This is a genomic window from Actinospica acidithermotolerans, from assembly GCF_018139625.1.
GTDB classification, from domain to species: domain Bacteria; phylum Actinomycetota; class Actinomycetes; order Streptomycetales; family Catenulisporaceae; genus Actinospica; species Actinospica acidithermotolerans.
The window spans coordinates 1-55,378 of record NZ_JAGSOH010000005.1 but is presented as its reverse complement, the minus strand read 5'-3'; the positions used below and the strand labels follow the sequence as shown (position 1 = coordinate 55,378).

Here is a 55,378-nt window from a genome sequence, read left to right as displayed (position 1 = left end):
GTCAGCATCTCCGGTTCCGAGGTGACGGTGAAGGGCCCGAAGGGCACCCTGAGCCACACCGTCGTGACCCCGATCTCGGTCGAGAAGGCGGAGGACGGCACCCTGCAGGTGACCCGTCCCAACGACGAGCGCGCCGCCAAGGAGCGCCACGGCCTGACCCGCACCCTGATCAACAACATGATCGTCGGCGTGACGACCGGCTACTCGAAGGTCCTGGAGATCTCGGGTGTCGGTTACCGCGTGACGGCCAAGGGCTCCAGCCTGGAGTTCGCCCTCGGCTACTCGCACCCGATCGTGGTCGAGCCCGCCGACGGCATCAGCTTCGCGGTGGAGACCCCGACCCGCTTCACGGTCTCCGGCATCGACAAGCAGTTGGTCGGTGAGACCGCGGCGAACATCCGTAAGCTGCGCAAGCCCGACCCCTACAAGGCCAAGGGTGTGCGGTACCAGGGCGAGGTCATCCGCCGCAAGGTCGGAAAGGCTGGTAAGTAGCCATGGCTTACGGTTACAAGATCGCCAAGGGCAACGCCAAGAAGTCCGTCGCGCGCAAGCGCCGCCACATCCGCGTGCGCAAGCACGTGAGCGGCACCGCCGAGCGTCCGCGCCTCGTCGTGACGCGCTCGAACCGGCACATGGTCGCCCAGGTCGTCAACGACAAGCTCGGCCACACGGTCGCGTCCGCCTCCACCATGGAGTCGGGCCTGCGCACCGCCGACGGCAAGAAGGTGGACCTCTCGCGCGAGGTCGGCAAGCTCGTCGCCGAGCGCGCCAAGGCCGCGGGTGTCTCCACGGTCGTGTTCGACCGCGGCGGCAACAAGTTCCACGGCCGGGTGGCCGCGGTCGCCGAGGGCGCCCGCGACGCCGGACTGGACTTCTGATGACGGCCATGAACCCGAACACCGAAATGAGGGATTTCTGATGCCCCCCCAGCAGCGCCGCGGAGGCGGCCAGGGCGGCCAGGGTCGCGGTGGTGAAGGCGGAGAGCGTCGGGATCGTCGCGACCGTCGGAACCAGGACAACGCCCCCGCCGCCGAGAAGACCGCGTACGTCGAGCGCGTCGTGACGATCAACCGCGTCGCCAAGGTCGTGAAGGGCGGTCGTCGCTTCAGCTTCACCGCCCTCGTGGTCGTCGGCGACGGCGACGGCACGGTCGGCGTCGGCTACGGCAAGGCCAAGGAGGTGCCCGCGGCGATCGCCAAGGGCGTCGAGGAGGCCAAGAAGCACTTCTTCAAGGTGCCGCGCATCCAGGGCACCATCCCGCACCCGATCGTCGGCGAGGCCGCGGCCGGTGTGGTCATGCTGAAGCCGGCCTCGGCCGGTACCGGTGTGATCGCCGGCGGCGCCGTCCGCGCCGTGCTCGAGTGCGCGGGCATCCACGACGTGCTGTCCAAGTCCATGGGCTCGGACAACGCGATCAACGTGGTGCACGCCACCGTCGCCGCGCTGCAGGGCCTGGTGCGTCCCGAGGAGATCGCGGCCCGCCGCGGCCTGCCGCTCGAGGACGTCGCCCCGGCCGCCCTGCTGCGCGCCCGCGCCGGAGTGGGGGCCTGAGCATGGCTAAGTTGAAGATCACGCAGGTCCGTTCGAAGATCGGCTCGAAGCAGAACCACCGCGAGACGCTGCGGTCGCTCGGCCTCAAGCGGATCAACGACACGGTGATCAAGGACGACCGCCCGGAGTTCCGCGGCATGATCCTCACCGTCCGCCACCTCGTGAAGGTTGAGGAGGTCGACTGATGTCCGAGCAGGAGAAGCAGCACGTGCTGAAGGTGCACCACCTGCGGCCCGCCCCCGGTGCCAAGACCGCCAAGACCCGCGTGGGCCGTGGCGAGGGCTCCAAGGGCAAGACCGCCGGCCGCGGTACCAAGGGCACGAAGGCGCGCTACCAGGTTCCGGAGCGCTTCGAGGGCGGGCAGATGCCGCTGCACATGCGGCTGCCCAAGCTCCGGGGCTTCAAGAACCCGTTCCGCGTCGAGTACCAGATCGTGAACCTGGCCAAGCTGGCCGAGCTCTACCCGCAGGGCGGCGACGTCACCGTCGCCGACCTGGTGGCCAAGGGCGCGGTCCGCAAGGGCGAGCTCGTCAAGGTGCTCGGCAACGGCGAGGTCTCGGTGGCGCTCAACGTCAAGGTCGACGCGTACTCCGCGTCCGCCAAGACGAAGATCGCCGCCGCCGGCGGCACCGCCGAGGAGCTCGGCGCGAAGTAAGGCTCGTCTGAAGTCTGACGTGCGATAGGTAAGGCCCCTGGCCGTAAATGAATCGGTCCGGGGCCTTTACCTTTTCCCGATCCGCAGTTCAGATCGAGCCGCACTCTCGCTTTGGGCTATGGGTATTGCGTAAGATGTCGCGAGCCGAGGTGCGCGCAGGTGGGATCCTCCTGCCCGCGCGGCCGGAGCCGCACCCCAGATTCAATCGTCGTCAACCGCGCCGCCGGATCCGCACAGGACCCGCCGGGTAGCGCGCAGGAGGAACAGTGCTCTCTGCCTTCGGCCGGGCCTTCAGGACCCCGGACCTGCGCAAGAAGCTGCTATTCACACTGGGCATCATGGCCCTGTTCCGGGTGGGGTCGCACATCCCCGCGCCCGGCGTGGACACGGCCGCGATCAGTGCGTGCATCTCGACCTCCGGGAGTTCCGGAAGCGCCCTCGGCCTGATCAACCTGTTCTCCGGCAACGCGCTGCTGAGCCTGTCGATCTTCGCCCTCGGCATCATGCCGTACATCACGGCGTCGATCATCCTGCAGCTGCTCACCGTGGTCATCCCGCGGCTGGACGCCCTCAAGAAGGAGGGCCAGGCCGGCCAGACGAAGATCACCCAGTACACCCGGTACCTGACGATCGGCCTCGCGATCCTGCAGGCGACCGGCCTGATCGCCACCGCGCGCACGAACAGCGCCTACCTGTTCGGCCAGACCTGCTCGACGCCGGTCATCTACCCGGGCGTGAGCACCCTCGGCATCGTCGTGATGGTGGCCGTCATGGTCGCCGCGACCTCGGTCATCATGTGGCTGGGCGAGCTGATCACCGACCGCGGCATCGGCAACGGCATGTCCCTGCTGATGTTCACCTCGATCGCCTCCCAGCTGCCCTCGCAGCTGTGGGCCATCAAGCAGTCCTCCTCGCTCGGCGGCGGCTGGATCGTCTTCCTCGGCGTCTGCCTCATCGGCTGCGTCATGGTCGGCCTCGTCGTGTTCATCGAACAGGGCCAGCGCCGGGTGCCGGTGCAGTACGCGAAGCGGATGGTCGGACGGAGGATGTACGGCGGCTCGTCCACCTACATCCCGATCAAGGTCAACCAGTCCGGCGTCATCCCGATCATCTTCGCGTCCTCGCTGCTGCAGCTGCCGGTCCTGGTCGCCCAGTTCGCCGACCCGAACTACACGCACGGCTGGTCGCAGTGGATCCACAACGAGCTGGGCTACAACACCAGCGGCTACTCGGGCCTCTACATGGCCGGCTACTTCCTGCTGATCCTGTTCTTCGCGTTCTTCTACGTGGCGATCACCTTCAACCCGGAGGAGGTCGCGGACAACATGAAGAAGTACGGCGGCTTCATCCCGGGCATCCGCGCGGGCAAGCCGACCGCCGACTACCTGAACTTCATCCTGACCCGGATCACCTGGCCCGGCTCGCTGTATCTGGCGCTGATCGCGATCATCCCGATGATCGCGCTCGCGGAGTTCCACACCAGCAACAAGTTCCCGTTCGGCGGTACCTCGATCCTGATCCTCGTGGGCGTCGGCCTGGAGACGGTCAAGCAGATCGAGAGCCAGCTGCAGCAGCACAACTACGAAGGGTTCCTCCGGTAACCAGTATGCGCATCGTCCTCGTGGGCCCGCCGGGAGCGGGCAAGGGAACCCAGGCCAAGGTCGTCGCCGAGCGCCTGGGCATCCCGGCCATCTCCACCGGAGACATCTTCCGGGCGAACGTCGCGGCGGGCACCGAACTGGGGGTCGAGGCCAAGAAGTTCATGGACAAGGGCCTGCTGGTGCCCGACGAGGTCACCATCGGCCTGATCCGCGACCGGTTCACCGAGCCGGACGCGCGGGAGGGCTTCCTGCTGGACGGCTTCCCGCGCAACGTGGCCCAGGCCGAGGCGCTGGAGACCATGCTGACCGGCATCGAGGTCAAGCTGGACCGCGTGGTCGAGCTCAAGGTGGACAACGACGAGGTGGTGCGCCGGATCGCCGGGCGCCGGCTGTGCCGCAACGACAGCGGGCACATCTTCCACGTGGACTCGAAGCCGCCGAAGACCGAAGGGGTCTGCGACCTGTGCGGCGGCGAGCTCTACCAGCGCGACGACGACCGCGAGGAGACGGTGCGCGAGCGGCTGCGGGTCTACGAGACCGAGACGGCGCCGATCGTCGGCTTCTACGCCGAGCGCGGCCTGCTCGCCTCGGTCGACGCCATGGGGCCGCTGGAGGCGGTCACCGAGCGGATCCTGGCGGCGCTCGAGGCCGAGTAGGCCGGACCGTCGCCCCGGCTGGCACGGGGTGCTTCGCCCAGGTGAGAGAATGACGCCATGGTCGAGCTCAAGAACGAGGAACAGTTCGCGCTCATGCGCGAGGCCGGGCTGATCGTGCAGCGGACCTTGGACGCGCTGCGCGCGGAGGTCAAGGACGGGGTCACCACGGCCCGGCTCGACGCGATCGCCGAGGACTCCATCCGCTCCCAGGGGGCCGTCCCCTCGTTCAAGGGCTACGGCGGCGGCGACGGCGTCCCTGCCTTCCCCGGCGTGATCTGCGCGTCGGTGAACCACGAGATCGTGCACGGCATCCCCGGCCAGACCGTGCTGCACGACGGCGACATCATCTCGATCGACTGCGGGGCCATCTACCAGGGCTGGCACGGCGACTCGGCGATCACCGTCGCGTGCGGCGAGGCCGATCCGGCGCTGACCGAGCTGATGCGGGTCACCGAGCAGTCGATGTGGCACGGCATCGCCGCGATCCAGGACGGCAAGCGGCTCGGCGAGATCGGCCGGGCCATCCAGGGCTACGTGCGCACCCAGGGCCCCTACGGCATCGTGGAGGGCTACGGCGGGCACGGCATCGGCTCCGAGATGCACATGGACCCGTTCGTGCACAACCACCGGACGATGGACCGCGGCCCGCGGATGCGGGTCGGCATGGCGCTGGCCATCGAGCCGATGCTGGCCGCCGGCAGCAAGTTCACCCTGGAGGGCAACGACGGCTGGACCGTGCTGACCCGGGACGGGTCGCCGGCCGCGCACTTCGAGCACACCGTGTGCCTGACCGAGCAGGGCCTGTGGGTGACCACGGCGGAGGACGGCGGCAAGGCGGGCCTGGCGCCCTTCGGGGTGACCGTGCACCCGTGAGGGTGACCGTGTACCCGTGACGGTGACCGTGCACCCGTGACAGTGAACGCGTGACCGTGCGCCGGTGACGGTGACCGGGTGACCGGCGCTCATGATCCGCACCCCGTCCTGCTGACAATCATCACTACTTCGCCACCCCGGCCGACCCCTAGAATCTGCGCATGGGGATGAACCAGGGCGGTGAGCTGAACCCGTCGATCCGCGCCTCGGACGAGGATCGCGACCGGGTCGTGGAGATCCTGCGCCAGCACACCGCGGAGGGCCGGATCACCGCCGAGGAGTTCGACGAGCGGATGACCGCCGCGTACTCGGCCAAGACCCTCGGCGCGCTCGCCGAGCTGACCGCGGACCTGCCGGTCGACCTGGCCGAGCACGCCCGGAGGCAGCAGGACCTCGCCCGGCTGGCGCGGCAGCGCGGCCGGCTGCCGAAGCAGGTGCGCCAGGAACTCGCCGGGCTCGGCAGCCTCGCCGTCGTGCTGACCACGATCTGGGTGATCTCCGGCGCCGGCTACTTCTGGCCGGTCTGGCCGCTCGGGATCATCGCCGCGATCACCGTGGCCCGGCTGATCCAGGCCTGGGGCGAGCGCTGAGCCGGAGCGGGCCCGGGGCCGTTCGGGGCAAGATCATCCGATTGGTCTTTTCGCAGGCGCGCGGCGTAGACTGTCCAGCTGTGTGTGCAGTCGGCCGCGAGGCCGCCTCCGCACGCGGACCGGCCTAGCCGAAACCCCACGTCGTCAACCAAAGAAGTGCGAGGATATGGCCAAGAAAGAAGGGGCCATCGAGATCGAGGGCACCGTCGTCGAATCTCTGCCCAACGCGATGTTCCGGGTGGAGCTGCAGAACGGGCACCAAGTTCTTGCGCACATCAGCGGGAAGATGCGGATGCACTACATCCGCATCCTGCCGGACGACCGGGTCGTCGTCGAGCTCAGCCCGTACGACCTGACCCGCGGACGCATCGTCTACCGGTACAAGTAAACAATCGCGATCCCGCGCCGCCGCGAGGCGGCGCCGCTCGAAAGGGACCTGCAATGAAGGTCAAGCCGAGCGTCAAGCCGATCTGCGACAAGTGCAAGGTGATCCGCCGCAACGGCCGGGTCATGGTGATCTGCGAGAACCTCCGCCACAAGCAGCGCCAGGGCTAGTTCCCCTGGGGCTGCTCTGAACCGGACAGCCGGCGGCGATCGCCTCAGGGCGAGAACCTCCGCGCTGCGCTGATTCAGGCAGCAGCGCCAGGGCTAGTTCCCCGGCGCGCTGTGCGAGAAGTGCTCACTCTCTTGCCTGCGCTTGCTCGTCGTCTCGCAACTTGACGTCAGCACCCGTAAGAGCGCGGTATCCCGACCCCCGTCCGTTCGCGGACGGGACGCCACCCCCGGCACGGAGGCCGGGGACCTTCCGTGCAATCCGGCCCCTCGGGGCCGGGGATCTAGGAACGGTACCGCGCCAGACCTCCGCGAAAGACTATTAGGAGACTGCCAAATGGCACGCCTCGTCGGAGTCGACCTCCCCCGCGAAAAGCGGCTGGAGATCGCCCTGACCTACATCTACGGCATCGGCCGTACCCGGGCGCAGGCCACCTGCGCCGGGGCGGGGATCTCCCCGAACGTCCGCGTCAAGGACCTGTCCGAAGACGACCTGATCAAGCTGCGCGACTGGATCGACGCCAACTACAAGACCGAGGGTGACCTCCGTCGCGAGGTGGCCGCCGACATCCGTCGCAAGATGGAGATCGGGTGCTACCAGGGTCTGCGCCACCGCAAGGGCCTGCCGGTCCGCGGCCAGCGCACCCACACCAACGCGCGTACCCGCAAGGGCCCGCGCCGCGCCATCGCCGGCAAGAAGAAGCCGGGCAAGAAGTAGTCCCGTTTCGGTTTCCGGAATCAGGGACCGATCACCTCTTTTGGAGTACAGCTAGATGCCTCCCAAGAGCCGTCAGGCTGCGGCAGCCGCCAAGACCAAGGTGCGCCGCAAGGAGAAGAAGAACGTCGCCCACGGGCACGCTCACATCAAGAGCACGTTCAACAACACCATCGTCTCGATCACCGACCCGCAGGGCAACGTGATCTCCTGGGCCTCGTCCGGCCAGGTGGGCTTCAAGGGCTCGCGCAAGTCGACCCCCTACGCCGCGCAGATGACCGCAGAGGCCGCCGCCCGCCGCGCCATGGAGCACGGCATGCGCAAGGTCGACGTGTTCGTCAAGGGTCCGGGCTCCGGCCGCGAGACCGCGATCCGTTCGCTGCAGCAGACCGGCCTCGAGGTCGGGTCCATCAACGATGTGACCCCGTCCCCGCACAACGGCTGCCGTCCGCCGAAGCGCCGCCGCGTCTGAGCCGCCCGAGATCGTAGGAGATTAGAGAGACATGGCCCGTTACACCGGAGCCGACTGCAAGCGGTGCCGCCGCGAGAAGACCAAGCTCTTCCTCAAGGGCGCCAAGTGCGAGTCGGCGAAGTGCCCCATCGAGATCCGTCCGTACCCCCCGGGCGAGCACGGCCGCGGCCGCTCGAAGGACAGCGAGTACCTGCTGCAGATGCGCGAGAAGCAGAAGTGCGCGCGCATCTACGGCGTGCTCGAGAAGCAGTTCCGCGGCTACTACGAGGAGGCCAGCCGCAAGCAGGGCAAGACCGGCGAGAACCTGCTGCGCATCCTCGAGACCCGGCTGGACAACGTCGTGTACCGGGCTGGCTTCGCCAAGTCCCGTGACCACGCCCGCCAGCTGGTGCGCCACGGCCACATCCTGCTCAACGGCCACAAGGCCGACATCCCGTCGATGCGGGTGACCGAGAACGACATCGTCGAGGTGCGCGGCTCCTCGCTCGAGCTCACCCCGTTCGTGGTGGCCCGGGCCGAGGCCGGCGAGCGGACCGTCCCGGCGTGGCTCGAGGTCGTCCCGTCGAAGATGCGGATCCTGGTGCACGCCCTGCCGCAGCGCGGAGCGATCGACACCCTGGTCCAGGAGCAGCTGATCGTCGAGTTCTACTCGAAGTAAGCAGCCCCAGGCGCTTGACACGAGGGCGCCGGTTCAGTACTGCCCCGATGGGGTACACTGGACCGGCGCCCTGTGTGCTTTCCGTACCGGGGCCAGTCGGACGTCATATATCGGGCGTCCTTGATCATGGAGGTATCCCCAGATGCTCATCGCTCAGCGCCCCACGCTGACCGAGGAAGTGGTGGACGAGTTCCGTTCCCGCTTCACGATCGAGCCCCTCGAGCCCGGCTTCGGCTACACGCTCGGCAACTCGCTGCGCCGCACCCTGCTGTCCTCGATCCCGGGGGCGGCCGTGACCAGCCTGCGGATCGACGGCGTGCTGCACGAGTTCCAGACCATCCCGGGCGTCAAGGAGGACGTCACCGACCTGATCCTGAACATCAAGGGCCTGGTCGTCTCCTCCGAGCACGACGAGCCGGTCGTGATGTACCTGCGCAAGCAGGGCCCCGGCATCGTCACCGCCGCCGACATCGCGCCCCCGGCCGGCGTCGAGGTGCACAACCCCGAGCTGATCCTCGCCACGCTCAACGCCAAGGGCAAGCTGGAGATGGAGCTGACGGTCGAGCGCGGCCGCGGCTACGTCTCCGCCGTCCAGAACAAGCAGCCCGGCCAGGAGATCGGCCGGATCCCGGTCGACTCGATCTACTCGCCGGTGCTCAAGGTCAAGTACGAGGTCCAGGCGACCCGTGTCGAGCAGCGGACCGACTTCGACAAGCTCGTCGTCGACGTCGAGACCAAGCAGTGCATCCGCCCGCGCGACGCCGTCGCGTCGGCCGGTAAGACGCTGGTCGAGCTGTTCGGCCTGGCCCGCGAGCTGAACGTCGAGGCCGAGGGCATCGACATGGGCCCGTCCCCGACGGACGCCGCGCTGGCCGCCGACCTGGCGCTGCCGATCGAGGAGCTCGAGCTCACGGTCCGCTCGTACAACTGCCTCAAGCGCGAGGGCATCCACACGGTCGGCGAGCTCGTCGCCCGTTCGGAGGCCGACCTGCTCGACATCCGCAACTTCGGCGCCAAGTCGATCGACGAGGTCAAGGCCAAGCTGCACGGCATGGGCCTGGCCCTGAAGGACTCGCCCCCCGGGTTCGACCCGACGGCCGCGCTCTCCGCCGCCGACGAGTCGTACGAGGACGACGACCTGTCCTTCGCCGAGACCGAGCAGTACTGAGCCACGGCCCGACCGGTTGAGGCCGACGACACTGTGTCGATGGCCGAGACCGAGCAGTACTGATTCACCGGAATCACCGTTCAAGCGTCCGGGGCCCCAGAATCGAGGGGCCCCGGGACTGCGTAAGTACCTAGTCCGGCTTGCGCAGGATCAACCAGGGAGAAACACATGCCCGCCCCCAAGAAGGGTCCGCGTCTCGGCGGTAACGGGACGCACCAGAAGCACATCCTGGCGAACCTCGCCAAGTCGCTCATCGAGCACGAGCGGATCACCACCACCGAGGCCAAGGCCCGTCAGCTGCGCCCGTTCGTCGAGCCGCTGATCACCAAGGCCAAGAAGGGCGACCTGCACGCGCGTCGCCAGGTGGCCGCCACGCTCGAGCTGCGCAACACGCCGTTCTACAGCGGTCGCGACACCCTCTTCAAGCTGTTCGAGGAGATCGCCCCGCGGTACGCGGCCCGTCCGGGTGGCTACACCCGCATCGTCAAGCTCGGCCCGCGTCGCGGCGACAACGCCCCGATGGCGATCATCGAGCTCGTCGAGCCGCTGACGGTCGCTCAGGAGGCCACCCGCGAGGCCGAGGCCGCGACGAAGCGCGCGGTCAAGGAGAACGAGGCGAAGGCCGAGGCCGCCCCGGCCGAGGACGCCGCCCCGGTCGCGGACGAGGTCACTGAGACCGAGGTCGCCGACGAGGTCGAGGACAAGGTCGAGGACGCCGCGCCGAAGTCCGACGAGGCCTGATCGGCTGTAGTGTGAAGGGCGCCGCCCCGGGAGACCGGAGCGGCGCCTTTCGTCCTTTCGGAAGGGTAGGGATGTCGCTCATTCGGGTAAGGCTCGACCTGGCGTACGACGGCACGGAGTTCGCCGGCTGGGCCAGACAGCGCAGCGGCGTGCGCACCGTCCAGCAGGTGCTGGAGGAGGCGCTCACGGCGATCCTGCGCGTCGCCGAGCCGGTCGCGCTGACCGTGGCCGGACGCACCGACTCTGGCGTGCACGCGAGCGGCCAGGTGGCCCATTTCGACCTGCCCGAGGGCGTCTGGAGCGCGCACCGCGAGAAGCTGCTGCGGCGGCTGGCCGGGAAGCTGCCGATGGACGTACGCGTCTACCGGGCCGAGCGGGCTCCCGCGGGCTTCGACGCGCGCTTCGCCGCCGTCTCGCGGCGCTACGTCTACCGGGTCTGCGACTCCCGCGAGGGCACGCTGCCGATCCGGCGGGGATTCGTGCTCTGGCACAACCGCGCGCTCGACGTCGACCTGCTGAACGAGGCCTCCCGGCTGCTGCTCGGCGAGCACGACTTCGCCGCGTACTGCAAGAAGCGGGAGGGTGCCACGACCATCCGCCGGCTGCTCGACGTGCACTGGGAGCGCACCAGGCCGGACGAGGTCGAGGCCACGGTCGAGGCGGACGCGTTCTGCCACTCGATGGTCCGCGCCCTGGTCGCCGCGCTGCTGATGGCGGGCGACGGCCGGTGCGCGCCGGGGTTCCCGGCGGAGGTGCTCTTCACCAAGGAGCGGCACCCCTCGGTGAACGTGCTGCCTCCGCACGGGCTGACCCTGGAGGAGGTCCGCTACCCCACGGAGTCGGAGCTCGCGGCGCGGGTCACCGAGACCCGCCGGATGCGCACGCTCGGCTGCTGACCGCCCGCCGGGCCGACCGGCGCGCCATATCAGAGTACTTAGGGGGTTGCTCTCAGGGTCCTGTGCCGATAGTGTCCGCACCCTGCGGTTGCGGATTTTCGATTCGGGAGGGGTCCTGGTGGGCACTGTCGCCCGACGGGTGACGAGGATATCGACGGCGGTCGCCCTGGTGGGGGTCATCGCGTCGGGCACGGCGCAGAGCGCGTTCGGCTATGCGGACGGCGGCGTCAGCGTGCCGGACTCCACGTTCCGGCAGGACACGGGGACCCAGCAGGTCGCCGTCGCCATCGCCGCGCCGGTGGTGGGTACGGACGAGAAGTTCGTCGTCTGGCCCTTCTACTCGACCGCCAACCACTGGCTGGTCGGCGTCTCGGCGGCTCCGGCCACCGGCGGCACCTGCGCCTACGACGTGGGCCAGTGGGAGTGCGTGCCGGGCGCGACCGGCTGGCACGCGGGCGAGCTGCAGGTGAAGGTGAACACGGCCGAGGCGATGGACTGCGGCGTTCACGCGGGCGTCTGCCAGACGGACCAGATCGCGGTCCAGTCCATGCCGGACGCCGGGGACCACACCGGGCTGCCGGACGGCCAGCCGCTGTCCGTCCTCGGCAACGTCGTCATCATGCCGCTCGCGGCGCCCTGGCACGGCTCGACGGCCTCGGCCGCCGCCACGCCGTCCGCCCCGGCATCCGCCGCGGACCCGCGGGCGACGGCGGTCGGCGTGGCGGCGAGCGCGACCGGAGCGCCGGCCGCCACGGACGAGCCGAGCTCGGTGACCAGCATCGATGCGGAGAAGACCGCGGTGACGGCCGGGTCCGGGGACTTCTCGACCTACATGTACGGCGCGCTCGCGCTGCTGGTCCTGATCGGCGTGGCCTTCCCGATCGGATACCGCCGGCTGCACAGCAAGGACTGAGCCGGCCGGGGGGGCCGGGTCGTTTTGACCGATCCGGCCCGTGCCGGGTACCGTAATCCACGTTGTGTTTTCCGCGCGATTCTCATGCGTGCCCGGACTTCTCTCCGCCGCCCTCGGGCCGGGGACAAGAAACCGGGGGGCTCGGTGCCTGATGCCGTAGGTGTCTGACGCTGTCCGCCTGCGGAATCACCGTCCAGATCCACGTTCCCGCGTGGATTCCGACATCGAGTGAAGGCATACGACCCGTGCGTACGTACAGCCCCAAGCCCGGCGAGGTCGAGCGCAAGTGGTACGTCATCGACGCCACTGACATCGTTCTCGGCCGGCTCGCCAGCCAGACGGCAATCCTGCTGCGCGGCAAGCACAAGCCGCAGTTCGCTCCGCACGTGGACACCGGTGACTTCGTCATCATCGTCAACGCGGAGAAGGTCCACCTGTCCGGGAACAAGCGCGAGGACAAGCTCGCCTACCGGCACTCCGGTTACCCGGGCGGTCTGCGCTCCGTCAAGTACGGCGACCTGATCGACAAGGACCCGCGCAAGGCCGTGGAGAAGGCCGTGCGCGGCATGCTCCCGCACAACAGCCTCGGCCGCGACATGCTGAAGAAGCTGAAGGTCTACGGCGGACCGGTTCACCCGCACGCCGCACAGCAGCCCGTTCCGTTCGAGCTGTCTCAAGTCGCCCAGTAATCGATCAAGGAGTTTGCGGCAGTGTCTGAACTGACGGCCGACGTCGAGAACATCGACGACGAAGAGGTCCCCGAGACCTACACCACCGAGACCGCCCCGGCCGCCGACGCCCCCGTGCGCCGCGCCGCCAACCTGGTCCCGGCCGGCGGCACCGGTCGCCGCAAGGAGGCCGTGGCCCGGGTGCGCATCATCCCCGGCACCGGCAAGTGGAAGATCAACGGTCGTACCCTCGACGGCTACTTCCCGAACAAGGTCCACCAGCAGGAGGTCAACGAGCCCTTCCACGTGCTCGAGCTGGACGACCAGTACGACGTGATCGCCCGCATCAACGGCGGCGGCATCTCCGGCCAGGCCGGCGCCCTGCGCCTGGGCATCGCCCGCGCGCTGAACGAGGCCGACACCGAGGCGAACCGCCCGACCCTGAAGAAGGCCGGCTTCCTCACGCGTGACGCCCGCGCCACCGAGCGCAAGAAGGCCGGTCTGAAGAAGGCCCGCAAGGCCCCGCAGTACTCGAAGCGTTAATATCCGAACACGCTTTGATCCGGCTTTGCCGTTTATCGGCAAGTCAGACAGCCCCATCGTCCGTCTCACGGCGTACGGTGGGGTTGTCTCTTTCGCATGAAGGCCTTCCACACACGACAGCTAAGGGGTCCGCTTCCATGGCCCGACTTTTCGGAACCGACGGGGTACGCGGGCTGGCGAACCGCGAGGTGACCGCCGAGCTCGCGCTCGACCTGTCGGTCGCCGCGGCGCACGTCCTGGCCGAGCGCGGCGAGTTCGCCGGGCACCGGCCGAAGGCGGTCATCGGCCGCGACCCGCGGGCCTCCGGCGAGTTCCTCGAGGCGGCCGTGGCGGCGGGGCTCGCCTCCGCCGGGGTGGACGTCGTGCGCCTCGGCGTGCTGCCGACCCCGGCGGTGGCCTACCTGACCATCGCGCTGGAGGCGGACTTCGGCGTGATGCTCTCGGCGAGCCACAACCCGGCCGAGGACAACGGGATCAAGTTCTTCGCGCGCGGCGGGCTGAAGCTGGACGACGAGGTCGAGGACGCGATCGAGGCGCGGCTGAAGGAGCCCTGGGAGCGTCCGGTGGGCAACGGCGTCGGCCGGATCACCGACCTGGCCGACGGCGTCGAGCGCTACGTGGACTACCTCGTCGGCACGGTGCCGAACCGGCTGGACGGCCTGACCGTGGTCCTGGACGCGGCGCACGGCGCGGCCTCGGTCGCCGCCCCCGCGGCGCTGCGCCGCCTGGGCGCCGAGGTCATCACGATCGGCGACGCGCCGGACGGGCTGAACATCAACGACGGCTGCGGCTCCACCCACCTCGACCTGCTGCGCGCCAAGGTCGTCGAGCACGGCGCCGACGTCGGCGTCGCGCACGACGGGGACGCGGACCGGATGCTGGCCGTGGACGCGGCGGGCGAGGTCGTGGACGGCGACCAGGTGATGGCGATCCTCGCGCTCACGCTGCGCGAGCGCGGCGGGCTGGCCGCGGACACCGTCGTCGCCACCGTGATGGCGAACCTGGGCTTCAAGATCGCCATGGAGCGTGCGGGCCTCAACGTGGTTCAGACGGCGGTCGGCGACCGCTATGTGCTGGAGGCGATGCGCGAGGGCGGATACACCCTCGGCGGCGAGCAGTCCGGCCACATCATCATGCAGCAGTACGCGACGACCGGCGACGGCATCCTGGCCGGCCTGCACCTGCTCGCCCGGGTCGCGGAGAGCGGCAAGCCGCTGGCCGAGCTCGCGGCCGTGATGCGCAAGCTTCCGCAGGTCATGGTCAACGTGCGCGGCGTGGACAAGACGCGGGTGGGCACGAGCACCGAGCTCGCCGACGCGATCAGCGCGGCGGAGCTGGAGCTCGGCGAGCGCGGCCGCGTGCTGCTGCGGCCCTCCGGCACCGAGCCGCTGGTGCGCGTGATGGTCGAGGCGGACACCCAGGAGCAGGCCGACCTGGTCGCGCACCGGTTGGCCGACGTGGTCAGCAGCGCGCTGGGCTGACGCTCCGTCATCGCCGTAGGACGTGTCTTCGAACCAGCCTCGGATCAGGCCGCGGTTTCTGACGCGTGCGCTCGCAAGGCGCAGGGGCGGGCGCATACTCGGTCCTCTGTAACCGTCCCTGCAACGCCGCGAGCGTGCGTGGCAGGCGCCGCGGACCCGGCGATAGTTCGAAGACACCACCGCTAGGCCTGCGCGGGCACTGACACGGGCAGCGGGAGGTCGGCGGCCACCAGCCAGCGGCCGGCGACCGGACCGGCCTCCAGCGTGCCGCGCAGCAGTTCGAGGCGTTCGCGCATGCCGGTCAGGCCGTAGCCGCCGTCGATCGTCCGCAGCGGGGACGCGGCCGCGGCACCGACCGGGAGATCGTTCGCGATGACGAGCCGTACGCCGCCGTCCGTGTAGGCCAGCCGCACCTCGACCTCGGCCTCCGGCGCGTGCTTGGCCGCGTTGACGAGCGATTCCTGCGTGATCCTGATGAGCGCGACCGTCGCGTCCGGCGGTACCGGCCGCGGTTCGCCCACGATCTCGCAGGGCACGAGGCGGGCCAGCTCCTCGTGCAGCGGGAGGGTGTCGGAGCGCAGCGCGTGCACGGCCCGGCGGGCCTCGACGAGGCCCTCGGTGGCCATCCGCTGCGCCGCCTCCAGGGCCGTGAGCGCCGCCGCGGTGTCGCCGCGGTCGGTGATCAGGGCCCTGGCCATCTGGATCTGGATACCGAGCGCGCCGAGCGAGTGCGCGAGCACGTCGTGGATCTCGCGGGCCAGCCGGGCGCGCTCGTCGAGCACGTCGGCCCGGCGCTGCTCGGCCCGCAGCTGCTCGTGCTGCGCGAGCAGGGCGGCTGCCTGCTCGGCGCGGATCCGGTAGTCCGCGCGGCTGCGGCCGAGCATCATGCCGACGACGAGCAGCAGCGGGAAGCCCAGGCAGGTGCCGACGCCCTGGTTGAAGACGATGCCGCCGGCCTCGCTGGCCAGCATGCCGGACGCCGCGACGGTCAGCGCGAGAGTCAGGCCCAGGTCGGCGACCGCCGCCTGGATGGCGGTGATGGCGAAGATGATCATGTACGAGCCGTCGCCCGACGCCGTCGCGCCGAGGCAGCCGGTCGCGATGACCAACATCAGCGCCGCGGGCCGCATGATCCGGTCGGCCGGCTCCGGCAGCCGGTTCGCCTCCGCCAGTGCCAGCAGCACCTCGCCGAGGAAGAGCCCCGCGAAGGCGGCCTGCTGGGTGGCGGCTCCACCTGGCACGGCGACCGGGTGGAGGAAGATCAACACGCCGAGGACGCCGAGCCCGGCCAGGCGCGTCGTCCAGATGGAGGCTCGCAGCATGCGCCCAGTATTCCGGCGGCGTGCGGCGGGCGGAACGAACCACGGGTGGAGACGGGCCGGCCCGGATCTCAAACCGCGTGGTACCGGGTCCCGAACCGGGGACTGATTCGCCGCGCGGCCTGCGGCGGGAGAGTCGGTGACGTCGAACCCGGACATCGAGGCGAAGGAAATCACATGGCTCTCAGTGCACTGACCCAGGCCGAACTCATCAACGGCATCGTGCTCGTCGTGACGCTGCACAGCGACCTCGGCGGCCACAAGAAGATCAGCGCCTTCCGCCTGCTGCGCCCCGCGATCACCTGCGCGGCGATCGTGCCGCTGTTCATCTCCTCGCCGATCACCCACGGCACCGGCCTGGCGATCGAGCTCGCCGGGATCGCGGCCGGCCTGCTCGGCGGCCTGCTCGCGGTCATGTTCATGCGGGTCTACCGCAGCCCGCAGACCGGCAGGCCGGTCTCCGCCGCGGGCTGGCCGTACGCGCTGCTGTGGACGGTCGTCGTCGGCGCCCGCGCCTTCTTCTCCTACGGCGCGAGCAGGCTCTTCTCCCGGCAGCTCGCCGACTGGTGCATCGCGCACCAGGTCACCGCGGCGGCGATCACCGACGGCCTGATCTTCATGGCGGTGGTCATGGTCCTCACCCGCACGGCCGGCCTGGCGACCCGCGCCGCCGCGCTGCGCGGGTCGCGGCCGGCTCAGTCCGCGACGGCGAACTCGTAGCTCGGGAATTCGGTCAGCGGCCGATACCCCAGCGCACGGTTGACCGCGAGCATCCACTGGTTCTCATCGTTGTTGAACGTGCTGACCAGGCGGGTGCTCGGCCGGTCCTCCAGCAGCCACAGGGCGGCCGCGGCCTTGATGCGCAAGCCGAGGCCGTGGCCGCGGTGCTCGCGGACGACGCCGGTGTCCCAGATCTCGACGCGCTCCGGCTCGTCCGGGTACGTGCCGATCGAGTTGAAGCCGGCGACGGTCCCGTCCGGAGCGAGCGCCACCTGGGTGTAGCGGCGGATGCCCGCCTGCTCCAGCTGCTCCTCGACGAAACGGAGCTTGTCGAGCGTGTACTTGGGCCAGTCGTACTCGAACGTGCCGATCGGCTGGTCGGCCATCGCGTCCATCACGCCGAGGAACGACTCGGCGAGCTCCTCCGGACAGCGACCGGTCCAGCCGACGAGCGTGTAGTCGCCGTTCTTCGCGCTCGGCTCGGCCCACGCCGCGTACTGCTCCCGGTCGATCGCGCCCAGGTCGAGCATCGAGATGATCGCCGTGTCGGTGAGCTTGCCGCCGTACCGCTCCACGAACGGCGCCGGGGCCATCCTCGCCGGCATGCCGAGCGCGAGCCGCCTGCGCCCGAGCTCCGCGGCCCGCCGAACGACGGCCTCGAACAGTGCCGTCTCCGCTCCGGACGCCCGGCCGCGCGCCGTCACGTTGATGCTCGCCGTCATGAGATCCAGGTTGTGCACGAGGTCGTAGTCGACGACGGCCATGCCCTCGGCGAGCGTCGCGTCCTGGTCCGCGAAGACGCCGACCGCCTCCGTCCGCCGCTGGTATCCGTTCATGCACCAATGTCGAAGCCTGATCTTCCCGGGTGCGGGAACATCTGGCATGTAGTCCCTGCGCCACTGCTCCAGGGCCGGGACGACGGCCGCCGCGTCCCGTGGGTTCTCCGCCGGGTTCAGCTCTCTGATCTGCATTCAGTCAGGACAGCACCCGGCGTGCGGCGGCCGCCACCGGTTTTTCAGTTGGCCCGCACGGTGAACGCGCTCAGCCGCTCCGAGGCGTACCAGGCGGTGACCGCGACCGCGATGACCGACAGGACGATCGACGGCGTGAACGTCAGGTGCGAGTCCAGGTCGCCGCTGTTCGAGACGCTGTGCGCGATGCCCAGCGACCACTGCTCGATCGAGAGGTACTTCGCGCCGCCGACCAGGGTCGCGATCAGCTGCTCCCAGATCGCCACGTACGCCAGCGCGTAGATCACCGGGTGCCTCAGCGCCGCCGAGATCAGCACGAACAGGCACGAGTAGACGATCGAGCCGAGCACCGCGCCGAGGAAGCAGCCGAAGGCCAGCTTGTGCGGGCCCTGCGCGATGATCCCGGCGATCAGCACCGGGACCGCCGCGAACAGCGTCGTGGTCGCCGCCGAGACGGCGATCTTGGAGACGACCACGTCGCGCCGCGGCACCGGCGTGGCCAGCAGGTGGAGCACCGAGTTGTCGTCGATCTCCGAGCCGAGCACCGAGGTGCCCACGAGCAGCGCCGTCAGCGGGACGACCGCGCCGACGCCGACCCGGCCGAGCACCAGCGCCGGCCAGTCGCTCTGCGTGCCGTGCGCGTTCTTGAGCACGAGGGTGATCACGATCAGCACGAGCGCCGGCAGTACGAACAGCAGGGCCCGTCTGCGCCCGAACAGCGCCCGGAAGCTGATCCAGGCGACGGTGGAGTTGTACATATCCGGCTCCTTAGGATCCGACGAGGTAGGCGAACACGGATTCCAGCGACTCGTCCGAGGGGACGACCTCGCGCAGGCCGATCCCCGCGGCCCTGGTGACCTTCGCCAGCTCGCGGGTGAAGGTGCCGTGGTCGCTGGCGTGCACCTCCAGGCCGCCGGCGGTCAGCGAGACGCCCTGCACGGCGCCGCTCGCGATGAGCACCCCGGCCAGCGCGCGGTCGTCCGTGCTGCGCAGCACGAACACGTGCGGCCGGTTGGTCATCAGCCGGCGGATCGTGCGGTAGTCGCCGGAGGCGGCGAGCCGGCCCGCGACGACCACCTGCACGGTGTCGGCGAGCTTCTCGACCTCCTCCAGGATGTGCGAGGAGAACAGGATGGTGCGCCCCTGGCCGCCGAGCCCGCGCAGCAGGTCCATCATGTGCAGCCGCTGCCGCGGGTCCATGCCGTTGAACGGCTCGTCCAGCAGCAGCACCTTCGGGTCGTGCACCAGCGCGGCGGCGACCTTGGCGCGCTGCCGCATGCCCTTGGAGTACGTCTGGATCGGCCGGTCCGCCGCCTGCTCAATCTCGACCAGGTCCAGCGCCCGCTCGGCCGCGGCCTTCGGGTCCGGCAGCCGGTGCAGCTTCGCGGAGGCGGTGACGAACTCACGCGCCGTCAGGAAGGCGTAGACCGAGTCCCGCTCCGGCACCAGGCCGACGGTCCTGAACACGTCCGGATGCCGCCAGGGGCTCACCCCGTCGATCGTCACCGAGCCGCGGGACGGGGATAGGAAGCCGGAGAGCAGGTGCAGGATCGTCGACTTGCCCGCGCCGTTCGGACCGAGAAGCCCCGTGACTCCCGGGCCGAGCTCGAGCGAGATGTCGTTGACCGCGACCACGTTGCCGTACCAGTGCGTGACGTGCTCGAAGCGCACGATCAGCGGGCTGTCCCGCTCGGCCGGCGCGACGGGCGCCGCCGTCTGCTCGATGGCGCTCACGCCTTCACCTCGCCGCGCTCGGCGAGCGCGCTCGCGCGACGCCCTGTGCTCGATGGTTCACTCGCGAGCAGGTTCACGAGACGCTCACCTTCCGGTATCGCAGGAACAGGCCGCCGCCCGCGGCGACCAGCAGGACGATCGTCTCGGCGCCGTAGACCGGGCCGAGCGGGGACGGGTTCGGGATCTGCCCGTCGGTCGCGTCGAACAGCCAGATCCGGGTGCCCTCGACGATGTTGACCGGGTTGAGCATGCCGCCGACCTTGGCGACGGTCGAGTAGACCGGGCTCTGGTACTGGATGGTCAGGTCGGCGTAGCCGGGCCTGTTCGGGTCCCGCTGCCCGTTGATCTGCTCGATGTTGTCGTTGCGCAGGTCCACCCCGGCGCAGAGCCGGTCGACGACGCCGGTCGGCGGGCCGTCCTGGCCGCCGCCGAAGCCGAACAGGTTCTGCGCGCCCGAGTTCTTCCCCACGGTCGGCTCGGTGCAGCTGACCGTGTGCTCGGCCCAGGTGCGGCCGAGCGCGTCCGAGAAGACGTGCCCGATCGCCGTCGTGACCAGGAAGAAGATCGCGATCGCGCCGGTGGCGATCACCCGGCGGCCGGTGGCCGAGGCCATCAGCAGGCTGATCGAGCTGAACAGCGCGGACTGGAAGAACGCGACGAACACCGCCGGGAACGCGTCCCGGGTGTCGAGCCAGATCTGATGGCCGGATTTCGCCGAGGCCACCTGGCCCAGGAAGGTGACCAGCACCGGCAGCAGCTCGACCACCAGCAGCGAGGTGAACAGCGCGAGCAGCTTGGCCAGCGGATAGTCGCCGCGGCGCAGCGGCCGGGAGAAGTACAGCGGCAAGGTGTGGTGCCGCAGGTCCCGGGAGACCAGCTCGGGCGCCGCGATGGCGACGAACAGCACGGCGAAGAGCATCAGGTTGTAGCCCATGGCCGCGTAGCTCAAGACCGGCTCGCGGTTGGTGGAGGCGGCGTAGACGTTCAACGCGGCCGGCACCATCGTGATCGCGATCACGAACCAGGGCACGATCTTCGCCTTGGGCCCGCGGCCGAGGCCGAAGACGCTGCGCACGCTGTGCACGTAGAGGGCGCGGACGATCTGCGCGCGCCCCAGCCGTGGACCGGCGTACGGCTTATAGCCGATGTCGTGGATGACACTGGCGGGTGCGGTGCTGCTCACAGCAGAGCCTCCTGCGCACTGGATTCGGAAAGGGCGCCGGCGAAAAGCTCCTCGACGTGGTGCCGCCGATGCTCGAGCCTCGTCAGCGGCAGCTCCAGGTCGGCGATGGTGTCGCGCACCGTGTCGAAGACCGGGTCCCCGTCCAGCCGGACCAGCAGCTGACGCCGCGTCGGCTGCTGGCTCACCGTCAGGCCGCACTCGGTCAGCCGCGCCTCGAGCAGGTCCAGCCCCTCGTCCACCTCGACCGCGAGCCACGGCAGCGCCTGCGTCATCGAGTCCAGCGAGGCGGCGCGCAGCAGCCGGCCGCCCTCGATCGCGACGAGGTGGTCGCAGATCCGCTCGATCTCGCTGAGCAGGTGCGAGGCCACCATGACGGCGATGCCGAACTCGGTGCCGATCCGGTGGATCAGCGAGAGCATCGAGTCCCGGCCGGCCGGATCGAGCCCGTTCGTCGGCTCGTCGAGCAGCAGCAGCCCGGGATCGCCGACCAGCGCCTGGGCCAGCTTCACCCGCTGCTTCATGCCGGTCGAGAAGGTGCCGATCTGCCGGTAGCGCTCCTCGTGCAGGCCGACGTGCCGCAGCGCCTCGGCGGCCTGCTCCTTCGCGGCCGTCGAAGGCAGCCCCGACATCCGGCCCAGGTGCGTGACGAACTCGGTCGCGGTCACGTCGGCCGGCAGGCAGTCGTGCTCGGGCATGTACCCGACCCGGGCGCGGATCAGCTCGCCCTGCCCGCGCGCGTCGAGGCCGAGCACCCGGACCGTACCCGAGGTCGGGGTGAGCAGGCCGAGCAGAATCTTGATGAGAGTGGACTTCCCGGCGCCGTTCGCGCCGACCAGGCCGGTGATCCCCGGCCGCACCGCTAGCGTGAGGTCGTCCAGGGCCGTGACGCCCCCGGGATAGCGCATCGTGAGCGCCGTCGCCTCGATGATCGATTGCTCGTAATCTGACACACCTGGAAGGTAGGCCCGCGTGGCGCGCGTCACATCCGGCGGAAGTCCTAGAGATGGGTAATCCCTGAGGATGGGATTCCCTGAGCCGGCTTCGGGGTTTTCCCCGGGTGTCACCCCTCCGGCCGACCCGGATCCGCCGCCCGGATGACCCACTGGTCTATACCTTAACCGGCCTTTTTCCGCATTACGGCTACAGTGTGGGTCGACATCGCTGAGAGGAAACGGTTTAACGGTGTGCGGAATCGTCGGATACGTGGGTGACAAGTCGGCGCTCGACGTGGTCCTCGAGGGGCTGCGCCGGCTCGAGTACCGGGGCTACGACTCGGCGGGCGTGGCGGTGGTCGCCGAGGGCGCGCTGACCGGCCGCAAGAAGGCCGGCAAGCTGGCCAACCTGGAGAAGGAGCTGGCCGAGAACCCGCTGCCGGAGTCCGGCCTCGGCCTGGGGCACACCCGGTGGGCCACCCACGGAGGCCCGACCGACGCGAACGCGCACCCGCACTTCGACGCGGACGGCAAGGTCGCGGTGGTGCACAACGGCATCATCGAGAACTTCGCCGCGCTGCGGCACGAGCTGCGCGAGGCCGGCGTCGAGCTGCTCAGCGAGACCGACACCGAGGTCGTCGCGCATCTGATCGGCAGGGAGTTCCCGGACTGCGCGGGCGATCTGGCCGAGGCGATGCGCCGCGTCTGCCGCCGGCTGGACGGCGCCTTCACCCTCGTCGCCGTGCACGCGGACGTCCCCGGCGTGGTCGTCGGCGCGCGGCTGAACTCCCCGCTCGTGGTCGGCGTCGGCGCGGGCGAGGCCTTCCTGTGCAGCGACGTGGCCGGCTTCATCGGCCACACCAGGGACGCCATCGAGCTCGGCCAGGGCCAGGTCGTCGAGGTGCGCAGGACCGGCGTGTCGATCACCTCCTTCGACGGCGCGCCCGCCGAGGGCAAGCCCTTCCACGTGGACTGGGACGTGGCCGCCGCGGAGAAGGGCGGCTACGACTACTTCATGCTCAAGGAGATCGAGGAGCAGCCGCGGGCCGTCGCGGACACGCTGCTCGGCCGGATCGGCGACGGCGGCCGGCTGCAGCTTGACGAGATGCGGATGAGCGAGTCCGAGCTGCGCAGCGTCGACAAGGTCATCGTGATCGCCGCGGGCACCGCGTACCACGCGGGCATGATCGCCAAGTACGCGATCGAGCACTGGACCCGCATCCCGGTCGAGGTCGAACTCGCCTCCGAGTTCCGCTACCGCGACCCGATCCTGACCCGCGACACGCTCGTCATCGCGATCTCGCAGAGCGGCGAGACCGCCGACACGCTGATGGCGCTGCGGCACGCCAAGGAGCAGCACGCCCGGGTCCTGGCGATCTGCAACACCAACGGCGCGACCATCCCGCGCGAGGCGGACGCGGTGGTCTACACGCACGGCGGCCCGGAGATCGCCGTCGCCTCGACCAAGGCCTTCCTCACCCAGCTGATCGCCTGCTACCTCGTCGGCCTCTACCTGGCCCAGGTGCGCGGCGCGAAGTTCCCGGACGAGATCCAGGACATCCTGATCCAGCTGGCGCAGGCCCCGGAGAAGGTGCGCGAGACGCTGGACCGGATGGAGCCGGTGAAGGAGCTCGGCCGGCTGCTCAAGGACGCCGAGCGGGTGCTCTTCCTCGGCCGGCACGTCGGCTACCCGGTGGCGCTCGAGGGCGCGCTCAAGCTCAAGGAGCTGGCGTACGTGCACGCCGAGGGCTTCGCGGCGGGCGAGCTCAAGCACGGCCCGATCGCGCTGGTCGACCAGGACCTGCCGGTCGTCGTCGTGGTGCCGCCGGCCGACCGGCCGCTGCTGCACGACAAGATCGTCTCCAACATCCAGGAGATCCGGGCCCGCGGCGCGCGCACCATCGTGATCGCCGAGGACGGCGACGAGGCGGTCGTGCCCTTCGCCGACACGCTGATCCGGGTCCCGGAGCTGCCGACCCTGCTGCAGCCGCTGGTCGCGACGGTGCCGCTGCAGGTCTTCGCGTGCGCGCTGGCGGACGCGAAGGGCCTGGACGTGGACCAGCCGCGTAACCTGGCGAAGTCCGTGACTGTGGAGTGATCGGTGGCCCCTGACCAGCTGAGCCCGTCGCCGTGAAGTGGTTGTCCGCGGCGTAACCTGGCACAGCACCTGGCACAGCGTTCAATGGACGGTGGAGTAGGTCCGTCAGAGCAGTTCCGACCGAGTAAAGGGCCGTCAGATGATCGTGGGCGTGGGCATCGACGTGGTCGACATCGCGCGGTTCCAGGCATCGCTGGAGCGCACGCCCGGGCTGCTGGAGCGGGTCTTCACCGAGCGCGAGCGGTCCCTGCCGGCCGCCTCGCTGGCCGCGCGGTTCGCCGCGAAGGAGGCGGTCGGCAAGGCGCTCGGCAATCCGGGCGACCTCAGCTGGCAGGACGCCGAGGTCTGCAGCGAGCCGAACGGAAGGCCGTACCTGCTGGTGGGCGGCGGCGTGGCGGCGCGGGCCGAGGAGCTCGGCGTCACCCGTTGGCACCTGTCGCTGAGCCACGACGCGGGCATCGCGTCGGCGATGGTGGTCGCGGAGGAGTAGCACTCCTTACAGAATGGGCGTATGAGATACGCGCACGCAGTCGCCGATGTCCGCGCCGCCGAGCGGGAGTTGATGGCACGTCTGCCGGAGGGCGCGCTCATGCAGCGCGCGGCCTTCGGTCTCGCGACCGTCGCGGCGGACATGCTGCGCGACGCGGGGTCGGTCTACGGCTCGCGCGTCGCGCTGCTCGTCGGCGTCGGCGACAACGGGGGAGACGCCCTGTACGCGGGCGCACTGCTGGCGGGCCGGGGTGTCGCGGTGCACGCACTGCTGGCCGATCCCGACCGTGCGCACGAGGGCGGCCTGTCAGCCCTGCGCGACGCCGGAGGCCGGATCGTCGCGGACGCCGCGGTCCTGGACCAGGCCGACCTCGTCGTCGACGGGCTGCTGGGCATCGGCGGACGCGGCGGGCTGCGCGGCGAGTTCGCCCGTTTGGCCGAGGCCGCGCACGAGTCGGGAGCGCCGATCCTGGCCGTGGACCTGCCGAGCGGGATCGAGGCGGACACCGGCGAGGTGAGCGGGCCCGCGGTGCGCGCGGACGTCACCGTCACCTTCGGCACGCACAAGCCGGGCCTGTTCGTCGACCCCGGAGCGTCCCACGCGGGCATCGTCGAGTTCGTCGACATCGGCCTCGAATTCCCGCCGTCGGTCGAGCCGGTGCTGGAGAACCTGCAGGTGCAGGATGTGCGGGCGCTGCTGCCCGCGCCGGGCCGTTCTTCGCACAAATACTCCCGCGGAGTGGTCGGGCTGGCGGTCGGCTCGGAGCGCTACCCCGGCGCCGCCCTGCTGGCCGTCGGCGCCGCCCTGCGCTCGGGAGTCGGCGCGGTGCGCTACAGCGGCCCGGTCGACGTGGTCAGCAGCTACCCCGAGGTCATCGCGGGCGGCGGAAAGGTGCAGGCCTGGGTCGTCGGATCAGGGCTCGGACGGGACGACGAGGCCGTCCGCAGACTGCTGAACGTGCTCGCCACCGACGTGCCGGTCGTCGTCGACGCGGACGGGCTCCGGCTGCTGCCGCGCAAGGCGTTCGAGCGTTCCGCGCCCACGATCATCACCCCGCACGCCGGCGAGGCCGCCGCCCTGCTGGACGTCACCGCTGAGCAGATCGAGGGACAGCGGCTCGAATACGTCCGCCGTCTGGCGCAGTCGTATGACGCGACGGTCGTGTTGAAGGGCCCCTTGACCCTGATCGCGGGCCCCCAGACATCCAGGGTACGGGTGAACACCCACGCCGGTCCCGTCCTGGCCACCGCGGGCAGCGGCGACGTGCTCGCCGGGATCATCGGCGGCCTGCTGGCCGGCGGCCTCTCGCCGTATGACGCGGCGTCGGCCGGGGCCTATCTGCACGGCGCGACCGGGCTGCTCGCCGCGCGCAGCGGACCCGTCGCCGCCGGTGACCTGGTCGCCTCCTTGCCCTTGGCCTGGCACAATATCCAGGAATGAGTGACCACACCGCCCTGACCCCCGCCCGGCTGGAAGCCCGGATCGACCTCGACGCGCTTCGGTCGAACGTCCGGCGGCTGCGCGAGATCGCCGCCCCGGCGCAGGTCATGGCCGTGGTGAAGGCCGACGCCTACGGACACGGCATGCTTCCCTGCGCCCGCGCCGCCCTGGAGGCCGGCGCCGCCTGGATCGGCACCGCGGTGCCGCAGGAGGCGCTCGCGCTGCGCGCGGCCGGGATCGAGGGGCCGATCCTGACCTGGCTGCACAGCCCCGGCGACGACTTCGCCGCGCTCGTGCGGGCCGACGTGGACGTCTCCGTCTCCGGCCAGTGGGCGCTGCACGCGATCCTGGAGGCCGTCGAGCGCACCGGCCGGCCCGCGCGGATCCAGCTCAAGGCGGACACCGGCCTCGGCCGCAACGGCGTGCAGCCGCACGACTGGCCGCTCGTGGTCGACGAGGCGGTCAAGGCCGAGCGGGACGGCCTGGTCAAGGTCACCGGCGTCTGGTCGCACTTCGCCTGCGCCGACGAGCCGGGACACCCCTCGATCCAGCTTCAGCTGACGGCCTTTCACGAGGCTTTGGCGTACGCCGAGGCCGCCGGGGTGCGCCCCGAGGTGCGGCACATGGCCAACTCCCCGGCGACGCTCAGCCTGCCGGAGAGCCACTTCGACCTGGTGCGCACCGGCGTCGCCATGTACGGCCTGAGCCCGGCGCCCGAGCTCGGGCTGCCCGCGGATCACGGCCTGCGCCCGGTGATGTCGCTGGTCGCCCGGCTCGCCTCGGTCAAGCGGGTCCCGGCCGGGCACGGCGTGTCCTACGGCCACACCTACCGCACCAGCGAGGAGACCCGGCTCGCCCTGGTTCCGGCCGGGTACGCGGACGGCGTCCCGCGGGCCGCCTCGGGCGTCGGCCCGGTCTCCATCGGCGGCCGCCGGTACACGATCGCCGGCCGGGTCGCGATGGACCAGTTCGTCGTGGACCTCGGCCCCGGCGGCGGCGCCGACCCGGATCCGCGGCCCGGCGACGAGGCGGTGCTTTTCGGCCCCGGCGACGGCGGCACGCCCACCGCGCAGGACTGGGCCGACGCGACCGACACGATCGGCTACGAGATCGTCACCAGGATCGGGCCGCGCGTCCCACGCGTGTATCACCCGGTCGACAGCTCGGCACCGAACGCTTGAAGCGGGCCTGACGGGCAAGAATAAGCAGTAGAGTCGAGATCCGACGCGGGGATAAAACGGGGCAAATCGAACGTTGACGTAGGTAGAGTGCGCAGTGTGGAAGGCGGGCCGGACCGTGGCACAGGCATCGGGGAAGGGCAGGCGCGCCGGGATTCTCGGCGCGGCCGTCGGCGTCGTGGCCGCAGGAGCGGCGCTCGGCTTCACCGTCGAGCGACTGACGATCGGACGAGCGGTGCGCAGGATGGCTGAGATCCACGACCCGGGCGAGCCCTTCGGCACCCTGCGCGGCGACCCGCAGTCGGTCACCGCGTCGGACGGCGTGGAGCTGTATGTCGAGGTCGACGAGCCGCGCGGCTGGGCCGCGGGACCGGCGCGCACCAGCGGTCCCGGCGCGCTCAACGGCACCCCCGTCGCGCCGCCGGCGGTGAGCGCCGACCGGCCGACGCTGCTGTTCACCCACGGTTTCTGCCTGCCGCAGGACTGCTGGCACTACCAGCGCGCCGAGTTCTCCGCGACGCACCGGATGGTCTTCTGGGACCAGCGCGGCCACGGCCGCTCCGAGCGCCCGCCGAAGGACAGGAAGGGCCGCGCCAAGCCCGTGACCATAGATCAGCTCGGCGAGGACCTGCACGCCGTGCTCCAGGCGACCTGCCCGCAGGGCCCGGTCATCCTCGTCGGCCACTCCATGGGCGGCATGACGATGATGGCGCTGGCCCAGCGGCACCCGGAGCTGTTCGGCGAGCGGATCGTCGGAACCGCGCTGATCAGCACCTCGGCCGGCCGCTTCCAGGACATCGCCTTCGGCCTGCCGCGGCCGAGCGCCAAGCTGCTGCACCGCACCACCCCGGCGGTGCTCGAACTGCTGGCCAAGCAGACCGGCCTGGTCGAGCGCGGCCGCGCGATCGGCGGCGACTTCGGCCTGGTCATCATCCGCCGCTACGCCTTCGGCTCCGAGGTCCCGGAGTCGCTGGTGCGCTACACCGAGGACCTGATCCAGTCCACCCCGATCGACGTGATCGCCGACTTCTACCCGGTCTTCGGCAAGCTCGACATGAGCGAGGCGCTGCCGGTCTTCGACCGGGTGCCGAGCCTGGTGCTCGGCGGCGCCAACGACCTCATCCTGCCGGTCGCGCACAGCGAGGCGCTGGCCGACGCCATGCCCTCGGCCGACTACGTCGTGCTGCCCAACGCCGGCCACGCGCTGATCCTGGAGCACCCGGACGCGGTCGGCAACGCGTTGCGTAACCTGGTCGACCGGGCCGAGGACCAGCTCGGCTCGCCGTCAAGCAGGAGAGCAGCGCAGTGACCGAGGTTGACGGGCCGTCACAGGCCCCGGGCGGCAAGGAAGAACGGCTCACCGCGACCGACGCGGAGGAGACCCGCGCCGTCGGCCAGGCGTTCGCCAAGCGCTTGGAGCCCGGCGACCTCGTCATCCTTTCGGGCGAACTCGGCGCCGGGAAGACGACGTTCACCCAGGGCCTAGCCGAGGGCCTGGGCGTGCGCGGCCCGATCACCTCGCCCACCTTCGTGCTGGCCCGCGTGCACCCCTCGCTGGTCGGCGGCCCGGCCCTGGTGCACGTGGACGCCTACCGCCTCGGCAGCCTCGCCGAACTCGACGACCTGGACCTCGACGCCTCCATGGACGACTCGGTCACCGTCGTCGAGTGGGGCGAGGGCAAGGCCGAGGTGCTGGCCGAGGGCCGCGCCGGCCACTACGTGGTCCGCCTGGACCGAGCCCGCGAGGACGACGTCCGCGAGATCACCGTCTCCCGCGTCTGAAGCCGCCGCCGCCCTTTCGCCGCACTGAGCCGGGGGTTCCGGTGGCGAACCGCCCGGGCTGAGACCAGGGTGTGCCATCCGGCGCCAACCGCCCGACTGAGACCGGGGCGCGACTCCCGTTTCCCGCCGCGTTGGCCGGGCCGCCGAAGCCTGGCGCTACCGCTTAGCCGCACTGAGGCCGGACGTGGCTCCCGTGGCCAACCGCACTTCGGTCAGGCGCGGCTTCCGTGGCCAACCGCTGACTGAGACCGGGGCGTGACTCCCGTGGTCAACCGCGTTGAGCGCCCTGCCGAAGCCTGGCGCCGCCCGCTTCGCCGCGCTGAGACCGGGGCCGTGGCTCCCGTGGCCAACCGTCCGCCCTGAGGCTGGCCGGGCGTGACTCCCGTGGTCAACCGCGTTGAGCGCCCTGCCGAAGCCTGGCGCCGCCGCTTCGCCGCGCTGAGACCGGGGCGTGCCTCGGCGCCAACCGCGTTGGCCGCCCCACGGAGCCCGGTTTTACCGCCCTCGCGCCCTGCCGGAGCCTGGCGCCGCCGCTTCGCCGCGCTGAGACCGGGCGTGCCTCTCGGCGCCAACCGCGTCGTTGGCTGCCCCGGCGAAGTCCGGTGCTACAGCCCTCGCCCGCTACCCGAGCCTGACTCCGTGTCAGGGCACCACGACGATTGTGGTGCCCACCGAGGCGAAGTCGTAGAGGGCCTGCGCGTCGAGCTGTGCCATCCGGATACCGCCGGTCTTGCCGGTCGGGGCGGGGGGCAGGCCGGTGATGTTCGCCTCGGCGTCGAAGCCGTAGCTGCCGCCGAAGCGCACCACGTAGAGCACCTGCACGTCGTCGCCGCCGGTCGCGCCGGGGGCCTTCGAGGTCACCGTGTACGAGCCGTCGGCGGGGGTCTCGGTGCCCGGGACTACGGGCATCGTGCGCTCGACGGTGCTGCTCTGGGCGAGCCATATGCGCTTCTGGGTGGCGGAGTACACGATCCGGGTACCGCTGCCCGAGTTCGCCGGCAGCGCGACGGAGCTCGAGCCGGACGAGCCCGACTTCGTGGTCTTCGTCGTGGAGGCGTTCGAGGCCTGCGCGCGCACCTTCGGCGCCGTCGCCTCGGCCTGCGCCGCGAGGACACCCACGGCCGCCAGCGCGACGATCGTCATCATCAGCACCGAGAACGTGGCGCCGCGCCCTGAGCTGGGCTTTCCCGAGTTCTGCCGGGCGGCGGAGCGGGTCTGCGGAGGCGGTGCCGCGGAACCCCGGCGGCCGGCCCCCGCGGCCTGGTTGGGCGTCGTGCCGTACGACGGCGGCGCCGACGCGGCTCGACGCGGTGACCCTGCGGCCCTGGTTCCTTTGCCCATGGGGGCCATCATGCCCTACCGGCACCGTACGGGTTAAGAGGGCTTCGCTTCGGGCGTACTTGCGGTCCAGCCCGCGCCGATAGTCAATAATGGCCGGGTGCTGCTCTTGGCTTTCGACACGGCGACCCCCGCGGTGACCGTCGCGCTGCGTGGAGATGAGGGTGTGCTCGCCGAGCACACCGAGGTCGACGCCCGCAGGCACGGCGAGCTGCTCGCCCCCGGCATCGAGAAGGTGCTCGCGGCGGCCGGCTGCTCGCGCACCGATCTGACCGGCGTCGCGGTGGGGGTGGGCCCCGGCCCGTTCACCGGGCTGCGGGTGGGCCTGATGACGGCCCGCGCCCTCGGTGACGCGCTGGACATCCCGGTCCACGGAGTGTGCACGCTCGACATCGTCGCCGCCGCGGTCGCCGCGGACGGAGCCTTCGCGGTGGCCACGGACGCGCGGCGGCGCGAGGTCTACTGGGCCGCGTACGACGTGACGGGCCGTCGGGAGGGCGAGCCAGCGGTGGACCGGCCCGCCGAGGTCGCCGACCGGCTCACCGGGCTCGGCGTGGCCGGGCAGGGCTCGCGGCTCTACCCGGAGCAGTTCCCGCGGGCGCTGGACCCGGAGCTGCCGAGCGCGGCCGTGCTCGCGGAACTGACGGCGCGTCTGCTGCGCGAGGACCCGGAGCGGCTGCTCCCGCCGGAGCCGCTGTATCTGCGCCGGCCCGACGCCGTGGAGCCGGGTGCGCGCAAGGCGGTGACCCAGGCATGACCAGCGCCCACCTGCTGCCCGCGGCGGCCCGACCCGGGCGCGTCGAGCTGCGGCGCATGCGGTGGTGGGACATCCCCGGCGTCATCCTGCTCGAGCACGCGGCCTTCCCCGAGGACGCCTGGTCGGTCGGCATGTTCTGGTCCGAGCTGGCCGAGGCCGCGACCCGGTACTACCTGGTCGCCGAGGAGTACGCCCCGGACGACGAGAACGAGCCGCGGTTGATCGGCTACGCGGGACTGCTCGCCGGGATCGGCGAGGCCGAGGTGCTGACCATCGCGGTCGATCCGGGCCGCGAGGGCCGCGGGCTCGGCGCGGTGCTGCTGACCGAGCTGATGCGCGAGGCCGCGCGGCGCGACTGCGACGACGTCGTGCTCGAGGTGCGGGTGGACAACGACCGCGCCCAGCAGCTCTACCGGCGGTTCGGCTTCCAGGACGTCGGCATCCGGAAGGGCTATTACCAGCCGATGGGGATCGACGCGCTGGTGATGCGCAGCGGCGAGATCATCGCGCGCTTCGGCGACACGGGGGCGGCCGGGCAGCGCATCGAGGTGGACAGTGTGAAGACCGTGAATTGGGTGAAGGAATGAGCTCCGCCGACCAGCCGATCGTCCTCGGCTTCGAAACCTCCTGCGACGAGACCGGTGTCGGCATCGTGCGCGGCACGGAGCTGCTGGCCGACGCGGTGGCCACCAGCGTCAACGAGCACGCGAGGTTCGGCGGGGTGGTGCCCGAGGTCGCCTCGCGGGCGCACCTGGAGGCCATGGTGCCGACCGTGCACCGGGCGCTGGAGACAGCGGGCCTGAAGCTCGGCGACATCGACGCCGTCGCCGTCACCGCGGGTCCGGGCCTGGCCGGGGCGCTGCTGGTCGGCGTCGCCGCGGCGAAGGCGTACGCGCTGGCCCTGGGCAAGCCGATCTTCGGCGTGAACCACCTGGCCGCGCACGTCTGCGTGGACCAGCTGGAGCACGGCAAGCTGCCGCAGCCCGCGATGGCGCTGCTCGTCTCCGGCGGCCACTCCTCTCTGCTGCTCGTTCCGGACGTGGCGACGGACGTGCGCCCCCTGGGCGGCACGATCGACGACGCGGCCGGCGAGGCCTTCGACAAGGTCGCCCGGGTGCTCGGCCTCGGCTTCCCCGGGGGCCCGCACATCGACCGCGCCGCGCGCGAGGGCGGCGATCCGGACGCGATCGCCTTCCCGCGCGGCCTGACCGGCCCGCGCGACGCGCCCTTCGACTTCTCCTTCTCCGGCCTGAAGACCGCGGTCGCGCGCTGGGTCGAGGCGAAGCAGCGGGCCGGCGAGCCGGTGCCCGTCGCGGACGTGGCCGCCTCCTTCCAGGAAGCCGTCGTGGACGTGCTCACCCGCAAGGCCCTGCGCGCCTGCAAGGAGAACGGCGTCGACCACCTGCTGATCGGCGGCGGCGTCGCGGCCAACTCGCGGCTGCGCACGATGGCGGTCGAACGCGCCGAGGCCGTGGGGGTCCGCGTCCGCGTGCCGCGCCCGGGCCTGTGCACCGACAACGGCGCCATGGTCGCCGCCCTCGGCGCCGAACTCGTCGCGGCCGGCGTCGAACCGAGCAGGCTCGATCTGCCCGCGGACTCCTCCATGCTGATCACGGACGTCACCGCCTAAGGACGTCACTGGGTAAGGCCGTCACTGGGTAAGGACGTCACCGCCTAAGGACGTCACCGCCTGACTTCGAGCCCGTACCGCCACCCCGCTTAGGCCGTGTCTCCCAGCTATCGCCGGATCCGCGGCACATGCCAGGCACGCTCGCGGCGTTGCGGGGACGGTTGCAGGCGACCGAGTACGGGCCCGTCTCTGCGCCTTGCGAGCGCACGCGTGAGACGCCGCGGCCTCCTGCTTGGACGCTGGTTCGAAGACACGGCCTAACCGCCGCCTAGCGCGTAACCTCCGACGGTTCCCCCGCCCCGCGGCAGCAGGGCGGGGGAAGCCTTGTTCAGCCGCTCGACGAGGGCGCGGTGCAGGTCGATCAGCTCGTGCACGCCCTGATCCACCCGCCAGAGCGCGTACGACGCGTCGAGCACCAGGCGCGCCTCCTCCGGGCTGACGGACTCCGCCTCGGCCAGCTGCCTGAGGATCCGCTGCGAGGCCTCCTCGATCTCGTGCCAGGCCGACTTCAGCCGCGCGTCCTGCTCGCGGAGCAGTGTCCTGTCGATGCGCATCACTCACTCATCACCTCTCGTGTTGACCGGACTACCTGAAGTGACAACGCGTCACTTCCGGCGCCGGTTCCCGGGATCGCGGGAAATCCCGGCAACCTTTTCCGGGCCGGGGCGGACCTAGGGGCGGGCGGACCGCGACGGTCCGCGGACAGAGGAGCCCTGATACCCATGCCCCGACTGGGCCTCAAACAGCGATTCCGCAGGCACCCGCGCCGTTACACGGTGCTCGGCGGTGCGGCGAGCGCGCTCGGACTCGTGGCGGCGGCGGCCAGAATGGCGTCGGCCGCGCCGAGTGCGGCGTCGGCCGCCGCGTACAACTTCGGATCCGGCTACTCCGCGATCGACGGCACCTTCACGTCGGTCACGGCGAACTGGATCGAGCCGACCGCGGTCTGCGCGGGCGGCGACCAGCAGACCGGCTTCTGGGTCGGGCTGAGCGGTTCCGGCACGATCGCGCAGCTCGGCACGGCCGCCAACTGCAACGGGACCACGCCGGACTACTACTCCTGGTGGGAGATGTACCCGGCGGTCGGCGTGCCGGTGAGCAATGCGACCGAGCCCGGCGACCACATGCACGCGTCGGTCGTCTACGACGGCGATAACAACTTCACGATGGTTCTCAAGAACGTCACCCGCGGCTGGACGATGACGCAGGACAAGACCCAGGTCTCCACCGGCGGCACGCCCACCTCGGCGAACGTCATCGTGGAGGCCAACTCGGACACCGGCGCCGCGGGCTCGTCCGGGAACGTCACGGACTTCGGCTCGGTGACCTTCTCCGGAGCGACGGCGAACGGAAAGCCGCTGGGGGACTGGACGCTCTGGACTGGAAACCTCGTGGATATGCGAGGGGTTCAGGAGGACGCCATCTCGTCGCTGACCGGCGGACGGGTGTTCACGGCGACCTGGCTCAGCACCGGCTGAGCAGCGACCGGGAGCCGGGCCAGGGAAGCCCCCGGCCGCGTGCCGCGCCGGTTCGGACGGCGCGGCACGCGGCCGGGATCGGGACCTGTCGGTATCGGGACGTCGGGATCGGGACCTGTCGGTATCGGGACGTCGGGTTCGGGACCTGTCGGGATCGGGACGTCGGAGTTGGTACGTCGGGATCGGGACGTCGGAGTCAGGACATCGGCGTCGGGCTCATCTTGGGTGCGTTCGGCGCCGCCACCTCGAGCGCGGCGTTGAGCGACTCGAGGTAGGCCCTGCTGGTGTAGGTCGCGCCGCTGACCACGTCCAGGTCGGTGGTCTGCTTGCTGAGGATCTCGCTGCGCAGCACGGCCGCGGCGTGCAGCGAGTCGTCCCAGGAGTGGTTGTTGTCGTGCGGCAGTTGCACCGCGACGAGGTTGACGATCTTCGTGCCGAGGCAGGTGACCTGCACCTGGACGATGCCGTGCGCGAGGGGGATCTCGGGTCCGAGCGCGGTTCGGGTGCCCGCGGTCGTGGAGACGCCGGTGAGGGCGGCGTGCTCCGTGGGGGTCATCAGCGCCTTCGCCGTGATCGCCGTGGTGAGGACGGCGGCCGAGGCGACGGTGCAGACGGTGAAGATTCGCATGGCAACTCCCAACTCAGGGGTGCGCCACGTGGGTCACGTGGGTCAGAAGTCGAAAAGCTCGGAATGGATGTACGTCCTGCGCACGCCCGCGCGCCTGAGGTTCTTGATCGTGGCGGCCACCATGCCGGGGGAGCCGCAGATGAACACTTCGCGTTCGCGCAGGTCGGGAATGGCCTCGCGCAGTCTGGCCGGATGCATGGGGTCGTCGCGCGGGTTCTTGCCGCGCTTGCCGAGCACCGGCAGGAAGGTGAGCTTGCCCTGCCGCTGCATCCGGCGCAGCTCGTCGACCATCAGCAGGTCGTGCTCGGTCGAGGCGCGCTGCGCGAAGATGACGTCGCGCTCGTTTCCGTCGAGGGTCTCGGCGATCGCGCGCAGCGGCGTGACGCCGACGCCTCCGCCGATCAGCAGCACCCGTCTTCGCCGTCTGAGGTAGGCGGTGAAGGCGCCGTACGGGCCGTCCGCGAGCACTCGCTGGCCGGGCCGCAGCCGGCGCTTGAGCCGCCTGGTGTAGGCGCCGACTCCCTTCACGGTCAGCCGCAGGGTGTTCTCGGTCGGGTGCGCCGAGAGCGAGAACGGGTGGGTCTGGAACCAGACCCCGCGGGCCAGGAAGCGCCAGCGGAAGTACTGGCCGCCCTGGGCGTTCAGCTCGTCGATGTCGACGCCGGTGATGTAGATGCTGATCGTGTCCGGAGCCTCGGCCACGATGTGCGAGATCTTCAGCCGGTGCCGCACGTGCCGCTTCAGGGGGAGGTAGAAGCGGTGCGTGAGCACGGCAGCCGCGACCGCCAGGTTGACCAGCGTCCAGCCGTCCCTGGCGAATGCGTTGCGGGTGAACTGGGCGCCCATCGCGATCTCGTGGCCGAACGCCAGCACGCCGGCGGGGTAGGCGACGAGGTGGACGGCGTGCCAGCGCTCGTAGCCGAGCTTGCGCCGGAACTTCTTGATCGAGCTGAGGCCGAGGCCGAGCAGCAGCAGGTACGCGATCGTCGCGATCAGCACGTCGGGATAGGTCTGCAGGACGCCCATCAGCACGGTGCTCACGGGTGCTCCCAGGCTGAGCGAGTAGCCGGTGAGCACGAGGGCGACGTGCATGGTGAGCAGCATCATCAGATACCCGCCGAGGTAGCGGTGCAGCGATGCGAGCCAGGAGCCGATGCGGCGCTCCAGCCAGGGCAGCCGCGCCATCAGCGCGACCTCGATCAGCAGCAGGTAGCCGCCGACGAGCCCGGTCAGCTGGGCGGCCATGATGAGTTCTTCGGAGAGGTTCGCCACGCGCGCGGCGGGAGTCTGCAGCCACCACAGGGCCAGCATCTCCAGCCCGCCGCCGAGCACGAGCACGATCAGCACGACGCTGAGCGCGTACCGGGAGAGCATCGGCCGGCTGGCCTCGCGCTCCATGTCTGACTTCGCGTGCGGATTCGGGTACGTACGCACGAACGGGTATATCGGTCCGGTGGTCTCGGGGCCCGAGGGGCTGGGTCCGGGCACCGCCGCCACCGGTTGTGGGCTGGTGTCCATAGACCCGCAGTAAACCCGCCGGGCTTCGATGATCGCCGGATTTTAGCCAAAAACTCGTGCGAATTTGGCGAATCCTTGCCGGGACCGGTGCGGAACCGGTCCCGGCGAGTACACTACGTCGTCGCTCCGACGCGTCAGGCGACGAATCAGGCGACGAACTCGGTCTCGAGGGTGATCGGCACCGCCTTGAGGGCCTGGGAGACCGGGCAGCCCTCCTTCGCCTTGTTCGCGAAGTCGACGAACTCCTCCTCCGTCAGCCCGGGCACGGCGGCGCGGACCGAGAGGCGGATCGCCGTGATGCCGGTGCCGGGCTGGAAGTCCACCTCGGCCTTGGTGTCCACGGTGGTCGGCGCGGTGCCGTTCTGCGCGAGCGCGTGCGAGAGCGCCATCGAGTAGCACGTGCTGTGCGCCGCCGCGATCAGCTCCTCCGGCGAGGTCACGCCGTTGGGCTCGGCCGAACGGGCCGCCCAGGTGACGTCGTAGGTGCCGAGGTTGGACGAGTCGAACGAGACCTGGCCCTTGCCCTCGAGCAGGCTGCCTTCCCAGTGCGCTGCGGCCTTGCGCGTGGTCGCCATAGGATCCACTCCCTGATGCGAGATGGTGATTCTCCGTCAGAGTCGATCCTACGACCGCTTGAGCACATAGATCCCGTAGGCGTCGCTCCAGACGACGGTGTACGTCGCGCCCGGATGGCGCTGCTCGACGAACGCGACCGGATCGTTGATCGTCCCGGAGAACCCGGAGACGACCGTGTCGAGCACGATGTACTGCACGGCGGGGTTTCCGGTGTTGCCGATCCAGTACGCGTCGTCCTTGGCCGCGAGGGGCGCGAGGACGTTGATCGTGGCCTCGACCGTCACGTCGCCCGGCACCATCGAGACCGCGTGCCGCAGTTCGGCGGTGCGCTGGTCGAAGGTGAAGGTGTCCGGGTTGAAGAACTGGTTGAACGCGAACTGCGGGACCATCGCCGCGCTCGCCGCCAGCATCGCGACCGCGCCGTGCCGGCCGACCGCGCCGCTCGCGGAGTGGGCCCAGCGGCGCCACCAGGGGACCGGGACGGGGACGGGCTTAGCCTCTTCATCCGCGTCCCCTTCGTCGTCCTCAAGGGGCGCGTCGGCCAGCGGCTCGGCGTGGCGCGCCCGCTCGATCGCGTCGATCGCCACGACGGCCAGCACCGGCATCAGCACGGCGTTGTAGTGGTACGCCGTGCCCCAGAAGCTCGTGTCCGTCGAGATGAAGCGCAGGCCGAGGTTGGCCACGACGAGCAGCACGAGCGGCGAGCGGAGCACCGTGAACGCCGTGACCGCGAGCAGCAGGAAGATCAGTTCGAGCTTGTTGCCCGCCTGGTTCATCCCCGAGTCCCACAGGCAGCTGACCGCGTTCCCGTGCGCGGCGCCGGACGTGGTGCCGACGCAGCTGTTCTTGCTCCAGTACTGGTAGACGTGCTGCGCGTTGAAGTGCGGGATGATCCAGTAGATCGCCAGCAGCGAACCGGCCACGCCCATCGCCGCGATCGCGCCGCCGAGCCTGATCCGGCCGCGCAGGATGACCGCTATGCCGATCGGCAGCACGAAGGTGAGCCCGATGTCCTCCTTGCACAGCAGCAGGAGGAAGCAGCAGGCCACCAGCGTGCGGGTGCGCTCCTCGAGCATCGCCCAGAGCGCGAAGGCGAGCAGCGGCACGGCGAAGGCTATCTCGTGGAAGTCGAAATCCACCGCCTGCGCGACGCCGAAGGACAGCCCGTAGCCCGCGCCGACCGCGTACGCGCCGCCCGGGCCGATCCGGTCCCGGCCCAGCCAAACGATCGGCACCGCGGCCACCGCGAACAGCGCGGCCTGCGCCACGAGCAGCGTCACCGGGCTCGGGAAGAGCAGGAAGACCGGGCCGAGCGCGGCGAGTATCGGGTGGAAGTGGTCGCCGAGCAGGTTGTAGCCCGGCGCCAGGATGTCCACGATCGGCGCGTGCAGGTGCGCGTAGTCCTTGACGACCTCGGTGAAGATGCCCAGGTCGTAGGAGCCGGCCGCGGACCGGTAGTACCGGGCGATCGAGTCTGCGCCGTACACCACGAACAGTCCGAAGGCGAGCAGCCAGGGGCCCCAGGTCGCGGCGCGGAATCTGGCCGGCCGCCGGATGATCATCCTTGGTGAACGCACAGGGTGCAGGGTACCGGCTGGATCTGTGAGCAAGAATATGATCCGTGGATCTCACCGAATTCGACCTCTTGCTCACCGACGGTGGCCGGGAGCTGCTCGGCGAACTCGGCGCGCTGCCGGACCCGGTCGACCCGCTCACCGCCTCGGCCCGGCTGCGCGCCCGCTTCCCCGCCGGCCTCGTCACGACGGCGCTGACCCAGGACCGGCTGCGCCGCCGGGCGGCGGCGAAGTTCGGCGAGCGGGCCGGGTCCATGTACTTCACCGAGGCGGGCTACGAGCAGTCCACCCGGCGCTCCGTCGCCCGGCTTCGCGCTGAACGTTTCACGGCGGCGGGCGTGCGCCGGGTCGCGGACCTGTGCTGCGGGATCGGCGGGGACGCCCTCGTGCTCGCGGAGGCGGGCATCGAGGTGCTGGCCGTGGACCGCGATCCCGTCACGTGCGCCGTGCTGCGCGCGAACGCGGCCGTGCTCGGGCTCGAGGGGCTGATCCGGGTCGAGTGCGCGGATGTGGAGGCGGTTTCGCTGGACGGCTGCGACGCGGTCTTCCTGGACCCCGCGCGACGCGGTGAGCGCGGCCGCGTCTTCGATCCCGGCGCGTACTCGCCGCCGTGGTCCTTCGCGGTCGGGCTGGCCGGCCGGCTGCCGGCCGCCGGCTTCAAGGTCGCGCCCGGAATCCCGCACGAGGCGATCCCCGGCGGCGCGGAGGCGGAGTGGGTCTCGGACGGCGGCGACGTGAAGGAGGCCGGCATCTACTTCGGCGCGCTGCGCACCGCCGAGCGCCGGGCCACGCTGCTGCCGGGGCCGCACACGCTCGTCTCTGCGGGCGAGCCGGACCCGGAATCGGGAGAAGTCGGCCAATACCTATACGAACCGGACGGCGCCGTCATCCGAGCGCGCCTGATAGGCGAGCTGGCAGAAACCCTTGACGGTCGCACCCTCGACCCGACGATCGCCTACCTGACGGCCGATCGGTACGCGCCGACGCCCTATGCCGCAGCGTACGAGGTCACCGACGTGCTCCCGTTCACCGTGAAGAAGTTGCGCGCGCTCGTCGCAGAACGCGGCTACGGCACCCTCAACATCAAGAAGCGCGGCGCGGACATCGACCCCGCGGCCCTGCGGAAGCAGTTGCGTCCCGCAGGGCCGCGGGCGAACGCCGCCACGATCATCGTGACGCGGCACCTCGGTCGGCACGTCGCGCTCGTGGCACGCGAGATGCCCACGGAGAAGCCGTCCGCTGCTGGGTGCTAGCCGACCTGGGCTCCAGCGTCGGCAGCGTCACGTGCACCTGGAGCCCGCCGAGCGGCGAGCGGTCGGTGTTCAGCGACCCGCCGACCCGCTCGGCGAGCTTGCGCACGATGTCCAGGCCGAGGCCGGTGGAACCCGTGCCGCCGGTGCCCGCGCCGCGCTTGACCGCGTTCCGCGGCTCGCTCAGGCCGGGGCCCGCGTCGTCGATCAGCACGGCCACGGCGCCGTCGCCGTGGTGCACGGTCACCTGGAAGCCGGTGCCCTCCGGCGTGTGCCGGAAGATGTTGCCGAGCAGCGTGTCCAGCGCCGCGCCGAGCTCCTGAGCCGAGATCGCGACCATCGCCGGGCCCGGCGATGCGTCACCGGCGCCGAGCACCGGCCCGAAGAAGCGCCACGGCCGCTCCTGGTCCTCGGCCAGCGCCGACCAGAAGGCGATCCGCTCCCTGGCCACGGCCGAGACCTCGCAGACCGCCGAGGTGATCGGCGTGGTGGCCCGGCTCTGCGTGCCGGCCCGCGCGGTCCTGATGATCTTGTCCACCTCGAGTTCGAGGCGCATCACCGACTCCTGGGTCTGCCGCGCCGCCTGGCCCTCGCCGAGCCCGGCCGCGTTCAGCCGCAGCGCCGTGAGCGGGGTCCGCAGCCGGTGCGAGAGGTCGGCGACCATCTCGCGCTCGGCCGTGATCAGCTGCTCGACCCGGTCGGCCATGGCGTTGAAGGCGTCGCCCGCCTCGGCCAGCTCGCGCGGGCCGTGCGGCTCGACGCGGACCGAGGTGTCGCCCTCGCCGAGCTGCTGCGAGGCGTCGGCCAGATGCCGGGCCGAGCCGACGACGCGGGTGGCCAGCCGGTCCGCGACGAGGGTCGAGCCGAGCACGAGGACGACGGCGACGCCGCTGAGCGTGAGCCAGGCCTCGGCGAGGTCGTGCGTGCTCGCCGAGTCGGGGAGATAGACCTCGATGAGGTTCGTACCCGAGCCGACGAGCTCCGGCTGGACCAGCTCCTGCCCGCCGGGCACGGCGAGCGTCGTCGCCCGCCCGCTCTGCGCCACCGCGGCGAGCTGAGCCGGGTTCGCGTGGTTCGTGCCGAGCAGGGTCTGGTCGGACAGCCGGATGCCGACGTCGTCGCCGCCGCTGAGCGTGGCCAGGGCGTCGCGCAGGTCTGATTTGTCCGTGGTCACCGCGAGCAGCGGCTCGAGCGCGGTGATCTTCGACTCGGCCTGGTTGCGGGCGTTCTGCGCGGCCAGGTGCTCCATCGCGACGCCGAGCGGCACCAGGAACGCCAGGGCGACCATGCTGGTCACGGCGAACGCGACCCGCGCCAGCGCCCAGCGCATGCCCGGCGCGCGGCGCGTGCCCTCCGTGTCTCGGCTCACCGCGGTGGCTCGTTCCCCGACGGATCGACCAGGCGCACGCCGACCCCGCGCACCGTGTGCAGATAGCGCGGCTGGGAGGCGCGCTCGCCCAGCTTGCGGCGCAGCCAGGACAGGTGCACGTCGATCGTCTGGTCGTCGCCGTAGGGCAGCTGCCAGACCTCGGAGAGCAGTTCGCGGCGGGTGACGACTTCGCCGGGACGCGCGGCCAGATAGGCCAGCAGGTCGAACTCGCGGCGGCTGAGGTCCAGCCGCCTGCCGTCGAGCTGCGCCTGCCGGCGGCGCGGATCGATCTCCAGGCCGCCGACCTTGAGCGTGGCCGGCTGGGTGCCGGTGCCCGAGCGCCGCAGCACGGCCGCGATCCGGGCCGCGAGGTGCGCCGCCGAGTACGGCTTGACCAGATAGTCGTCGGCGCCGGCGTGCAGCAGCCGGATGATCTCGGCCTCGTCGTCGCGCGCGGTCGCGATGATGACCGGTACCCGGGTGACGGCGCGTAGCATCTTGAGCGCCTCGGACCCGTCGAGGTCCGGCAGCCCGAGATCGAGCACGATCACGTCGCCCGGATCCCTGGTCGCCTCGCGCAGCGCGGCCAAGGCGGTCCCGGCGCTGCGCACGCTGTGCCCGAACTCGGACAACTGCCGTATCACGGTGCTGCGGATATCGGGATCGTCTTCGACGAGCAGTACGCGGGTCATAGTGTGGCAACCTAACGGATTGACCGGGTGCAGCCAATGCACCGAGTGCCGGGTGACCGGCGCCGGGGCGCGAAGAAGGGCGGCGGCAGTGTCGAGGAAGCGCGCGGGATTCGCGGTGCTCGCCTGGGGTGCGGCGACGGCCACGGCGATGGCCGTGGTGTGGGCCGGGCTCGACTCCGTGCTGCCCGCGACCGTCGAGGGCCCGCACGTCGCCACCGTCGCCGCGTGGCCGGTGCAGATCGGCGGATCGGCGGCCGCCGGGGCGACCGGCGCGAGCGCGCCCTCGTCCTCCGCAGCAGCCGCGCCGTCCGCCGCCGCGACGCACGCGGCGGGCAAAGCCTCCGCGTCCGGCTCGGCGGCGGCCGGGAGCACGTCGGCGGGCGCGAGCCCGAGCGCGTCCGCCGCCTCCTCCGCGGCCGGCAGCGAGAAGCGGTACACGACCGCGGGCGGAACGGCCGTCCTGACCCTGTACCCCGACCACGCCGTCCTCGACGCGGCCATCCCGGACAGCGGTTTCTCGGCCCGTTCCTGGACCAATACGGACATGCTGGAAGTCGAGTTCTCCCCGTCCGGATCCGGAACCGTGTACGAAGTCATCGCCACCTGGAACGGCACCTCCCCTCAAGTGAACACGTATGCCGTCGGCGGCTAATCCTCGCGCGCCCGGGGCCGCCGGCGCAGGGCGGGCAGGCCGCTCCCGGTGAGCCTGAGGGAGCCTTAGGGCGGGGTTAATGAAAGAGGGCTGTGAGCGCCGCCGCAGGTGAGTACGGTGGGGCATCGGTCCAGACCGAGCCCACCGGTCTGGACCACAGACCTCGGCCGTTCGGCCGCACGCACCACCCCCCCCACCGGAGGACCTTCATGGGCTCTCACAGCTCTGCCACGCCCGGAAACGGCGGCGAACGCACTCCTCGCGCCCCGCGCGCTCCCCGCGTCTCGCGCCGCAGCAAGCTGATCGCGCTCGGCACCGGAGCGACGCTCGCGGTGGCCGGCGCCGGCGTCGCGCTGGCCGGCGGCGCCAACGCCTCCGTGCCCGCCGCGTCCTTCAGCGCCAGCGCCTGGGACGGCGGCTACACCGGCACGTACACGATCACCAACACCACCGGCAGCGCGATCAGCAGCTGGAAGGTGGTGTTCTCGCTGCCGTCCGGCACCACGATCACCACCCTGTGGAACGGCACCGAGACCGCCAGCGGGCAGACGTACACCGTCGTCAACGACAGCTGGAACGGCGCGCTGGCCGCGGGCGCGAGCACCACGTTCGGCTTCACCGCGAGCGGCACCGGCGACCCGGTGAACTGCACGATCAACGGAAGCGCGTGCGGCGGCACGACCACGACCTCGGCGTCCGCATCCGCCTCGCCGACGGTCTCCGCCTCAGCGTCGGCCTCGGCGTCGAAGACAGCCACCGCCTCGAGCAGCCCGAGCGCGTCCGCGACGACTGCCACCGCGACGGCCACCGCCACGGCGACGAGCACCGGCACCTCCACCTCCTCGGGCACGTACGGCAGGTTCTCGCCGTACGCCGACCTCTCGCTCTACCCGCTCTACAACCTGAGCTCCGAGGCCTCGACCGAGGGCACGAAGTACTTCAACCTCGCCTTCATCACCGCCGGCAGCACCTGCACGCCGGAGTGGGGCGGCGTCACCTCGATCACCGACTCGTCGATCGCCGGCGACATCGCGAGCCTGCGCTCCGCGGGCGGCGACGTGCGCGTCTCCTTCGGCGGCGAGGCCGGCACCGAGCTCGCAGAGAGCTGCACCACCGCCGACGCCCTGGCGGCCGCGTACCAGTCGGTCATCAAGCAGTACTCGCTGACCGAGATCGACTTCGACGTCGAGGGCGCCGCGATCGCCGACACCGCCTCGATCAACCTGCGCAACGAGGCCATCGCGATCCTGGAGAAGGAGGACTCGAACCTCCAGGTCTCCTACACCCTGCCGGTGCTGCCCTCGGGCCTGACCAGCCAGGGCGTCGCCGTCCTGAGCAACGCCAAGGCCGACGGCGCGAACATCGCCGCCGTCAACGTGATGGCGATGGACTACGGCAGCTCCTTCAGCGGCGACATGGCCACCCTCGCCGAGGAGGCCGCGACCGCCACAGCGAGCCAGGTCCAGTCCGTGTGGACCAGCCTGAGCAGCGCCCAGGCCTACGCCAAGGTCGCCGTCACCCCGATGATCGGCGTGAACGACACCAGCAGCGAGACCTTCACCGTCGCCGACGCGAGCACGCTCGCCGCGTGGGCCAAGACCAAGGGCCTCGCCTGGCTCTCGATGTGGTCCGCCACCCGCGACAGCGAATGCTCCGGCGGCGCCCAGACCTACGCCTCCGCCACCTGCTCGTCCGTGGTCCAGTCGGCCGGCGCCTTCGGCCAGGGGCTCGGCGCCTACTAGACCCCGGGCTTTATCACCGCTGAGCCGTCGCGGCGAACCAGCCGCCGTCCTGCGTCAGGATCCGATCCAGGCGCAGGCCGGCGGCTTCCAGCATTCCCGGCAAGGCCTCGTCGTCGACCTCGCACGCGGTGAACTCCTGCTCCCACGCATCGTCCCCGACCTCGTAGCGGACACGCGCATGCACCTGATCCGGCGCAGGTCGCCCGAGAACGGTGAACGTGGTGTGCACGCCGCCGGCGCCGTCTTCGTGCTCGAAGTCGGTGACCGTCCCGATCCACCCGGGCGGAAACCGCTGCACGACCACGACTCCGCCGGCGGCGAGATGCCGGCGGCACGCATCCAGGAAGACCGACGGCGGCTCGTCGCCGGCGTTGATGAGGTGCGAAGGCAGTAAGACCACGTCGAAGCGCTCGCCGAGATCAAGGTCCTGAATCGAGGACTGCACGGTCTCGATCTGCCTGCAGCACGCCAGCATCTCGGCCGACTCGTCCACTCCCACGACGCGATGCCCGAGCCGCGCCAGCGGCGTGGCGATCCGGCCGGTCCCGCACCCCAGCTCCAGCACGCTCGACCCGGCGGGCACCGCGGCGTGCACGATCTCCGGCTCGCCCGCCGCCGGAAGCCGCCGGTAGAAGTCCACGGCGCACCCGTCCGGAGTGATCGTCCCCGGCCCCGTCCCGCTATTGCCCATGCGGCCACGGTACCTCGCGCGCTGTGCATGTGCAGGAGTGATCAAGTCACGCGGGGGTACGCATCATTACTCGAAGAAACCCGCAGGGCGGTGGGGGTGGGTAGGTCACGATGGAGAGGCCGTCAAGCATGGATGAGTTCGATAAGTCAGATCGCACCGTTTGGGCATCGGACGGCCGCAGGCTGACGGTGCGGGTTCTCGGCGACCGTTCCGGTGCACCGGTGTTCTTCATGCACGGGACGCCCGGCAGCAGGATCGGCCCGTTCCCGCGCAGCGCCCTGCTGCACCAACTCGGAGTACGTCTGATCGCGTACGACCGGCCCGGCTACGGCGAGTCCGACCGGCTGCCGCTGCGCAGTGTGGCGCACGCCGCCGCCGACGTGCGGACGATCGCGGACGACCTGGGGATCAACAACTTCTCGGTCGTCGGACGATCCGGCGGCGGCCCGCACGCACTCGCCTGCGCCGCGCTGATGCCGGACCGGGTCAGCCGTTGCGCGGTCCTCGTCGGCCTCGCGCCGCGGCACGCCAAGGGGCTCGACTGGTACGAGGGCATGACCGAGTCCAACCGCCGCGAGTACTCGGTCGCGGAGTCCGGGGTCGGCGCGCTGGCCCAGAAGATCGAGGCCTCCGCCGAGCAGATCAGGAACGACCCGAAGGCGCTGCTGCGCAACCTCGGCCCGGAGCTGCCGCTGCCCGACTGGCAGGTGATCGCCGACAACACGATCCGCATCGGCATCCGCCGCAACTTCGCCGAGGCGCTCGCCAGATCCGGCGCCGGCTGGGTCGACGACGCACGCTCGTTCACCCAGGAATGGGGCTTCGATCCGGCCGACATCCTGGTGCCCACGCTGCTGTGGCACGGGGCGCAGGACGTCTTCTCGCCGGTCCAGCACACGCACTGGCTGGCCCGCACGATCCCCGGCTCCATCGAGATGATCGCCGCGGACGCCGCGCACTTCAGCGCGATCGACGTGCTGCCCTCGCTGCTGCCCTGGATCGCCTTCGGCAGGCGCGACCCGATCGCGGACGCGGCCTGATCCACCGGATCCGCCGCGCCCGCCGAGCGCCCGCCGAGCGAGTCCGCGATCAGATGGGCTGGGGCTCCAGGTCCCAGTCCAGCCGCTCGGCGTCCCGCGCGGAGCGCGTGTTGTGGTGCATGGGGCCGAGGGCCACCTCCATCTCCGCGATGATGCGGCTGCGCAGTTGCCGCGCATCCGCCGTCGAACCCAGCGAATTCAGGCTGATCGAACGGTTCGATTCGATCGCCAGCACGTCCGGGTGGTTCGGCCGCAGCACGTCCGCGAGCTTCCGTGACGCGTTGAGCTCCAGCTCCTGCGCCCTCGCGTGATCGCCCTCGTCGGCCAGGCTGTTCGCGACGTTCGCCGCAGCGGTCAGCGTGTACGGGTGCTCACCGCCGAGCAGCGTGCTGAATCCGGAGTGCGCACGCTGGGCAGCGTGCAAGGCCTCGTCGCGCCGCTCCAGCTTCCGCAGGTACGTCGAGATGTTGTTGACGCAGCAGAGCGTGTACGGGTGCTGCTCGCCGAGCTGCTGCTCGTACGCCGCGAGTACCTCGGTGCCGAGTTGCAGCGCCTGCTCATGGTCGTTCAGCGCCGACAGGGCGGCCGCGTAGACCAGCGCGCAGGACTGGCGGTCCGGGTTGGAGGCCACGAACTCCGTGCGGTACCGCTCGAAAGTGTCCCGGGCCAGCGCCAGCGATTCGCTGAGCTCGCCGCCCTTGCGTAGCGACACGGCCAGGCTCTTCGCGGCGCGCAGCGTCTCCGGGTTGTTCTCGCCGACCGCGTCGCGGTAGCTGGCCAGCGCCCCGCGCAGCAGGTCGGTGGACTGCTTGTACTGTCCGGCGTCCCGCAGGTCACGGGCCAGGTTCTGGCTGGAATACAGCGTGTACGGATGGGTCGCGCCGAGCACGGAGCGCCGCTGCACATAGGTGCTCTGGTCCAGTTCCGCGGCCTTGTAGCAGTCGCCGAGCAGCCGGTAGCTCACCGCCAGGTTGTTGGCGGAGCTCAGCAGCCGGGGATCGCCCTCGGTGTAGACCCGGCGGTTGAGCGCGTGGCTCTCGCTGTCGCTCGCCAGCGCCTCGGAGAAGCGGCCGAGGCCGCGCAGGTCGCCGCCGATGCCCAGGAGCGTGGCGAGCGTGTGCGGATGGTCCTTGCCGAAGAGCCGCTCCTGCTCGGCCAGCACGCTCTGATTGAGTTCGTACGCTTCCTTGTACTTGCCCTGCGAACGCATGATGCTGGCGAGCAGGTTCCGCAGCACGAGTTGCTGCTGGTAGAGCGCCGCGCCGGCGGGGGTGTCGCGTCCGCCGAGCGTCGTGATGCGCTCGGCCCAGCGATCGTTCAGCCTATTGCCGCTGTCGAGGCCGTTGACGTACTCGCCGCGCTTCCACTGGTAGCGCACGCGGTCGATGAGCAGCTGCCTTACCGGGCTCTCGTCACAGTCGATCGCGTTGGACGGAGTCATGTGCGGCCACAGCAGCGCGTACGAAGGCCAGTTCTGCGGGTCGTCCGTGTCGCCGGACTGCGGTCGCGCGGCTGCCAGCACGCGGTGCACGGCGTGGACCGCTTGCTCGTGGCGCTCCGGCGTCATTCGAGCCTTGATGACGGACTGGACGAGTCGGTGGATGCGCAGCTCGCGCGCCACCTGATCCAGTTGCAGCAGCGAGAGACGGACCGGCTCGGCGACGACCGTGCCGATCATGCCGATGTCGACGAGCGACGCGTCGTACTCGCGCAACGTGTCGAGCATGGCGTTGGAGTAGATCAGCCGCGTGGTCGAAATGCCGTCCGGGTTCATGAACGCGCACAGTTCCAGCAGCCAGGCCGCGGCCGGGCGCCGTCGCTCCAGATCCTCCATCGCGATGTTCCACGTCGCCGCCACGGAGACCGGGTAGTCGGCGGGCGGCGTCGAGAGCACTTCAGTGATCTGGTTGCGCAGTCGCTCGATGTACTGGGATACCGGGTGGCCCGTGGACGCGAGCCAGGCGCCCGCGCTCTCGACCGCCAGCGGCAGGTGACCGACCAGATCGGCGATCTGCTCCGCCTCCGGCTCCTCGAGCCCGGGAACCGTCCTGGTCAGGTGCTCGACGCTCTCCTGCCGGGTGAAGACGTCGACCTCGAGGGGTACGGCCTGCTGTGCCCACGCCTGGTTTCGCGAGGTGATGAGCACGTGCCCTGACGTACCGCTCGGCAGGAACGGACGCAGCAGCCCGGGGTCTGTCGCGTTGTCGTAGATCAGCAGCCAGTGCCCGGCTTCGCCGCGGCGCAGCGCTTCGCGGACGGCCGCCGAGTCCTCGGTGCTGGACTCGCCTGTACCCGGCAGCCGCAGCCGGCGGGCGAGTTCGGCCAGCGCCTCGTCGATGAACTCGGTCGACTCGGCGTTGATCCACCAGACCAGGTCGTAGTCCGCGGAGAAACGGTGCGCGTACTCGCGGGCGAGCTGCGTCTTGCCGACACCGCCGAGACCGTGCAGCGCGACCGGCAGAATCACCGTCGTCGAACCGCCGGTCACCTGTCGGCGCAGCTTCTCCATCGCCTCGTCACGGCCGGTGAACACGGCGTTGCGCGCGCTCACGTTCCAGATCACCGGCTGGCCGGTCGGGAAGCGCTGGCCCTCCGGCGGCCTGGCGGTCGCGATCTCGGCGTCCGGTACGTCGGCGAGCCGGAGCAGTATCCCGGTGGCCGTGACCGGATCGGTCACGCCCTGAAGCTCGGCGGTCGGCGCCGCGAGCCGGGAGTCGGAGCGCAGCTCGGTCAGCGAGGCGACGGCCAGCTGGCCGGTCGACGACCAGGCGCGCAGCCGGGTCATCGCCTCGGCGTCACGCGTGGTCTCCGCGGACATCAGGGCGATGATCTTCGTGCTCGATTCGATCTGCGGGCGCGTCGACTGGTCGCCGAACAGCGGGTAGATCCGCGCGTCGAAGTTCGCCTGCGTGTACAGCGCTTCCAGCCACTCGGCCCACAGCCGGTCCTCCGCCGCGTACGCGACGATCAGCTGCTCCTGGCGCGTGGGCTGCAGCCGTGAGACCTCGGACAGGATCGCCTTGCGGTCGGTCTCCTCCATCTCCGGGAGACCGGTCACCTCGCCCTTGGTGAGCACCTCGGCGAGCCGGATGTAGGCGCGCAGCAGCGTGTGCTGGTCGTTCGGATCGTCCGCGAACGTCGCAAGGGTCTCTTCGTAGTTGTAGAAGGGCACGTACGGGATCTCGACCTGGCCCCAATAGCGCGAGCTGGCGAGCTCGTCGAGCTTCAGATCGCCGAACCGGGCCCTGGCCGCGGCGCGTCCGGCCTCGGCCTTGTTCTTCTCGGCCTCGTCGACGCGCATCGGTACGGCCAGCAGCCGGATCGGGTGGCTGTTGAACTTGGAGACCGCGTTCGCCACCAGCAGCGCGCCTTCGAGACCCTGGTTGTTCAGGGTGAAGCAGTCCACGACGACGTCGGGCAGGTGCAGCGTGCAGATGTCGGCCACGTCGCTCAGCCCCGTGCGGCTGTCGATGAACGCGTAGTCGTAGTTCTGCTTCATGTCCTCGCGGAAGGCGTTGAACAGCTCGCCGCCGCCGAGGCGCTCGTAGAAGCGTTCCCAGTCCAGCGTCGCGACGGTGCTGGAGTAGCTGCGGTTCTGCAGGCCCGAAGACATGTAGTGCAGCGCCCCGTCGCCGGGGAACGGCCAGCGGATCGCGATCGCGTAGTCGCTCACCCGGGCCAGCGAGCGGTACCAGTTCGGCGAACGGTCCTCGTCGGGGGTCTCCGCGGCCAGGTCCTCGAACTCGCGGACCATGTTGACCACGCCCTGCGTCGCGGCGAGGGCCTGCGGGTCTAGCAGCGAGGGCGCGAAATAGCGGTGCAGCCCCGGCGATTCCAGGTCCCAGTCGACGATCAGCACCCGCTTGCCGTTCGCCGCCAGGATCCAGGCCAGGTTCGCCATCGCCATGGTCCGCCCGGTGCCGCCCTTGTACGAATAGAACGTGACGACCTGCCCGGGCCGCTCTGCGCTCATGATCCCTGTCCCTCGTTGTCGTCGGTTCGTGCCGGCCGCGTGCGCATGGGTCCCGCTCACCCCGACCCGTGCCGCGGCGGCTCGTCCTCGGGCGGCGGGGCCAGCCGAGGTCTGCCCGAATAGCCGCCGAACGTCGAGTCGCGCAGCGGCCTGCTGTTGTTGAGGTAGTGGTTGCGGGCCCGGTCGATCACCGCGGGCAGCGCCTCGTCGAACTGCTCCGGCGTGGCGAGGTCCACCACGTGCTGCTGGCAGGTGCGCCGCCAGCCCTGCATCATCCACGGGACGGCGTTGTGCACGTGCGCCTCCAGGGCGGTGCGCTGCTCCCGCGTCTCGTGGTCGGTGGACGACCACGGCACCATCAGCCGGACCCACTCCTTCTTGCGCAGGTCGACGGTCTCCAGGTTGCGGCGCTCCTTGAACCCGCGGAACAGCCACGGGTCGGCGAGCAGGATGCTTGCGCCGGACGGCTGCAGGAAGGGGGAGTCCTGCCGGATCTGGCTGTTCACCCTGACCTCGGGCTTGACCTCCGGGGACGTCGCCGTCAGGACCCTGATCTCGGGTTGGTAGCCGAGCGTGCGGGCGATCCGCGCGGCCCGCATGGCGATCGGCTCCTGCGACTCGGGCTGGTACGGGCGCCAGTCCTCGGGGCGCTCCCCGTAGAAGTCGGGGTTGCGCTCGGTCGGCATGCTGCGTCGAACGCCGGCGACGACGGTGATGAACAGCTGCCGGGTGGATCGGCCGGGAGCGGGAAACGCCGGCGTCGCCCAGGAAAGCGCGTCTTCTGCGGCCACCGGCGGCGCCTCCGTGTGCGCTCGGCGCACGATCTCCTTGGCCAGCAGCCGCACCACCTCGTGGTACGCGCGTTCATGCAGCCGGATCAGCTCGAAAAGCCCGAGGCGGAGGTAGAGATCGTTGGAGAGCAGCGGATTCGGCCGCACCCGCCGTGCGCACTCAGGCCAGTCCTCGCGGCCCGGCCTGGTCCAGAGCACGGGCACGACGGACTCGCCGTCGTCCCCGGTGCGGGCGCGGCGCAGTTGCCGTCTCTGCTCGAACACGGTCCATTCCCGGCCGCACTGCTCGTCGTCGAAGTAGTCGTCCCCGTACAGCGGAACGAATATTCGGCAGCTCGCGAGGTTGCGGGCGGTGACCGTCTCAGGGCTCGATCCCGGCGGCACGTGGTCGGCGATGAAGCCGTGACGCAGGTTGGCGTCGAGCGAGCGTATCTCGCCGGCCAACTCGTGGTAGAAGCGCTTGACCCAGTAGTCCGGGTCGGTCCGGTCGCCGCGCAGCGGGGCCACCCGGGAATAGCTGAGGAAGAAGGCCGGCCCGAAGGCGTCGATCTCCGTCGGTAACGACGGCGCCGATTCCGGAGGCTTCGGCCCCATTGATCATCCTCTCGATGCGCCCCGTGCCCAAGATCGCATTCAAGGCAGTCCTTCCACTATAGGTGGCAAGAGGACTACGAAACAGGGGGCGCATGAGAGCGCGCGAGTGGAGCGAATCAGCGGGCGAATCGCAACTCGGGCAGTTCCTTCGCGGCGAAGTCCGCGGCCAGGGCCAGCGGGAACAGCCGGGTCGCCGCGCCGCCGACCTGGCCCGCGCGTATCCTCGTCGCGCGCGCCGCCTCGAACCTCCGGCCGAGTTCCGCGAAATCCCCGTCCTCGTGCGGGAAACCTTGGAAATCGTGCCAGTCATCGCCGATCTTGCAGCGATACGGCCGCTCATCGTGGAAGGCGCCATCCTCGCCCAGATGGAAAGCCGTGCATTTGTCGTAACCGACACCGAGAAGCAGAACGCTGGCATCGAGTTCGCGTAGCGCGCCGAGCGGGGATTCCTCGCCGAGCAGGCAGTCGATCGGGTGCCCGGCGCACACCGTCGCCGCATGCCTGCCGACGGCCGCGAACGACGTGCTCGGGTGGGCGCTCCGGTGGGCTTGCGGATGGGTCCGCACCGCCTCGGCGAGCGCGCCCATGCCCTCGGACGGAGTCGTGCGCGCGTCGTAGCCAGGCAGAAGCTTCGCGTACAGCTCTCGATCCTCCGGCTCGAGCCCCGCGACGGCCCGCTGGAAGACCTTCGAGGTGACCGACTTGGACGACGTCTGCGTCGGCACGGCCAGGGTCCCGTCCGCCCCGAGGACGTCCAGGATCGCGCCGCGCAGCGTCTTCGCCCCGCCCCTGATCCAGCCGATCTCGCGCATCGAGCAGTGCACGAGCACGGTCATGCCGGGGCGCATCCCCGCATCGGCGAGGGCTGCTCTCAGGCGACGTCGGCCGATCATCTAACGGCGCTCGATTCACTCGAGCGGAATGCGCTGCGGTGCTCGTCGCCCTTCCGGGACGCCTCGTCGAGAACCTCTGCCGCGAGGGGGATCTCCATCCAGGGCGCCATGGCCGCCTTGAGTCCGGAAACGAGGTGCGCGCCGTGCTCGGTCAGGGAGCCCGAGGTCTCCAACTGCTGCTCGATCGCCTGCCAGGTCTGTGCCCGCCACCTGGCGAAGTGGACGGCAGCCTTGGCGTCGCCGCGCTGGAAGGCACGCCGCCAGAAGTCGACGACCGCGACATGCGCGTAGACGCCCTGCAGCAGCCCTTCCAGCGGGCGCGGGTCCTCGCGCCAGGGCGCGTAATAGAGGCGCGTGTCCGAGCTGTCGTAGAGATCGAACATATCCATCAGAGCGCCGAGTTTGACGTGCTGGAACTCATGGATCAGCAGGAGGGCCAAGACGTCGGGATCCGCGGGCAGCGCCAGGCCTAGCGCACCGAACGCCTGCCTCGCGGTGCCGCTCGCCGCATGCCCGTCGGGCGACTGCATCAGAGGGGCGATAACGCGCAGTCCGGCCTCGAGCCCGGGGACGTACTCGCCGTACTGCCTCTTGATGAGCTGCCATGCCGCGCCGTACGCGGCGGCCCAGTGGGCGAACTCGTCGTCCGTCAGGCGATTCGTCGGCGGCAGCTGGAACGCGTCGCGCTGCTCGTCGAGGTCCTCCAAGAGCACGCGGGGGCCGTCTTCGCCGCCCACATACCGCGACCGTGCGATGAACTCGCGCGGTTGGCCGCCGTGCTCCAGCGCCGCCTTGCCGTCCGCTGTCGCGATAAGTCCGATTCCCGGAAGGTACACGCTTGCCGTGTCCAGCGGCACGGGCAGCTCCGCGGCAAGACCGGCGTGCGACGCGGCGGCCAGCGCGTAGCCGATGAGCGTGCCGGGATGCGCCGACACCGGGTCGTCGATCGCACGGAACGCGGCGGCGCGAAAGAAGGGATGGGAGACGGCCTTCGCCACCGCCGCGGGGTGCTTCTCGTCGAGAATCTGCAGGAGCTGCCACGCCCACGAGCCCTCGGTCGTCTGCTCGGCCAGCGCCTGCCCGGCCGCGGCCAGCAGCGTCCGGTTGATGCTCGCCTGCGTATCGGCGAGTTCCCCGATCGCGGCCGTGCCGCCGAGTCCCGAGGCGAGTTCGTCGAAATGCGCCCTGGTGACGGTGGTGCCGGCTGAGAAAGCCATGTCCGCGCTCTCCGCTTTCTGGATGGACTGGATCAGTTCCAGGAGATCGGCGCAGTAGACGCTCGGGTTGCGGAACGCCGCCGCGGAACCGTCCGGATCGGCGTCCGAGCCGCGGTAGCGGTGCGCGAAGAGGCCGCCGCCGCAACTGGTGAGCACCGGACACGAGCGGCATTGCCCGGACAGGCCGTCAGGTCCGTTCTGGCGCGCCATGACCTGAGCGTTGACGGTCGCGGCCGAAAGCGGATGATCCTGCACGCGGAGTCCGGTGTCGACGGCCCCGTCGAAGGCGACCTTGAGCGAGTCCGCCTGTTCGAGCGCACCGTCGGTCTCGATGACCAGGACGTCGCTCGGCGCCACGCCCAGCGCCTCGGTCAGCGGCGGGCCGCCGCGCAGCGTGGAATGGATCGAGTCGAACAGCCGGATGCCGAAAGGGCGCCCGTCCGCGTTCCAGGCCTCGTAGACGGCCAGCAGCCACGCGGCGTACGCGGGATCGGCCGACGTCGAGGGCCGGGAGATCCCGTCCGGCCGGGGAGGCGGGCAGTCCCACGTGGCGTGCGGAAGCAGCAGGTCGATCCTGGGCGGCTGCTCGGCCGCCACGGCCCGGTAGACGGCCACCGGGTCGTTAGCGATGTCGACCGTGCACAGGATGCCGGCGTAGAGATGGCGGTAGCGCGGGCTGCGCAGGAGTTCCAGCGCGGCGAGCACCTGCGCGTGGCTCGAATTCCCGTTCGCGTAGCGGCGATGACGGTCGTTCGCGGACCTGTCGCCGTCCAGCGAGATGCCGACCTTGAGATGGAACTCGGCGAAGAGCTCGAGGAAGCGCTCGTCGAGCCGCACGCCGTTGGTGTGGATGCGCAGATCCAGCCGCGGCGGCTCGGGGAGGGCGAGCAGCGGCTCGCGCACCGCCTCGATGATCTCCCGCAGCCGGCCGACGCCGGCGAGCAGCGGCTCGCCGCCGTGAAGTACGACGCGCACCAGGTCGAGTCGGCCCTCGGCCGCGTGCTCGGCGATCCGCCGGCCGAGCGCGGCTGCCGTGTCCGCGCTCATCACCATGGGTTGCCGACGCCAGCCCTGATCTACGGCCTCGTACATATAGCAGTGATCGCAAGCCAGATCGCACCGGGAGTGCACTTTGACGACGAACTGCCGGAAAGGCGTGAACTGCGAGCTCACGGCACCCAACCCTCGGAAGGAGACCCGCGGGTGGTTCGGCCCTCGGGCGCGGCCAATTCATCTTCGACCGACAGCCCGGACGGATCCGTTCCGGGCTGCCGATCGTGAGGAACCCTCGCCTGCGCGGGACTCCTCGCTCGCCGCAATCCTACGGGCAGTGCGGGGATCCCTGGGTGCTTCATTCGACAAATACCGACTCGCGGCCTTTGTCGGGATCCGTGCAACTGCGCGCTCGGGGCCTGCGCGCCGGAGGCTCGGCGTCTTACAGGGAGGAGTTGAACGCGGCGACGACGACCTTGCCGCCGCCCGGGCGCAGCCGGTCCAGAGTCTCGGGAGCCGACAGCCGACCAAGCGGCGCCTGGCGAACGTCGGTGATGTTCGAAGTCATGAGGGACTTCTCAGGGGTGTTCATGATGGTCCTACTCCTCTCGTCTCTCGCCGGCTGTTGACGTCGGGGAAAGAGCCCCCGCATCGCGTCAAGAAGATCGAAGATTGGCGTCAATGATCTTCACGGCAGTTGCGCCCACACTACACCGAGAAAGCCCCTGCTGCGCGGCGCCTTTAGCCTGTTCGTGTAACGGCACGAGACGGTTCGACCGTTGGGGTGAACGAGGCCATTGATCAACTTCTCCCGCGGTCCCTCAACCGGGCAGAGTAAGGCCCTTGCGGCGCCGATGCGCCCGGCCGCCTTGCCGACGGTGGCGTAGCCATAATCGTGGCTGAACCGTGATCTAAGGGTCCTGTGGCGCTATTTGTAGAACGAATGTTGCCGTACTCTCACGCCTATGCGTTTCCCTGGAAAAGCCCTTTCCGGTGGAAACCTAAAACAGGATCGGCTCGACGCCGCTAAAATGTCAAGCCTTTCTCGGCGGCGGCCTCAGATTCCTGCGTCGCGGCCCAGCTGGCGAGGAGGGCGAGGGCGTCGTGGGAGGGGGTGGCGGGCTCGGCGGTGTAGGCGACGAGGGTGAGGCCGGGGTCGGCGGGGAGCTCCATGGCGTCGTAGACGAGGTCGAGGTCGCCGACGACGGGGTGGTGGAAGTTCTTGGCGCCGGTGCGGTGGAAGCGGACGTTGTGGGCGGCCCAGCGGGTGCGGAAGACGTCGCTGCGGGTGGAGAGCTCGCCGACGAGGTCCTGCAGGGGCTTGTCGTGCGGGTCCACGCCGGCCTCGCTGCGGAGTACGGCCACGACGTCGTTGGCCACGCCGGTCCAGTCGCGGTAGTAG

57 protein-coding genes (1 of these 57 cut by a window edge) are annotated in these 55,378 nt (G+C 70.5%); 36 read left to right on the top strand and 21 right to left on the bottom strand.

Features of this window, described 5'->3' with window-relative positions; genetic code table 11:
- The 21 genes from rplF to glmM form a co-directional block, all read left to right on the top strand.
- Positions 1-492 carry the 3' portion of a 50S ribosomal protein L6 gene (gene rplF, locus KDK95_RS03450; protein WP_212516506.1) on the top strand. It extends 48 nt beyond the left edge of the window, so only the last 492 of its 540 coding nucleotides appear in the window; its start codon lies beyond the left edge, outside the window; its stop codon occupies positions 490-492.
- Positions 493-494: 2 nt separating this feature from the next.
- The gene (rplR, locus tag KDK95_RS03445) at positions 495-878 is read left to right on the top strand and encodes a 50S ribosomal protein L18 (protein WP_212516505.1); all 384 of its coding nucleotides are present in this window, start codon (positions 495-497) and stop codon (positions 876-878) included.
- A 40-nt stretch (positions 879-918) separates the two neighbouring features.
- A complete protein-coding gene (gene rpsE / locus KDK95_RS03440) occupies positions 919-1,551 on the top strand; it encodes a 30S ribosomal protein S5 (RefSeq protein ID WP_212516504.1) in 633 nt (210 codons plus the stop codon).
- Between the two features lie 2 nt (positions 1,552-1,553).
- Complete coding sequence (rpmD, locus tag KDK95_RS03435; protein WP_212516503.1) at positions 1,554-1,736, top strand: 50S ribosomal protein L30; 183 nt, start codon at positions 1,554-1,556, stop codon at positions 1,734-1,736.
- The gene (rplO, locus tag KDK95_RS03430; protein ID WP_212516502.1) at positions 1,736-2,206 is read left to right on the top strand and encodes a 50S ribosomal protein L15; all 471 of its coding nucleotides are present in this window, start codon (positions 1,736-1,738) and stop codon (positions 2,204-2,206) included. The genes rpmD and rplO overlap by 1 nt, the downstream gene beginning before the upstream one ends.
- Before the next feature lie 266 nt (positions 2,207-2,472).
- Positions 2,473-3,807, top strand: coding sequence for a preprotein translocase subunit SecY (gene secY, locus KDK95_RS03425; protein WP_212516501.1), 1,335 nt, complete (start codon positions 2,473-2,475; stop codon positions 3,805-3,807).
- Positions 3,808-3,812: 5 nt separating this feature from the next.
- Positions 3,813-4,463 (top strand): adenylate kinase, encoded by a 651-nt coding sequence (locus KDK95_RS03420; RefSeq protein ID WP_212516500.1) that lies wholly within the window; start codon positions 3,813-3,815, stop codon positions 4,461-4,463.
- A 57-nt stretch (positions 4,464-4,520) separates the two neighbouring features.
- Positions 4,521-5,336: a type I methionyl aminopeptidase gene (gene map, locus KDK95_RS03415; RefSeq protein WP_212516499.1), complete on the top strand. Its 816-nt coding sequence runs from the start codon at positions 4,521-4,523 to the stop codon at positions 5,334-5,336.
- Between the two features lie 161 nt (positions 5,337-5,497).
- Positions 5,498-5,926 (top strand): DUF1707 SHOCT-like domain-containing protein, encoded by a 429-nt coding sequence (locus KDK95_RS03410; protein ID WP_249160172.1) that lies wholly within the window; start codon positions 5,498-5,500, stop codon positions 5,924-5,926.
- A 166-nt stretch (positions 5,927-6,092) separates the two neighbouring features.
- Positions 6,093-6,314, top strand: coding sequence for a translation initiation factor IF-1 (infA, locus tag KDK95_RS03405; RefSeq protein ID WP_034266061.1), 222 nt, complete (start codon positions 6,093-6,095; stop codon positions 6,312-6,314).
- Positions 6,315-6,367: 53 nt separating this feature from the next.
- Entirely contained in the window at positions 6,368-6,481 is a 114-nt protein-coding gene (gene rpmJ / locus KDK95_RS03400) for a 50S ribosomal protein L36 (RefSeq protein WP_062069916.1), read from the top strand.
- A 334-nt stretch (positions 6,482-6,815) separates the two neighbouring features.
- Positions 6,816-7,196, top strand: coding sequence for a 30S ribosomal protein S13 (rpsM, locus tag KDK95_RS03395; protein WP_212516498.1), 381 nt, complete (start codon positions 6,816-6,818; stop codon positions 7,194-7,196).
- A gap of 55 nt (positions 7,197-7,251) precedes the next feature.
- On the top strand, positions 7,252-7,665 hold the full coding sequence (rpsK, locus tag KDK95_RS03390; RefSeq protein ID WP_212516497.1) for a 30S ribosomal protein S11: 414 nt from the start codon (positions 7,252-7,254) through the stop codon (positions 7,663-7,665).
- 31 nt (positions 7,666-7,696) lie between these two features.
- Positions 7,697-8,323: a 30S ribosomal protein S4 gene (gene rpsD / locus KDK95_RS03385; RefSeq protein ID WP_212516496.1), complete on the top strand. Its 627-nt coding sequence runs from the start codon at positions 7,697-7,699 to the stop codon at positions 8,321-8,323.
- Between the two features lie 142 nt (positions 8,324-8,465).
- Positions 8,466-9,491, top strand: coding sequence for a DNA-directed RNA polymerase subunit alpha (locus KDK95_RS03380; protein WP_212516495.1), 1,026 nt, complete (start codon positions 8,466-8,468; stop codon positions 9,489-9,491).
- A 168-nt stretch (positions 9,492-9,659) separates the two neighbouring features.
- Positions 9,660-10,232 (top strand): 50S ribosomal protein L17, encoded by a 573-nt coding sequence (gene rplQ / locus KDK95_RS35475; protein WP_212516494.1) that lies wholly within the window; start codon positions 9,660-9,662, stop codon positions 10,230-10,232.
- Positions 10,233-10,303: 71 nt separating this feature from the next.
- Positions 10,304-11,128, top strand: coding sequence for a tRNA pseudouridine(38-40) synthase TruA (gene truA, locus KDK95_RS03370; protein ID WP_249160170.1), 825 nt, complete (start codon positions 10,304-10,306; stop codon positions 11,126-11,128).
- A gap of 139 nt (positions 11,129-11,267) precedes the next feature.
- Positions 11,268-12,041, top strand: coding sequence for a hypothetical protein (locus KDK95_RS03365; protein ID WP_212516493.1), 774 nt, complete (start codon positions 11,268-11,270; stop codon positions 12,039-12,041).
- A 245-nt stretch (positions 12,042-12,286) separates the two neighbouring features.
- The gene (gene rplM, locus KDK95_RS03360; protein WP_212516492.1) at positions 12,287-12,730 is read left to right on the top strand and encodes a 50S ribosomal protein L13; all 444 of its coding nucleotides are present in this window, start codon (positions 12,287-12,289) and stop codon (positions 12,728-12,730) included.
- 21 nt (positions 12,731-12,751) lie between these two features.
- The gene (gene rpsI, locus KDK95_RS03355) at positions 12,752-13,252 is read left to right on the top strand and encodes a 30S ribosomal protein S9 (protein WP_212516491.1); all 501 of its coding nucleotides are present in this window, start codon (positions 12,752-12,754) and stop codon (positions 13,250-13,252) included.
- A gap of 137 nt (positions 13,253-13,389) precedes the next feature.
- Positions 13,390-14,733, top strand: a complete 1,344-nt coding sequence (glmM, locus tag KDK95_RS03350; RefSeq protein WP_212516490.1) for a phosphoglucosamine mutase — start codon at positions 13,390-13,392, stop codon at positions 14,731-14,733.
- 182 nt (positions 14,734-14,915) lie between these two features.
- Here glmM and KDK95_RS03345 read toward each other — a convergent pair whose 3' ends face one another.
- A complete protein-coding gene (locus tag KDK95_RS03345; RefSeq protein ID WP_212516489.1) occupies positions 14,916-16,055 on the bottom strand; it encodes a sensor histidine kinase in 1,140 nt (379 codons plus the stop codon).
- A 174-nt stretch (positions 16,056-16,229) separates the two neighbouring features.
- Here KDK95_RS03345 and KDK95_RS03340 point away from each other — a divergent pair, with 174 nt between their 5' ends.
- Positions 16,230-16,772, top strand: a complete 543-nt coding sequence (locus tag KDK95_RS03340; RefSeq protein ID WP_212516488.1) for a hypothetical protein — start codon at positions 16,230-16,232, stop codon at positions 16,770-16,772.
- Here KDK95_RS03340 and KDK95_RS03335 read toward each other — a convergent pair.
- The 5 genes from KDK95_RS03335 to KDK95_RS03315 all read right to left on the bottom strand — a co-directional run bounded on the left by KDK95_RS03335 (position 16,748) and on the right by KDK95_RS03315 (position 21,565).
- On the bottom strand, positions 16,748-17,743 hold the full coding sequence (locus KDK95_RS03335; protein WP_212516487.1) for a GNAT family N-acetyltransferase: 996 nt from the start codon (positions 17,741-17,743) through the stop codon (positions 16,748-16,750). The genes KDK95_RS03340 and KDK95_RS03335 overlap by 25 nt on opposite strands.
- Before the next feature lie 44 nt (positions 17,744-17,787).
- Positions 17,788-18,501 (bottom strand): ABC transporter permease, encoded by a 714-nt coding sequence (locus tag KDK95_RS03330; protein WP_212516486.1) that lies wholly within the window; start codon positions 18,499-18,501, stop codon positions 17,788-17,790.
- Between the two features lie 10 nt (positions 18,502-18,511).
- Positions 18,512-19,420: an ABC transporter ATP-binding protein gene (locus tag KDK95_RS03325; protein ID WP_249160204.1), complete on the bottom strand. Its 909-nt coding sequence runs from the start codon at positions 19,418-19,420 to the stop codon at positions 18,512-18,514.
- 130 nt (positions 19,421-19,550) lie between these two features.
- Positions 19,551-20,660, bottom strand: coding sequence for an ABC transporter permease (locus tag KDK95_RS03320; RefSeq protein ID WP_212516484.1), 1,110 nt, complete (start codon positions 20,658-20,660; stop codon positions 19,551-19,553).
- On the bottom strand, positions 20,657-21,565 hold the full coding sequence (locus KDK95_RS03315; protein ID WP_212516598.1) for an ABC transporter ATP-binding protein: 909 nt from the start codon (positions 21,563-21,565) through the stop codon (positions 20,657-20,659). The genes KDK95_RS03320 and KDK95_RS03315 overlap by 4 nt, the downstream gene beginning before the upstream one ends.
- Positions 21,566-21,842: 277 nt before the next feature.
- Here KDK95_RS03315 and glmS point away from each other — a divergent pair, with 277 nt between their 5' ends.
- From glmS to tsaE, 6 genes are all read left to right on the top strand, one after another.
- A complete protein-coding gene (glmS, locus tag KDK95_RS03310) occupies positions 21,843-23,690 on the top strand; it encodes a glutamine--fructose-6-phosphate transaminase (isomerizing) (RefSeq protein WP_212516483.1) in 1,848 nt (615 codons plus the stop codon).
- Between the two features lie 139 nt (positions 23,691-23,829).
- The gene (locus KDK95_RS03305; protein WP_212516482.1) at positions 23,830-24,180 is read left to right on the top strand and encodes a holo-ACP synthase; all 351 of its coding nucleotides are present in this window, start codon (positions 23,830-23,832) and stop codon (positions 24,178-24,180) included.
- Positions 24,181-24,201: 21 nt separating this feature from the next.
- A complete protein-coding gene (locus KDK95_RS03300) occupies positions 24,202-25,620 on the top strand; it encodes an NAD(P)H-hydrate dehydratase (RefSeq protein ID WP_212516481.1) in 1,419 nt (472 codons plus the stop codon).
- Positions 25,617-26,801 (top strand): alanine racemase, encoded by a 1,185-nt coding sequence (gene alr / locus KDK95_RS03295; RefSeq protein WP_212516480.1) that lies wholly within the window; start codon positions 25,617-25,619, stop codon positions 26,799-26,801. Before KDK95_RS03300 ends, alr begins: the two co-directional genes overlap by 4 nt.
- A 115-nt stretch (positions 26,802-26,916) precedes the next feature.
- Entirely contained in the window at positions 26,917-28,107 is a 1,191-nt protein-coding gene (locus KDK95_RS03290) for an alpha/beta fold hydrolase (protein WP_212516479.1), read from the top strand.
- Positions 28,104-28,580, top strand: coding sequence for a tRNA (adenosine(37)-N6)-threonylcarbamoyltransferase complex ATPase subunit type 1 TsaE (gene tsaE, locus KDK95_RS03285; RefSeq protein ID WP_212516478.1), 477 nt, complete (start codon positions 28,104-28,106; stop codon positions 28,578-28,580). Before KDK95_RS03290 ends, tsaE begins: the two co-directional genes overlap by 4 nt.
- Before the next feature lie 642 nt (positions 28,581-29,222).
- On the opposite strand, the gene KDK95_RS03280 is transcribed toward tsaE, so the two are convergent.
- Positions 29,223-29,921 carry a L,D-transpeptidase gene (locus KDK95_RS03280; protein ID WP_212516477.1) on the bottom strand — a complete coding sequence of 233 codons (699 nt, stop codon included), beginning with the start codon at positions 29,919-29,921 and terminating at the stop codon, positions 29,223-29,225.
- Between the two features lie 97 nt (positions 29,922-30,018).
- Between KDK95_RS03280 and tsaB the strand changes: the two genes are divergently transcribed.
- Genes tsaB through tsaD form a run of 3 tightly spaced genes read left to right on the top strand, consistent with a single transcriptional unit; the run spans position 30,019 to position 32,305 of the window.
- Positions 30,019-30,675 carry a tRNA (adenosine(37)-N6)-threonylcarbamoyltransferase complex dimerization subunit type 1 TsaB gene (gene tsaB, locus KDK95_RS03275; RefSeq protein ID WP_212516476.1) on the top strand — a complete coding sequence of 219 codons (657 nt, stop codon included), beginning with the start codon at positions 30,019-30,021 and terminating at the stop codon, positions 30,673-30,675.
- Positions 30,672-31,262: a ribosomal protein S18-alanine N-acetyltransferase gene (gene rimI, locus KDK95_RS03270; protein ID WP_212516475.1), complete on the top strand. Its 591-nt coding sequence runs from the start codon at positions 30,672-30,674 to the stop codon at positions 31,260-31,262. The genes tsaB and rimI overlap by 4 nt, the downstream gene beginning before the upstream one ends.
- Positions 31,259-32,305, top strand: a complete 1,047-nt coding sequence (tsaD, locus tag KDK95_RS03265; RefSeq protein WP_212516474.1) for a tRNA (adenosine(37)-N6)-threonylcarbamoyltransferase complex transferase subunit TsaD — start codon at positions 31,259-31,261, stop codon at positions 32,303-32,305. The genes rimI and tsaD overlap by 4 nt, the downstream gene beginning before the upstream one ends.
- 257 nt (positions 32,306-32,562) lie before the next feature.
- On the opposite strand, the gene KDK95_RS03260 is transcribed toward tsaD, so the two are convergent.
- A complete protein-coding gene (locus KDK95_RS03260; protein ID WP_212516473.1) occupies positions 32,563-32,859 on the bottom strand; it encodes a hypothetical protein in 297 nt (98 codons plus the stop codon).
- Positions 32,860-33,027: 168 nt separating this feature from the next.
- Between KDK95_RS03260 and KDK95_RS03255 the strand changes: the two genes are divergently transcribed.
- Positions 33,028-33,783, top strand: a complete 756-nt coding sequence (locus KDK95_RS03255; RefSeq protein WP_212516472.1) for a G1 family glutamic endopeptidase — start codon at positions 33,028-33,030, stop codon at positions 33,781-33,783.
- A gap of 196 nt (positions 33,784-33,979) precedes the next feature.
- Here the strand turns inward: KDK95_RS03255 and KDK95_RS03250 are convergent, their stop codons facing one another.
- The 4 genes from KDK95_RS03250 to KDK95_RS03235 form a co-directional block, all read right to left on the bottom strand.
- Complete coding sequence (locus KDK95_RS03250; protein ID WP_212516471.1) at positions 33,980-34,411, bottom strand: FMN-binding protein; 432 nt, start codon at positions 34,409-34,411, stop codon at positions 33,980-33,982.
- 42 nt (positions 34,412-34,453) lie between these two features.
- A complete protein-coding gene (locus KDK95_RS03245) occupies positions 34,454-35,845 on the bottom strand; it encodes a ferredoxin reductase family protein (protein WP_212516470.1) in 1,392 nt (463 codons plus the stop codon).
- A gap of 230 nt (positions 35,846-36,075) precedes the next feature.
- Positions 36,076-36,504: an OsmC family protein gene (locus tag KDK95_RS03240; protein WP_212516469.1), complete on the bottom strand. Its 429-nt coding sequence runs from the start codon at positions 36,502-36,504 to the stop codon at positions 36,076-36,078.
- A 48-nt stretch (positions 36,505-36,552) separates the two neighbouring features.
- Positions 36,553-38,082: a DUF2079 domain-containing protein gene (locus KDK95_RS03235; RefSeq protein WP_212516468.1), complete on the bottom strand. Its 1,530-nt coding sequence runs from the start codon at positions 38,080-38,082 to the stop codon at positions 36,553-36,555.
- Positions 38,083-38,126: 44 nt separating this feature from the next.
- On the opposite strand from KDK95_RS03235, the gene KDK95_RS03230 reads away from it, so the two are divergent.
- On the top strand, positions 38,127-39,332 hold the full coding sequence (locus tag KDK95_RS03230; RefSeq protein ID WP_212516467.1) for a THUMP-like domain-containing protein: 1,206 nt from the start codon (positions 38,127-38,129) through the stop codon (positions 39,330-39,332).
- On the opposite strand, the gene KDK95_RS03225 is transcribed toward KDK95_RS03230, so the two are convergent.
- Positions 39,247-40,698 (bottom strand): sensor histidine kinase, encoded by a 1,452-nt coding sequence (locus KDK95_RS03225; protein ID WP_212516466.1) that lies wholly within the window; start codon positions 40,696-40,698, stop codon positions 39,247-39,249. The two genes, KDK95_RS03230 and KDK95_RS03225, sit on opposite strands and share 86 nt — an antisense overlap.
- Complete coding sequence (locus KDK95_RS03220) at positions 40,695-41,390, bottom strand: response regulator transcription factor (protein WP_212516465.1); 696 nt, start codon at positions 41,388-41,390, stop codon at positions 40,695-40,697. The genes KDK95_RS03225 and KDK95_RS03220 overlap by 4 nt, the downstream gene beginning before the upstream one ends.
- A gap of 88 nt (positions 41,391-41,478) precedes the next feature.
- On the opposite strand from KDK95_RS03220, the gene KDK95_RS03215 reads away from it, so the two are divergent.
- Together KDK95_RS03215 and KDK95_RS03210 are read left to right on the top strand one after the other, a co-directional pair.
- Complete coding sequence (locus KDK95_RS03215) at positions 41,479-42,042, top strand: hypothetical protein (RefSeq protein ID WP_212516464.1); 564 nt, start codon at positions 41,479-41,481, stop codon at positions 42,040-42,042.
- 209 nt (positions 42,043-42,251) lie between these two features.
- Complete coding sequence (locus KDK95_RS03210) at positions 42,252-43,784, top strand: cellulose binding domain-containing protein (protein ID WP_212516463.1); 1,533 nt, start codon at positions 42,252-42,254, stop codon at positions 43,782-43,784.
- A 13-nt stretch (positions 43,785-43,797) separates the two neighbouring features.
- Here KDK95_RS03210 and KDK95_RS03205 read toward each other — a convergent pair whose 3' ends face one another.
- Positions 43,798-44,475, bottom strand: a complete 678-nt coding sequence (locus KDK95_RS03205; RefSeq protein ID WP_212516462.1) for a class I SAM-dependent methyltransferase — start codon at positions 44,473-44,475, stop codon at positions 43,798-43,800.
- 128 nt (positions 44,476-44,603) lie between these two features.
- On the opposite strand from KDK95_RS03205, the gene KDK95_RS03200 reads away from it, so the two are divergent.
- Positions 44,604-45,515, top strand: a complete 912-nt coding sequence (locus KDK95_RS03200) for an alpha/beta fold hydrolase (RefSeq protein WP_212516461.1) — start codon at positions 44,604-44,606, stop codon at positions 45,513-45,515.
- Between the two features lie 49 nt (positions 45,516-45,564).
- Here the strand turns inward: KDK95_RS03200 and fxsT are convergent, their stop codons facing one another.
- The 6 genes from fxsT to KDK95_RS03170 form a co-directional block, all read right to left on the bottom strand.
- Positions 45,565-49,488, bottom strand: coding sequence for an FxSxx-COOH system tetratricopeptide repeat protein (gene fxsT / locus KDK95_RS03195; RefSeq protein WP_212516460.1), 3,924 nt, complete (start codon positions 49,486-49,488; stop codon positions 45,565-45,567).
- Between the two features lie 56 nt (positions 49,489-49,544).
- Positions 49,545-50,873, bottom strand: a complete 1,329-nt coding sequence (locus KDK95_RS03190; RefSeq protein ID WP_212516459.1) for a TIR-like protein FxsC — start codon at positions 50,871-50,873, stop codon at positions 49,545-49,547.
- 116 nt (positions 50,874-50,989) lie between these two features.
- Entirely contained in the window at positions 50,990-51,709 is a 720-nt protein-coding gene (locus KDK95_RS03185; RefSeq protein WP_212516458.1) for an AAC(3) family N-acetyltransferase, read from the bottom strand.
- 53 nt (positions 51,710-51,762) lie between these two features.
- Entirely contained in the window at positions 51,763-54,156 is a 2,394-nt protein-coding gene (locus KDK95_RS03180; RefSeq protein WP_212516457.1) for an FxsB family cyclophane-forming radical SAM/SPASM peptide maturase, read from the bottom strand.
- 262 nt (positions 54,157-54,418) lie between these two features.
- Entirely contained in the window at positions 54,419-54,568 is a 150-nt protein-coding gene (locus KDK95_RS03175) for a hypothetical protein (protein ID WP_212516456.1), read from the bottom strand.
- 434 nt (positions 54,569-55,002) lie between these two features.
- The coding region (locus KDK95_RS03170) for an MmyB family transcriptional regulator (protein WP_443612916.1) at positions 55,003-55,378 on the bottom strand (376 nt) is incomplete at its 5' end.

Excerpts from the sequence above, each read along its gene's own strand:
- rplR (WP_212516505.1), top strand. The coding sequence starts at position 495 with ATGGCTTACGGTTACAAGATCGCCAAGGGCAACGCCAAGAAGTCCGTC.
- rpsE (WP_212516504.1), top strand. The coding sequence starts at position 919 with ATGCCCCCCCAGCAGCGCCGCGGAGGCGGCCAGGGCGGCCAGGGTCGC.
- rpmD (WP_212516503.1), top strand. The coding sequence starts at position 1,554 with ATGGCTAAGTTGAAGATCACGCAGGTCCGTTCGAAGATCGGCTCGAAG.
- rplO (WP_212516502.1), top strand. The coding sequence starts at position 1,736 with ATGTCCGAGCAGGAGAAGCAGCACGTGCTGAAGGTGCACCACCTGCGG.
- KDK95_RS03420 (WP_212516500.1), top strand. The coding sequence starts at position 3,813 with ATGCGCATCGTCCTCGTGGGCCCGCCGGGAGCGGGCAAGGGAACCCAG.
- map (WP_212516499.1), top strand. The coding sequence starts at position 4,521 with ATGGTCGAGCTCAAGAACGAGGAACAGTTCGCGCTCATGCGCGAGGCC.
- KDK95_RS03410 (WP_249160172.1), top strand. The coding sequence starts at position 5,498 with ATGGGGATGAACCAGGGCGGTGAGCTGAACCCGTCGATCCGCGCCTCG.
- infA (WP_034266061.1), top strand. The coding sequence starts at position 6,093 with ATGGCCAAGAAAGAAGGGGCCATCGAGATCGAGGGCACCGTCGTCGAA.
- rpmJ (WP_062069916.1), top strand. The coding sequence starts at position 6,368 with ATGAAGGTCAAGCCGAGCGTCAAGCCGATCTGCGACAAGTGCAAGGTG.
- rpsM (WP_212516498.1), top strand. The coding sequence starts at position 6,816 with ATGGCACGCCTCGTCGGAGTCGACCTCCCCCGCGAAAAGCGGCTGGAG.
- rpsK (WP_212516497.1), top strand. The coding sequence starts at position 7,252 with ATGCCTCCCAAGAGCCGTCAGGCTGCGGCAGCCGCCAAGACCAAGGTG.
- rpsD (WP_212516496.1), top strand. The coding sequence starts at position 7,697 with ATGGCCCGTTACACCGGAGCCGACTGCAAGCGGTGCCGCCGCGAGAAG.
- KDK95_RS03380 (WP_212516495.1), top strand. The coding sequence starts at position 8,466 with ATGCTCATCGCTCAGCGCCCCACGCTGACCGAGGAAGTGGTGGACGAG.
- rplQ (WP_212516494.1), top strand. The coding sequence starts at position 9,660 with ATGCCCGCCCCCAAGAAGGGTCCGCGTCTCGGCGGTAACGGGACGCAC.
- truA (WP_249160170.1), top strand. The coding sequence starts at position 10,304 with ATGTCGCTCATTCGGGTAAGGCTCGACCTGGCGTACGACGGCACGGAG.
- glmM (WP_212516490.1), top strand. The coding sequence starts at position 13,390 with ATGGCCCGACTTTTCGGAACCGACGGGGTACGCGGGCTGGCGAACCGC.
- KDK95_RS03345 (WP_212516489.1), bottom strand. The coding sequence starts at position 16,055 with ATGCTGCGAGCCTCCATCTGGACGACGCGCCTGGCCGGGCTCGGCGTC.
- KDK95_RS03340 (WP_212516488.1), top strand. The coding sequence starts at position 16,230 with ATGGCTCTCAGTGCACTGACCCAGGCCGAACTCATCAACGGCATCGTG.
- KDK95_RS03335 (WP_212516487.1), bottom strand. The coding sequence starts at position 17,743 with ATGCAGATCAGAGAGCTGAACCCGGCGGAGAACCCACGGGACGCGGCG.
- KDK95_RS03330 (WP_212516486.1), bottom strand. The coding sequence starts at position 18,501 with ATGTACAACTCCACCGTCGCCTGGATCAGCTTCCGGGCGCTGTTCGGG.
- KDK95_RS03315 (WP_212516598.1), bottom strand. The coding sequence starts at position 21,565 with ATGCGCTATCCCGGGGGCGTCACGGCCCTGGACGACCTCACGCTAGCG.
- KDK95_RS03305 (WP_212516482.1), top strand. The coding sequence starts at position 23,830 with ATGATCGTGGGCGTGGGCATCGACGTGGTCGACATCGCGCGGTTCCAG.
- KDK95_RS03300 (WP_212516481.1), top strand. The coding sequence starts at position 24,202 with ATGAGATACGCGCACGCAGTCGCCGATGTCCGCGCCGCCGAGCGGGAG.
- alr (WP_212516480.1), top strand. The coding sequence starts at position 25,617 with ATGAGTGACCACACCGCCCTGACCCCCGCCCGGCTGGAAGCCCGGATC.
- KDK95_RS03280 (WP_212516477.1), bottom strand. The coding sequence starts at position 29,921 with ATGGGCAAAGGAACCAGGGCCGCAGGGTCACCGCGTCGAGCCGCGTCG.
- rimI (WP_212516475.1), top strand. The coding sequence starts at position 30,672 with ATGACCAGCGCCCACCTGCTGCCCGCGGCGGCCCGACCCGGGCGCGTC.
- tsaD (WP_212516474.1), top strand. The coding sequence starts at position 31,259 with ATGAGCTCCGCCGACCAGCCGATCGTCCTCGGCTTCGAAACCTCCTGC.
- KDK95_RS03260 (WP_212516473.1), bottom strand. The coding sequence starts at position 32,859 with ATGCGCATCGACAGGACACTGCTCCGCGAGCAGGACGCGCGGCTGAAG.
- KDK95_RS03255 (WP_212516472.1), top strand. The coding sequence starts at position 33,028 with ATGCCCCGACTGGGCCTCAAACAGCGATTCCGCAGGCACCCGCGCCGT.
- KDK95_RS03250 (WP_212516471.1), bottom strand. The coding sequence starts at position 34,411 with ATGCGAATCTTCACCGTCTGCACCGTCGCCTCGGCCGCCGTCCTCACC.
- KDK95_RS03240 (WP_212516469.1), bottom strand. The coding sequence starts at position 36,504 with ATGGCGACCACGCGCAAGGCCGCAGCGCACTGGGAAGGCAGCCTGCTC.
- KDK95_RS03220 (WP_212516465.1), bottom strand. The coding sequence starts at position 41,390 with ATGACCCGCGTACTGCTCGTCGAAGACGATCCCGATATCCGCAGCACC.
- KDK95_RS03210 (WP_212516463.1), top strand. The coding sequence starts at position 42,252 with ATGGGCTCTCACAGCTCTGCCACGCCCGGAAACGGCGGCGAACGCACT.
- KDK95_RS03205 (WP_212516462.1), bottom strand. The coding sequence starts at position 44,475 with ATGGGCAATAGCGGGACGGGGCCGGGGACGATCACTCCGGACGGGTGC.
- KDK95_RS03200 (WP_212516461.1), top strand. The coding sequence starts at position 44,604 with ATGGATGAGTTCGATAAGTCAGATCGCACCGTTTGGGCATCGGACGGC.
- fxsT (WP_212516460.1), bottom strand. The coding sequence starts at position 49,488 with ATGAGCGCAGAGCGGCCCGGGCAGGTCGTCACGTTCTATTCGTACAAG.
- KDK95_RS03190 (WP_212516459.1), bottom strand. The coding sequence starts at position 50,873 with ATGGGGCCGAAGCCTCCGGAATCGGCGCCGTCGTTACCGACGGAGATC.
- KDK95_RS03185 (WP_212516458.1), bottom strand. The coding sequence starts at position 51,709 with ATGACCGTGCTCGTGCACTGCTCGATGCGCGAGATCGGCTGGATCAGG.
- KDK95_RS03175 (WP_212516456.1), bottom strand. The coding sequence starts at position 54,568 with ATGAACACCCCTGAGAAGTCCCTCATGACTTCGAACATCACCGACGTT.